The sequence below is a fragment of the Streptomyces sp. NPDC047017 genome (assembly GCF_040644175.1).
Classification (GTDB): Bacteria; Actinomycetota; Actinomycetes; order Streptomycetales; family Streptomycetaceae; genus Streptomyces.
In genome coordinates this window covers 1-56,215 of the sequence record NZ_JBEYVW010000017.1, presented here as the reverse complement: position 1 = coordinate 56,215, position 56,215 = coordinate 1, and the positions used below count along the sequence as shown (strand labels likewise).

Sequence of the window (56,215 nt, the reverse complement as noted above, 5' to 3'; positions counted from 1 at the left end):
AGTTCGCCGTTCTCCATGCGGCGGTGCGCCTGCGCGGCGGCGCTCAGCGGGAGGGTCTCGGTCCGCCGCGGCCGCAGCAGCTTCGCCGCCAGCAGCCGGTTGATGTCGACGGCGGCGCGGGCCAGTTCGGCGGTGGTGGCGTGCGAGATGACGAAGCCGTGGATCGAGGCGTCCTTCATGAAGAACGGGCCGGCCGGCAGCACCGGCCGCGACCGCACCCCCGCCAGCATCACGATCCGGCCCCGCGGCGCCAGCAGTTCGACCGCGCCGGCCAGATCGTGGCCGCCGTGCGTGTCGATGTGCAGGTCCACCCCGCGCGGCGCCAGCTCCCCGATCCGCTCGGTGAGCGCCGGGTCCCGGTAGTCGAGGGTGCCGGCCGCGCCGAGGGACGCGCAGTACTCCGCGTCGTGCGCCGAGGCCGTCGCGATCACCCGGGCGCCGGCCTCCACGGCCATGACGACCAGGGCGCTGCCGACGTTCCCGGCGGCGCCGGTGACCACCACCGTCTCGCCCGGCCGCAGCCGCCCGTGCGCGAACAGCGCGAGGTGCGCGGTGGCCGCCGGGTGCGCCGTGGTCACCGCGTCCGCGGGGTCGACGCCGTCGGGCAGGTGGTAGAGCCGGTCCACCGGTACGGCCACCCGCTGTGCCGCCGCTCCCTGCCGCCCCTCGTGGCCCAGGCTGTTGCACCACACCCGGTCGCCCGCCCGGAAGCCCGGGGTGCCCGCGCCGGCCGCGGCGACCGTTCCCACGGCGTCCCGCCCGAGCACGTACGGGAAGGGCAGCGGGGTGCTGAAGATCCCGGAGCGCACGAAGGTGTCGACGGGGTTGACCGTCGCGGCCATCACGTCGACCAGGACGTCGGTGGGGCCGGGCACGGGGTCGGGCAGTTCACCGAACCTGATCTCGTCCGGCGGGCCGAGCTTCTCAACGTATGCGGCAAGCATGCGCCGACAGTGGCAACCGGGCGCGGCCCCTCCCAGCGCCGGCCACCGAATATGTCAGGTCGCGCGCGGCCGTACGCACGGTCGCGCCTTCACCGGGCCCGGGGTCAGGGGTCACGCCTCCGCTTCGAGGAGCCGGAGCGTCCCGCCGACCGGCAGCTGCCGGACCGCGCGGAACCCGGCCTTCTCCAGCAGCGCGGACAGCTGCGCGGCCGACCGCAGACCGCTGCCATGGATGTTCAGCATGTGCAGGTCGAGCAGGCGCCCGTACCGGGTGTCGGCCGGCGGGTCGGCGATCAGCACCCGCGCGCCGGGGACGGCCGCGGCCCGGACGTTGCCGAGCAGGGTGAGGGCGCGGGCGTCGTCCTGGTCCATCAGGACGCGCTTGAGGACATACAGGTCGGCGGCCGGCAGCGGGTCGGTGAGGAAGTCGCCCGCGACGACCCGCACGCGGGCGCGCAGCGGTCCCGCCAGCTCCCGGCCGGCGTGGCGGACGACCTCCGGCAGGTCGAACAGGACCCCGCGGGTGCCCGGTGAGCGGCGCAGCAGCTCGGCGAGCAGGCTGCCGCGCCCGCCCCCGATGTCGGCGACCGTGGCGTGGCCGCTGACGTCGACGGCGGCGCCGAAGGCATCGGCCTCGTGCCGGGAGATGTCGCTCAGGCCCTGCTGGAGGATCTCCTCGGCCTCCGGGTGGCGGCGGACGTAGGCGTAGTACGGCATGCCCTGGGCGCTCTCGAACGCGGGCGCGCCGGAGCGCACGCTGTCCGTCAGTCCCGGCCAGCCGCCGGTCAGCCAGGCCGAGCCCATCATCGTCACGTAGTGCCGTACCGAGTGCGCGGTGCCGGACCGCAGCAGCTCGCCGGTCTCGGTGCACTCGACCCGGCCGTCCCCGGTGTCCCGCAGGACGCCCAGGGCCACCAGGGTCTCGGCCAGCCGGGCCAGTGCTCCGGCGTCGGCGTCCGCCAGGTCGGCGAGCCGGGTGACGGACAGCGGTCCGTCCGCGAGGTGGTCCGCGAGCCCCAGCCGGGCGGCGGCGGCCACGGCCTGGGTGTGCGCGGTGCCAAGGGCGAGGGTCAGCAGCCGCTCGGCGGCGGACTCCTGCGGTGTCGTCTCGAACATGGCTGCTGTCTAAGCACGCCCGCCACCTGCGGCAAGACGGCCGGCGGCACTCCGTCATCTCGTGGGCGGCGGGTGCGGCGGCGGGGCCGGGCGGGCGCGGCGGCCGGACCGGGCGGGCGAGTTGACGGACTTTCCGCCGTCGCGTTGACGGCGCCGGGCGGCGTTCCGAGGATGCGTCGGATCGCCCGGACCCGGCCCCCTTCCGTGACCGGCCAGCACCTGAGAGAGGCAGCGACGTGGACAACCCGCAGCAGATCCGGCCGCCGCAGGACCGGGCGCCCCAGGACCGGACGGAGGGGACGGCAGGCGCGCCGGACGGTCCCGCGCGGCAGGAGGCGCCCGCCGCGCCGCGGGGCCGCTGGGGGCACCTGCTGGTCTGCTGGCTGATCGAGTTCGCCATCGGCACCGACCTGTTCGTCATCTCGCCGCTGCTGCCGCGCATCGCGGAGTCGTACGAGATGCGGGCCGCGGACCTCGGCGCGGTGGTCACCGCCTTCTCGGTCGCCTACATCGTCGGCGCGCCGCTCATCGGCTCCGTCGCCGACCGGGTGGACCGCCGGCTCGTCCTGGTCGGCGGGCTGCTGCTGTTCACCGTGGCGAACCTGGCCACCGCGTTCGCCCCGAACTACCCCGTCCTGCTGCTCACCCGCGTCCTCGCCGGGCTCGCCTCCGGCGCGGCCAACCCCGCGGTGTACGCGGCGACCGCCGTCATGGCGCCGGACGCCAAGCGGGGCCGGTGGCTCGCGGTCGTCAGCTCCGGGCTGCTGTCGTCGCTGGCGCTCGGCGCCTCGATCGGCTCCGCGCTGGGCCGCGGTGTGGGCTGGCGGCCGGTGTTCGTGGGCATCGCGGTCCTCACCCTGCTGCTCGGCGCGGCCGCCTGGGCGGTGATGCCGGCGATGCCCGGGCAGGCCGGGGAACGCAGCCGCCTGCCGCTGGGCGCGGCGCTGCGCGCGGTGAGCGTGACCGCCGTGTGGGCGCTGGCCGTCTACCTGCTGTACACGTTCCTGGGCGTCGCCCTCGACGCGCGCGGCCAGGGCGGTTCGACCCCCTGGGTGCTGGTGGTCTACGGCGTCGGCGCGGTGGCGGGCGGCCTGCTCGGCGGCCAGCTGACCGACCGCTGGGGCGCGGGACGCACCCTGACCACGGTGCTGCTGTGCATGGCCGCGATGGAACTGGCCGTCTGCGGCCTCTTCCACACCGGGAACGTGATGCTGCTCGCGGCGGGGCTCGCCGTCTTCGCCGTGTGCACGTACGCGATGTTCGCGCCGCAGCAGGGCCGGGTCGTGTCGCTCTTCCCGCGCAACGCCACCGCCGTGCTCGCCTGGAACAACAGCGCCCTCTTCGTCGGCGCCGGCCTCGCCGGGGCGGTGGGCGGACCGCTGCTGAACGCGCTGTCCTACGGCTGGCTGCTGGTGTTCGGCGCGGTCCTGGCCGCGGGGGCGGCGGCGCTGAGCCGCGCCTGAGCAGCGGCCCGGCCGCCGGCCGGGCAGCAGGTGCTCACGGACCCAGGAGCCGCAGCGGCACTCCCCGCCACAGCGCCCGTACGTCCGAGGTGGCGTCGTCGCGCACGTGGTCGTCCGGGACGGCCCAGTACTTCACCGGGGTCGCGTCGGCGGTGACCGGCGGCCAGCCCGGGTCGCCGTGGGCCGCGAAGCCCACCCACGCGCCCAGCATGCGGCGGGACAGGGCCCGGTCCTGGGCGTCGGGGGCGCCGCCGATGAGGAAGGCGGCGCCTTCCGCGTCCAGGTTGCCGAAGGCGAACGGTATGTCGGCGGTGTGCCAGGGCCTGGCCTGCCCGTCGGCGGTCGGGCGGCGGCGCGCGAACCGGGCCAGGTGGGCCCGTCCGCCGGCCCGGGCGTGCCGCTCGGCGAGCCGGCTGCTGCCCTCGCCGAACCGGGCGTCGCCGCTGAGCGCGAGGTACCGGTCGAGCACCGGGGCGCCGGGCATCAGCGCGCGGTAGCCGTCGAGCAGCCGCGCGGGCAGCCCCAGGACCTCGGCGAACGCGGCGAGTTCCGGCTCCGAGGTGACCTCCCGCACGGCACCGACCGCGTGCGGGAACCAGTACTCGTCGAGCGTGTGGCACACCAGCAGGCCGACGTCCCGGCCGGCACCGGCGGCCCCGGCGCCGAGCGGGTCCCCTGCGTCGAGCCGGTCCCCGGCGCCGAGCGGGTCCCCGGGGAGTACGTCCCCGTCGACGACGGGCTGGAAGAGCACCGGGTCGTACGCCTGGACCGCGGCCACGGGACGGTCCGCGCACTGGCGGGCGACCGTGTCCGAGGCGGTCACCAGGCGGTGCGGCGCGGCGGAGAGCAGTCCCTGGGCCGTGGGCGCGACCCCGGCCTCGGCCGCGATCCGCGCCGTGATCGCGGTGGCGACCTCGACCGGGTGGAAGGCGTGCGGCACGCTGTGGACGATGGCCCGGCGGAACAGCCCGCGGGCCCGTTCCATGGTCAGCAGGCAGGCGATGGAGCCGGCGCCGGCGGAGTGCCCGGCGACCGTGACCCGGCCGGGATCGCCGCCGAACACGGCGATGTTGTCCCGGACCCAGCGCAGGGCGGCCACCTGATCGAGCAGCCCGCGGTTGGCGGGGAAGCCCGGCACCTGCCCGAACCCCTCGAATCCGACCCGGTAGTTGCAGCTGGCCACGACCAGCCCCGCCCGGGCGAGCGCGGCGCCGTCGAAGTCGGGCTGGGCGGAGGAGCCGAAGGTGTAGGCGCCGCCGTGGACCCAGACGAGCACCGGCAGCGGGCCGCCGCCGTACGGCCGCTCGGGCGTCCACACGTTGACGGTGAGGACGTCCTCGTCCCCGGGCCGCCACACCGGCGAGCCGGGCAGCTCGGCGGACTGCGGCGCGACGGGTCCGAAACGGGTGCCGTCCCGGGTGGCGCCCGGGTCGGTGACGGGCCGCGGCCCGCGGAAGCGGTACGGGCCGAAGGGCGGGGCGGCGTACGGAATCCCGAGGACGGCCACGACACCGTCCACCGCACGGCGACCGCGAATCCGGCCGCTGGTCGTGCGGAAGACGGCCCCGGGGCCGCCCTCGCCGCCCAACCCGGGTCCGCCCTCGCCACCCAGCTCGGACCCCGTCATGCCACTCCTCTCACTGCTCGTCTCACTGCTCGTCTCACTGCTCGTCGCGCAGGCGGGCCGCGAGCGAGGTCAGCGGCTCGGTCTCCTCGGTGCGGCCGAGGGCGGTCAGGCGGGAGACCGCGGCGTCGAGGCGGGTGAGGGCGGGGGCGGGTCGCTTGAGGTAGATGCCCTCCACGGCGCCCGCGAGGCGCACACACTCGGCCCACTCGCCGGCGTCGCCCCCCTCCGGTCCCGGCGCGCCCAGCAGCGCGAGGGCCTGGTCGAGGGCGGTCAGGGCGTCCTCGTACGCACCGGCGTAGGCGTTGACCCGTCCGTGTTCGTAGGCGAGGGCGGGGTCCAGCGCGCGTCCGCGGGCCTGGTACGCGGCGGCGCGGGCCTCGTCGGCGACCCGGCCGATCCAGTGCTGCACACCGTCCAGGTCGGCCAGTTCACCGAGGACATGGTGGTCGCGGCCGAGGTCGAAGGGGGCCAGTGCCGCCTTGACGGCCGCCCAGTCACCCGCCCGGGCCGCCTACCACCAGCGCCTGCACGCGCGCGTCCCCGAGCGCGTGCGGGGTGTACATCCCGTTCTTCTGCCTGCGCGGGACGGGGAGGGCGTGCGGGTCCGCCACCGGTCTCTCCGCACCCTTGCCCCACAGCCTGCCGAACATACCGCGCCCTCCCCTGGTACCCCCGGTACCGCGTGATCGTCCACGCAGCATAAGCGGCCCCACTGACACCGCTTCCACAGAGTTTTCACGAGTGCTTCGCGGGACCGGTGCCGTGCCCGCGCCACGGGACCGCTTCACGGCCACGGCACGGGCACGACAGGGCTACTGCACGGAGACGGCAGGGGTACTGCCCGAGGTACAGCAGGGATACGGCAGGGATACAGCAGGGAAACGGCAGGCGGCGGCGTCAGTCGCTGACGCGCGCGGGCAGCGCCGTGACGCCGGCCGGCTGCCCGGCCTTCACCTTCGGCTTCGCCTTCGCGGGCGCCGGAAGCGTGTAGTTGGCCACGAGCTGCTTGATCCCGGCGATGTCGTACGCGGTGTAGTTGACGCCGGTCTTGTTGGTGGGTCCGCCGTTGGGCGAGCACATCAGCGGCCGCCAGCCGGCGGAGTTCTTCACGCAGTCGAAGGGCTTCACGACGCCCTTGGAGTCACGGGTGTTGGGGTGGTCCAGGCCGATGGCGTGACCCAGCTCGTGCGCGTTGGCGTTCCAGATCATCGCGAAGTCGAGCGTGGTGTTCTTGCCGGTGCCGCTGAACCAGCCCGGGTGGTCCCAGTACTCCTTGTCCATGTCGATCCAGGCGCCGTACGCCGTGTCGTCCCGGGTGTCGTAGCAAGGGCTGGTGTGGCTCATGCCCTTGTCCTTCATGGGCCGGGTCTTCAGGCCGATCACGATCGTGTGGATCGGCGCGGTGGAACAGGCCGTCGGTTCGGGCAGGTTGGTGGCACTGACCGTGAACTTGACGCCCGTCTGCTTGGTCATCCAGTCGGCCAGCGGCTTGTAGTAGTACTCCAGGGTCTTGCGGGCCGCGCTGTCGGCGAACGTGATGGTGTACGTCGCGTTCTTGTTGAGGGAGTGGATGCCGTCGCCGCTCGCGGTCATCGAGCTCTCCAGCTGCCAGCCGGTGCCCTTGTAGACCTGGGTGCCGGCCGCGGAAGCGTGCCCCGCCGTGAGCAGGGTGGCGGCCGCGACGGCGGCCAGGGTGGTGAAGACCTTGCGCATGATTCCTTCAGCTGTCGTGGGCAGGAACCGAACAATCATGCGACGCCCGGCCGTTGGGAACAAGTGATCATCGGCTGGCCCGACCGGTCGACACCCTTCCGCTTTCACCTCGGACCTGTTGCGTACTGTAGCTATTTCCGCAGGCCGGAGCAGCAGATCCGTTGCAATGAGAGAGAAGTCGACGCTAGGGTGGCGGGGTAAGGGAGTGTGGTGAAGGACCACGGACCGCCGAGGAGACCGCGATGCCGGGAGGCAGGCTCACCCAGCAGAACCGCCGGCAGATCGCGCTGGGGCTGGCCGACAGCCTGCCCTATGCCGAGATCGCCCGCCGCCTGGAGCGCCCGACCTCGACCGTCACCCGCGAGGTGATGCGCAACGGCGGCCCCACCTCCTACCGCGCCGACCTGGCCCACCGTGCCACCGAACGCCGCGCGCACCGGCGCAGGACCGCCGCCTCCGGCCCCCGGGAGACGGTCGCCCAGCCGCACGGCCGCGACGCGCAGGCGGTGGCCGAGTACGAGGAGACGCTCACCACGGTCCTCATGGCCACCGGCCTGAACAAGATGTCGGCCCGGGTGCTGACCTGCCTGTTCACCACGGACGCGGGCAGCCTCACCGCGTCCGGACTCGCCGGTCGCCTCCAGGTCAGCCCGGCGTCCGTCTCCAAGGCGATCGCCTTCCTGGAGAGCCAGAGCCTCGTCCGCAGGGAACGCGACGAACGCCGTCGCGACCGGTACATCGTCGACGACGAACTCTTCTACCAGGCGACGATCGCCGGCGCCCGGTCCAACGACCAGCTCGTGCGCACCGCGCGCGAGGGCGCCGCCGTCCTCGGCCCGCACACCCCCGCGGCCGACCGCCTGGAGAACCTCGCCCGCTTCCTCGACTTCATCAGCGAGAGCATCACCCGCGCCGCCGAACAGGCCCGCGAAGTCCTCCGCACCAGCCCCGCGGCGCCCCCGGCCGGCACGGACCACGCGGGCGGCCAGGACCACGAAGGACAGACGGCCGGGTGAGGGCCGCGTGCCCGGTCGGACGCCCGTAGTCCGAAGACCAGTTGGCCCGGCCCGCGAGATCGAGTAACGTCGTCCGACGTGAACACCGGACCGGCACTACGCCACACACGGACGGGCGATCCGGTGGTGACCTGACCGCCTCGCGGGTGCGCGACAAGCACCAGCACCCCTTCGGTTCGACACGCGGGCCTCCCCGTGCGCATGCACCGCGAGTCCCTTTTCCCCGTGTTTCCCCGTGTCGAACCGCAGCGAGGTCACCCGCATGCCCGTCACCTTCAACCACACCATCATCGCCGCCAAGGACCGCGGCGCGTCAGCCCGTTTCTTCCGGGAGCTGCTGGAACTCCCCGAGGCACCCTCGTGGGGACCCTTCACCAACATCCAGCTCACCGACGGCGTCCTGCTCCAGTTCGCCGAGCCGCCGGTGGAGATCCAGATGCAGCACTACGCCTTCCTCCTCGACGACGACCTGTTCGACCGGGCGTACCGGCGGCTGTGCGAGCAGGGCGTCGTGCACTGGGCCGATCCGCAGATGCGCCGCCCGGGCGAGATCAACCACGAACACGGCGGCCGGGGCGTCTACTTCAAGGACCCCGCCGGTCACGCGATCGAACTGATCACGCGCCCGTACCTGTGAGCCCCGGCCCGGCCGGACGCGGCGCGCTCAGGGGGCGCCGGTGCGCCTTTCGAAGCGGGTGCCCGGCCACCGGCGGGTGCCCGGCCACCGGCGGGGAGATCGCCGGTGGCGCGGGGATCGCCGGTGGCCGGGCGGTCCGGCGGCCGAGCGCGGCTCACGCCTCGGCGTATGCGCCGGCCTCGATGTCCTGCACCAGGGTCGGCCCGGTCGGGGTCCAGGACAGCAGTTCGCGGGTGAGGTCGCTCGACGCGGTCATCGTGTCCGCGAAGAAGCCGCTGACGAAGCCGAAGTGGTCGGCGGCGTCCTGCGGGGCGACCGAGACCACCGGCAGGCCGAGGTGGCGGCCGATGGCCTCGGCGATCGTCCGGGTGGTGAGGGACTCCTCCGCGATCGCGTGCAGCCGCGTTCCGGCGGGCGCCGACTCCAGCCCGAGGCGGACCAGGCGCGCCGCGTCCGAGCGGTGCACCGCCGACCACGTCGTGGAGCCGTCCCCGATGTAACCGGAGACGCCCTGCTTGCGGGCGGCGTCCACCAGGAACTTCACGAACGCCCAGTCACCGGCGCCGTGCACGGTCGGCGCGAAGCGGGTGATGACGGTCCGCACGCCCCGTGCGGCGTAGTCCAGGGCGAGGTTCTCGCTGCCGCCGCGGTCCGAACCCGGTCCCACGGCCGGGCAGGCGTCGGTCTCCCGCACGGGCCTGCCCTCGACGATGCCGGAGATGGTCGCCGCGACGACGAGCGGCCGGCCGGTGCCGACCAGGGCCTCGGCGAGGGTCTCCACCGCCGCCCGCTCGGCCCGGTCCGATCCGGCGGGGTCGCCCCAGTCGTGCTTGTTGGCCAGGTGGACCACGCCTTCCGCGGCGGCGGCCCCCCGGTGCAGGGAACCGAGATCGTCCAGGTCACCGCGCAGGACCTCGGCCCCCTTGCGGGCCAGGAACGCCGCGGACCGGTCCGACCTGGCGAGGCCGACGACCTCGTGCCCCGCGGCCATCAGGTCGTCGACGGCGGCGGAACCGATCCAGCCGCTTGCTCCGGTCACGAACACACGCATGCGCGTGCCTCCTTCGAGAGAGGAAGAGATTGATGGGGAGAGATAGACAGATAGACAGACAAAGAGATGGAGAGGGAAAGGGAGGGGGAAAGTGGCGCCTCTGACATACGAGGCATCGTGTCCCGAAATTTATCAGTAACGAGACACCATGTCTAGATATAAGGCTCAGGCCGCGCGCGGGATGTACGCCAGCCCGTGCGTCCCCGTCTCGCCGAACCCCGCGTGCTTGATGCGCGCCAGCCGCTCCGACGCCCGCAGGTCGACGACGTCGACGACCCCGGAGGCGTACGAGGCCACATAGGCGATCCGGCCGTCCGGGGACGAGGTGATGGTGAGCGGGCAGCGGCCCACCTCCAGGCCGCCCAGCCGCTCGCCGGTGGCGGCCGAGAAGACCGTGAGGCGGCCCGGCGCCATGCGGACGCCCCCGGGCCGGCGCTCCGGCTCGACGGCCACTTCGCCCGCGAGCAGCAGTCCGGCGCCGGTCAGGTGCAGCGGCATGACGGGGTCCTGGGCCGGCAGGGTGTCGACGACGGTGGCCGACTCGATGTCGACGACCTGGATGCCGGGAGCCGGCCGGTCCCCGGGGGCGGCGAAGGACCCGTTGTAGGGGGCCGCGACGAAGGCGCGCGTGCCGTCGGCGGAGACGGCGACGCCTTCACTGCCGGGCACGCCGGCCTTCGCGGTGAGGGTGCCCCGCTCCAGGTCCAGGAGCGAGACGAAGGGCGCCTCCTTGTTGGCGACGCACGCCGTCCGGCCCGCCGCGTCGAGGGCGACCCAGTGCGAGCCCGGCGCGCCGGAGTCGATCCTGCCCACCGGTCGGCGGGTCCCGGTGTCGATCACCACGACACCGCCGGGCCGGTCCGCCGAGCCCTCCACACTGACGTAGAGGCGATTGCGGACCGCGTCCAGCGCGATCCCGTGCGGCGCCTGCTCGGGGGCGAGGTCGACGACCTCGACGACGCGGCGCAGGTCGGGGTCGATGACGGTCAGTTCGGTACGCCGGCCGCTGTGCGCGTGGTAGAAGCCCGAGCGGTACGTCTGTGTGCACCACAGCAGCCGGTGCACCGGGTCGAAGCACAACTCGTGCGGTTCGGCGAGGGTTTCCACCGCGCCCAGGTACTGGTCGGACGCGGCGTCGAAGAAGGAGACGGCCGCTGTGCTCTGGCTGACCACGGCCAGGACGTCACCTTCTCGGTCCGCTCGCGGAGACTCTCGCGGGGACTGTGGCATGGTGCGACTCCTTCCGGGAGGAGAGGGGGTCGGGGCGTGTCCGCTCCGTAGTTCCACTCTCCGGGCCGGCAAGCGCCAGGGCAATGCAAAGATTGACGAGGAGACCTTGCAGAAAATGCAAGGACGCAGGTGAGAAGGGGTGAGGTGGAGCAGGACGATGGATCTCAATCTGCTGAGGGCGCTGGACGTCCTCCTTCAGGAGAACAGCGTGACGCGGGCCGCCGAGCGGCTCGGGACCTCGCCTTCGACGACCAGCCGGATGCTGGCCCGGCTGCGCCGCGCGGTGGGGGACCCGCTGCTGGTCAGGGCCGGCCAGGAACTGGTACCGACCGCGCGGGCGCTGGAACTGCGCCAGGAGGTCGGCGCGTTGCTGCGGGGCTGCGACAACGTGCTGCGCCCCGGGGCCGGTTTCGACGCCGGGCACCTCCGGCGCACCTTCCGGGTGCAGACCACCGAAATCCTGGTGGCGGGGGTGGCCGGGGCCCTGATCGAGAGCATCCACGCGGAGGCCCCGGACGTGGACGTGGTGTTCCTGCCGGAGGCCGTGGAAGGCGGGGCGGCGCTGCGGCAGGGCGGGGTGGACGTCGAACTGGGCGTCCTGGACAACCTGGACCCGGAGATCCGGACCCGGCCGCTCAAACGGACGGCACTGGTCGGCGTCGCCCGCAGCGGCCATCCCCTCTTCCGCGGGCGCATCGACGCCCGCCGCCTCGCCGCCGCCGACCACATCGGCATCTCCCGGCTCGGCAAGCGCCTCGGTCCCCTGGACACCGCGCTCGCGGAACGCGGGCTGCGGCGCCGTACCGCCGTCGTGGTGCCCAGCCACACCAGCGCCATGATGCTCGCGAGCGACAGCGACCTCGTCGCCCTCACCGTGGCCGACTGGCTCCCCGGCACGATCGCGGCGCTGGGCCTGCGCACCTTCCCCATCCCCCTCGAACTCCCCTGCCTGGAGCTGGGGATGGCCTGGCACCCACGCAACTCGTCCGACCCGGGCCACCGCTGGTTCCGCGACCGGCTGGCCGCCGTGGTGGCCCCGGCTGAAGCCACCTGACCCGGAGCCGGGCCGGGGGGACGGCGTGGCGTCGGGCGGCATCGCCGGGGCGCCGGCGGTCACGCCAGCGGCTCAGTGCCGCCCGCGTGCGCGCAGTTCGCGCAGGAACGTCTCGGCCAGTTCCCGGGGGGCGAGCCGGGCGGGGTCGCGGCCGCTGAGCACCCAGAAGAAGGCGGGTCCGATCAGGAGGGCCGTGGCCTCGCCGACCGGGACCGGCCCGGCGCCTGCGCCTGCGCCGAGTACGCCCTCGATCACTGTGCGCGCGCTGTCACCCAGGACGTCCTTGGTGGCGAGGAGGTCCGCCACGGCGGGGTCGTGCTGCGCCTCCCCGAGCAGGGCCCGGTAGGCGGCGCCGGCCGGTGAGCGGGCGAGGAAGTCCACCAGTGCCGCCACATAGGCGGTGAGGTCGTCGACGGGCTCGCCGGTGGGCTCGACGGCGAGTTCCTGCTCCGCGTCCACCGCGCTGGCCTCGAAGAGGATCTCCGCCTTGGTCGACCACCAGCGGTAGACCGTCTGGCGGGACACACCGGCCCGCTCCGCGATGCCCTTCATCGTCATGGCCGCGTAGCCGACTTCGAGCAACTGGTCGTCGACCGCCCGCAGCACGGCCGTACGCGCCTGCTCACTGCGGGGACGCCCCACCTGTCCGTGCCGCCTCTCCATGGCGGCCACCATACATGGACAGCGTGTCTCGCAGAGCGGGCGTTCCGGTGCCGTTCCGTTGCATGCCCGCTGCTCAGAGGCGGTCTCCGCACCAGCGCGTCCGGGAAGACCGAGAGTCCGGGACCGCACCGGCGGACGGGCGGGCGGACGGCCGGTGCGGGCGGCCGGGCGGACGGCCGGTGCGGACGGACGGCCGGTGCGGACGGCCGGGCGGGCGGGCGGCCGGTGCGGGCGGTGCGGGCCCTCTCACCTGGCCGGGCTATCCTGGCGGCCGTACCTGGACACGGGGTGCCCCCGCGCGGGGGCTGAGATCACACCCGTCGAACCTGAACCAGTTAGGACTGGCGGAGGGATGTCACATGTCGTTGCCGTATGCCCATGGTGAAACGGCCGTCACCGACCCACGACACATCACGGCGTTCGACGGGCGCATGCCCTCGGCCCCCGGCGACCTGCGGGTGGAGGCGCGGGGCATCACGCCCGTGCCCGAGGACGCCCGCTACGGCGGCCCGGGGCGGCTGTTCACCGTCTGGTTCGCGCCCAACCTGACCATGACCGGCGTGTTCACCGGCACCGTCGGTGTCACGCTCGGGCTGGACTTCACGACCGCGCTGGCGGCGGTGGTGCTGGGCACCCTGCTGGGCGCGGTGCCCACCGCCTACCTGGGCACCTGGGGCAGCCGGACCGGCGCGGCGCAGCTGCCGCTGGCCCGGCTGGCCTTCGGCGGGTCGGTGGCCCTGCCGGGCGCCCTGCAATGGCTGTCGTCCATCGCCTGGGACGCGCTGATCGGCTTGTTCGGCGGGGACGCGCTGGCCCAGTTGTCCGGGTGGCCGTTCTGGGCGGGCGTCCTGGTGATGCTGGCCGCCCAGGGCGCCCTGGGCGTGCTCGGGTACGAGGCGATCCACCGCCTGCAGACGGTGATGACCTTCGCGCTCGCCGCCGCCTTCGTCCTGCTGGCGGTGAAACTGCTGCACGGCACGCACGCCGCGCAACCGGCCACCGCGCACGGCGCCGACCGGGCCGGCGCGTTCGTCCTGACCTGCACCGTCGCGCTGAGCCTCGCCCTGTCCTGGGCGCCGTACGCCAGTGATTTCAGCCGTTACCTGCCGCCCACCGCCTCACGCCGGCGCATGTTCTGGTGCACCCTGCTCGGCATCGGCGTGTCCTTCGTGGCGGTGCAGGCGCTCGGCCTGTGGGGGGCCGCCGAGTTCACCGACCAGACCGCCCACGGCGTCGACCGGCTCCTCGGCGGCGGTGTGCTCGGCACCTTCGGGCTGCTCGCGGTGGCGCTCGCGGCGCTGTGCAGCAACGCCATGAACGACTACAGCGGATCGCTGGCCCTGCAGACCATGGGCGTACGGCTGCCCCGCCCGGTGGCCGCCGCGTGCGCCGCGGTGCTCGGTTTCCCGCTGGTGCTGTGGATGCACGCGGCCGACACCACCGCCCGCTTCCAGAACGTGCTGCTGTTCGTCGGGTACTGGATCCCCGCGTTCGTCGCGATCGTGGTCGTCGACTGGGCCGCCCGGGCCCGGGTGCGCGGCGGCCGCCCCGTCGACCTGGCCGAGGAGGCGGCCCGCCCGCAGCCGTGGTGGCCCGCGCTCACCGCGTTCGTCGTCGCGTTCGCGGCGGCGGTGCCGTTCATGGACACCGGCCTGTACGTGGGCCCGGCCGCCCGCGCCCTGCACGGCGCCGACCTCGCCTACCCGGTGGCGTTCGCCGCCGCGCTGCTGGTCTACGCGCCGCTGCGGCTGCGGCGCGCGCACGACCACACCTGACGGTGACGGCCCCTGGCCGGGCGGGGCCGGCCCGGCTCACCCGGCCAGGTTCTTCTCGGTGCCGTCGGGCCGGACGTCGACGAGCTTGCCGTCGACGCCCTGCTCCTGGAACGCCTTGACCAGCGAGCCGAGGTCCTCGGAGTAGATGTTCCAGCTGTCGGTGTGGACGGCGACCACCTTGCGGGGGTTCAGCTCCTTCACCACCAGCGCCGCGTTCTTCGAGGTCAGGGTCAGCGGCGCGTTCTTCAGGATCGCCGGGGTGCGGGCGGCGCCGGCGAACAGGACGGCGGTGTCGATCGGCCCGATCTCCTTCTTGACCCGGTCGCCGACCTCCTTGGCCACCTTCACCGAGGCGTTGTCACCGGAGACGTAGACGGTGGGCACGCCCTTGCCGCTGAGCACGAACCCGGTGACCTCGCCGTCCGCGCCGCGGGACACCCCGTCGGGGCCGTGCAGGGCGGGCACCGCGGTGACCGTGATCGACCCGGTGGGCGTCTTCAGCTCCTGCTGCTGCCAGTTCGTCATGCCCGTGATGTGCGCGCCGAGCCGCTTGCGCGCGCCGGGCGTGGAGTACACCACCGGGATGTCCTTGAGCAGCTTGCGGCCGGAGTCGTCGAGGTTGTCGTCGTGCTGGTCGTGGGAGAGGAGTACGGCGTCGATCCGGCCGAGCTTGTCCACGCCGAACGCGGGGCCGTGCGTCTTCTCCAGCCCGCTCTTGTACTTCTTCGGCTCGTCGAAGGTCGGGTCGATCAGCAGACGCGCACCGCCGAGCTTCAGGATCGTGGTCGGCCCGCCGACGTGGATGGCGGTGAAGGCGGCGCCGGCGGCCTGGTCGGGGGCCGTGGACTTCGGCGCGGCGGCCGTGGACCGCGGCGCGCCGGACGCCTGCCGGGCGGCGCCGTCATCGCTGCCGCCGCCACCGCAGGCGGCGAGCAGGACCGCACCGGTGGCGGTCGCGGCGACGGCGGCGCAGGCACGGTGGAACGTCGGACGGTTCATCGGGGACACCAGCTCTCTCGCTACCAACAGGACGTATTCGACGCTAACATAATTGGTTAGTGTCGTTAACACTGTTCCCGGCACCGCCCCCTGACTTCACGCACCTTTCCGGACAAAAACCGGCCGCCCTCGTTAGCGCTGCTATCGTGGCGACCATGTCGACGGCACGAGAGCGCATTCTGGACGCCACCTCGGAACTGCTCGCCACCAAGGACGCGCTGGCGATCTCGACCCGGGCGATCTGCGACCGGGCCAAGGTCGGCATGCCCGAGATCTACCGGCAGTTCGGCGACAAGCAGGGACTGCTCACCGCGGCCGCCGATCTCGGTTTCGAACGCTTCCTGGCCAACAAGCGGCGCAACCCGTCCACCGGCGATCCGGTGGCGGACCTGCGCACGGCCTGGGACAGCCATGTCTCGTTCGCGCTCCGCAACCCCCATCTCTACCGGCTGATGTTCACCCCCACAGGGGACGCGAAGCCGCAGGGGATCAAGGAGGCGCAGGCCCTCCTGCGCGCGGCCGTGCAGCGCTGCCGTGCCGCCGGGCGGCTGCGCACCGCCCCCGAACTGGCCTGTCAGTCGATCCTCTCCGCCAACGTGGGCGTCTGTCTGATGGCGCTGTCGTTCCCGGAGCTGTTCGGGAATCTCGACGTCTCCCAGTCCGTGCGCGACGCCGTCATCGGCAAGGTCACCGGCGACGAGGGCGAGGACACCCGCATCGGCCCCGCCACCGTCCTCGCCCAGGCACTCGTCGACACCCTCACCGGAGCGGCCCCGGTCGACGCGGCCACCCTCGACCGCCTCACCGGAGCACTCGGGCCCGGGACCTCGCGGGCGGAACCCGGGGACGGCGACGTACCTCCGTCGGAGTGATACCGCATTCTGGCCGATTCTCTACGGTCGACCCCGTCGGCGCAGGTCAGAGGCGGTCCGCAGGAGCCTCCGAGCCGCCTCGCCTGACATTTTCTCCCCAACCGAGTTTTTAGCTAGAGCTAAAGGTGGCATCCTTGAAGTACGGCAACAGCGGTTGCCGGCACCAGACTTGGGGGTGAGCACGTGAGCATCTTCGCTCGCGGCGAGAACGGGACGGACCTTGCGGGAGCGCAGCTGGCGCGGCAGGCCACGGCGTCATTGGCCGGCCTGTTGGCGGGGTTGGGCAAGTCGCGGTCTGATCTGGCCAAGGCGATGGGCGTCAGTCCGGGTCGGGTCAGTCAGATCATGTCCGGGGACGCCAATGTGACGGTCCGTACGCTGGCCGCCGCGGCGGAGGCGCTCGGGGCCGGTGTGGAGATCAGATTCTATGCCACTCCGGAGAGCGCGCCGAGTCCCCAGCCGTTGCGCGGGAGCGGACTCCCCTCACGCCTGTGAGTCCTGTCCCCGCCTTTGACAGCGCGGTGTCTTTTGACAGCGCGGTGCGCTAACCACGGGCGCGCCACCGGCTGAACCAGCCCCGCTGGGTGGGCACGCCGGCACTGCGATAGGTGTCCTCGGGTACCAACTTGGCCCGCAGGGCCTCGATCTCGGGCTGTTCCGACCGCCGGCCGTGCAGGTAGGCGATGAGCAGCAGGTGCACGCACTGGGTGCGGGCCTCCTCCAGGCTTCTGCGGCATTCGAAGCGTTCGTGCGCGGTGGGCTCGGGGGCCAGCCAGCGTGTCCGGCAGTTCTCGTCGATCATGGTCTGTACGTCCAGGGCCGCGTCGATCGCCTTCTCCGCGGCGTCGTAGGTGGCGTTGACCGCTTTGACGACCGCGCCCAACTGGTGGCGTTCGAGCAGGTACTGCCGGACGCCATGGGCCAAAAGCCGCAGCTGGGTCGACTCCCGCACCCCCTCCAGCGCCGCGTCGCACCAGGTGAGGCCATCTGTCCGCATCCGGTACTCCAGGCGCTCCATGAGCCAGGCGATGCCCAGGGTCATGAACTTGACGTACGGCTGGGTGGTCTCGTCCTGTTTCTTGCGGGGGATGGCCGCGGCGCCGGTGGCGAACCCGGCCGCCGCCGGCGGCAGCGCGGCCAGGTGCGGCAGGAGCAGGCCGGTGCCGATGGCCACCGCGCACATCAGCGCCAGCACGCTGCACGCCAGGGCCGTGGACCGGCGGCTGCCCAGCAGCCTGCCCTTGCCGTGGAAGTGGCGCAGCAGCCCGAACCAGGAGACCCCCGCGCAGACGACGGCCGGTAACACGAAGTGGGTCCACCAGCTCTGTTGGTACCAGCTCATCAACGATCCCGGGCCCTCTTCCCCAGCGCGTCCGCGTCCAGCCCTCGCACCGCAGCCCTGCACGCGTGAGACTACGGCGAGTGAGGGTGATGATGTCACCAACCGAGCGGTGACGGCCCGGGTTGGCGGAGTATCGGCCACGCCACCTGCCGGATCAGGCCAGAACTCGACGCCCACGCCCCGGGAGGGCCGGCCAGGCACCGGCCAGGTCCTCGAAGCGGTTGGTTTCGGGGCCGGGTGGCCGGGTGGGGGCGGTGGTGGTGGTCAGCCTGTGGGCAGGCCGGTCCGGCGGTGTTCCAGGGTGGAGCGCAGCCGTGCGAGGGCCTGGGCGGCAGGCGGCCCGGTGGAGGCGCCGAGGGCGTCTCCGATCAGCTCGGTGAGCGCCTCGGTGAACGTGGCCTCCGCCGCCTCGGCGAGCCGCACGCCGTCATCGGTCAGGGCCAGCAGCGACGAGCGGCGATCCGCCGGATTGGGCCGCCGTGTCACCCAGCCCAGCTTCTCCAGTCGGTCGACGCCCTTGCTGGTCGCGCCGATCCCGATGGCGAACTCACCGGCGATGTCCGCCACCCGGCACCCGGGACGGTCGCGCACGAAGCGCAGGAACTCGAACTGCGAGGTGACGATCCCGTGCCCCTCGCGGAGCCGGTCGTTCAGGGCGTTGTAGAGGCGCGTCTCGCAGCGGACGAGATCGGCGAAGAAGGCGGGGAGGTCGACCGGGTCGCAGGGACCGGGCGAGCCGGGAGCGCCCGGAGATTTATATGCCATGGCATATAGTGTATCGGCATGCATGTTCCGCGCGTCCCCCGGGGCGCGGGACCGGCCACGAACGGACCACGAACAGCAGGGAGACGGCGATGAGCAGGGAACAGCGTGCGAGGATCGACGCGATGCTGCGGCAGCGGCCACGGCCCGAGGGGCCCCGGTCGGTGGCGGCGATCCGGGCGGGCTTCGCCGCGCTGATGGCCGGGATGATCGTCCCGGCCGGGCTCCGCACCCGGGCCACGGCGCTCGGCGGCCGGCCCGCTGTGCTGGTCGAGCCGGCCGAACACCCGCGCCCGGGCACGCTCCTGTACTTCCACGGCGGTTCCTACCTGTCCGGCTCGCCCGGGACGGCGATGGCCGTCACCGGGAATCTGGTGAGCAGGACCGGATTCAGGGCCCTGTCCCTGGACTACCGGCTCGCCCCCGAGCATCCGTTCCCGGCCGCGATCGACGACGCGGTGCGCGCCTACCGCGCTCTCCTCGACGACGGCGAGGACCCGTCGTCGATCGCGTTCGCCGGGGACTCCGCCGGCGGCGGCCTCACCGTCACCGCCTGCCTCGCCGCCCGGGACGCGGGCCTTCCCCTGCCCGCCGCGCTGGTGGCCTTCTCCCCCGGGCTCGACATGACCCGCAGCGGCGAGAGCATGCGCACCAAGGCGGACAGCGACCCGCTCTTCACCCGCGAGGGCATGGAGCACACCGGCGCGATGTACCTGGCGGGCCAGGACCCGCGCCAGCCCCTGCTCAGCCCCGCCGTCTGCGCCGACCTGGCCGGCTTCCCGCCGGTCCTCCTCCAGGCGGGCACCCACGAGATGCTCCTGGACGACTCCACGCGCCTGGCCGACCGGGCCAGGGCGGCCGGGGTGGACGTCATCCTCGACGTCACCGACGGCGTACCGCATGTGTTCCAGGCGTACGCCGGTGTGCTGGACGAGGCGGACGAGGCGCTGGACCGCGCGGCCCTCTTCCTCCGTCAGCGCGTCCGGGCCACCCCATAGGATTCCCCTATAGCGCCTGCTGACAATTGGTCTTTGCCCCTCCTCGTTTTCCGGATCTACCGTGAAAACCGATCGAATAGAAATCGAGAGGACGGACGACATGGCCACCATCGAGAACGCGACGGAAAAGCCGGAACTCGCGGGACAGCGCGCCCTGGTGACGGGCGGCACCCGGGGAATCGGGGCGGCCGTCGTGCGCGGGCTGCTGGACGCGGGCGCCGAGGTGCTCACCACCGCCAGGTCGGCGGCGAGCACGGCGCCGGAGGGGGCCGCCTTCGTCGCGGCCGACGTACGGACCCGGGCGGGAGCCGAGGCGCTGGCCACGGCCGCGCGGGAGACGCTCGGCGGGGTGGACATCCTCGTCCACAACGCGGGCGGGGCACAGCCGCACGCGTCCGCCGCGGCCATCCCCGACGAGGAGTGGCAGGACGCGCTGGACCTGAACTTCCTCGCGTCGGTACGCCTGGACGCACTGCTGACGCCGGGGATGCGGGAGCGGCGTTCGGGCCGGATCGTGCACGTCTCCTCGGCCGCGGTGCTCACTCCGATGGGACAGTTCCTGCACTACACCGCGGCGAAGGCGGCGCTGGAGAACTACAGCCGCGGACTGTCCCTGGAGCTGGCCCCGTTCGGGGTCCGGGTCAACACCGTGACCCCGGGCCGGGTCGCCACCCCCGGCGGCGAGGCGACGCGGGAGCAGTGGGCGCGCCTGAACGCCGCGCCGGGCCAGGTCAACGCCGACGACACCGTGCCGCTGGGACGCGAGGGCCGGCCCGAGGACATCGCGGACGCGGTGCTGTTCCTCGTGTCCGACCGGGCGAGCTGGCTGACCGGGAGCAGCCTCGTCGTGGACGGCGGTGAATTCCCCCGGGGTTGACGACATCGGGGAAATGGACGAGAAGTGGGCGCGGATTCCGGAACGCCTGTTTCTCTTCAGATATCAGACATCAGATATCTGGCATCTGGCATCTGGCATCTGGCGGGTGGCGGGTGGCGGGTGAATTCAGTCGGGCTCGGGCCAGTTCTCCTGGCGGAGGAGTTCGAGCAGCGCCGTCTCGGCGGGGCCCGCGCTCTGCCGGACCACGGCGATGACGGGCTGGGAGACCGCCGGGGACACCGGGCGGACGAGGTGCTCGTGGCCGTGGGGCACCGCGGAGGCGGGGACGAGGGTCACCCCGAGCCCGTTCGCGGCCCAGCGCACGGCCGTGGCCGTCTGGGACACCCGGGCGGCCGTGGCCGGGGTCAGGTCGTTGGCCCGCAGGACCTCCAGCAGTACGCCGTCGAGCGCGCTGTCGCGGTCGAACCGCACCCACGGCTCCCCTTCCAGATCGCGCAGCTCGACCCGGTCCGCGGCGAGCAGCCGGTGCCCGGCGCCCAGCACCACGACGAACTCCTCGTCGCCGAGGTGGTGGGCGTCGGCGGGGCTCCGCTCGCACGCCGCCATCAGGGCCAGGTCGAGCACGCCCCGGCGGCACAGCCGGTCCAGCTCGGCGGAGCTGGGCTCCTCGAAGACGGTGACCTCAAGCCGGGGGTAACGGCGCCGCAGCGCGGCCAGCGCACCCGGCAACTGGCGGGTGCCGAAACCCATCTGCGCCGCCACCACCAGCTCGCCCGTCAGCTCCCCGGCACCGGCCCGCGCCGTCGCCCGCGCCCGCCGCGCCGCGTTCACCGCGGCCTCCGCCTCCCGCAGGAACGCGCGGCCGACCACGGTGGGCACCAGGCCGGTCGGCGTGCGGGCGAACAGTTCCACGCCGAGGTCCCGCTCCAGGCCGCGGATCTGCTGGGACATCGACGGCTGGGCGACCCGCAGCAGCTCCGCCGCCGCCGTCACCGAGCCCTGCTCGGCGACGGCCAGGGCGTACTCGAACTGGCGAAGGCTCATCGGCTTCCGTCCCTTTCCCGGGCTGATCGTGGTCGTCGTCGGCAACCCGGTCGCGCCGGCGGAGATTCCCGGGGGCGGTACGGGGCGGCCGTGCCGCTCGCTCAGGCCGGTTCGCCACGCCAGTCGCCGTCCCGCTGGGCCCAGCGCACCGTGGGCGCCACGGCCAGCCCGGCGACGGCGAACAGCACGCCCAGGGCCGCCCAGCCGGCCGCGCCGTGCGCGATCGCGGTGACGGTGACCAGCACCGGGCCCGCCATCATGCCGGCCGACGTGCCGGTGCCGAACACGCCCTGGTAGACGCCATGGGCGCGGGCGTCGGCGAGTTCGTAGCCGAGGGTCCAGCCGCCGGCCGCCGACAGCACCTCGGCGAAGACCTGCACCACCGCGCCGGCGGTCAGCGCCAGCACCGCCCACACCGGGGACAGGCCCGCGGAGAGGGCGTACACCGCGCAGGCCACCGCCAGCAGCAGCCCCGACCAGCCCATCGCCCGTACGGCGGTGCGGACCTGGGAGGCGCGGCGGGCGGCGCGGACCTGGATCAGCGCCACCAGCACGCAGTTGACGATCATCAGCAGGGCCGCGGTCCAGCGCGGCGCGTCGGTGCGTTCCACGATCCACAGCGGCAGCCCGACCTCGCACAGCGTGTACTGCACCACCAGCACCGCGTTCAGCACGGTCACGACGAGGAACGGCAGGTCCCGCACGGCCCGCCAGCGGTCGGCGGCCGGGGCGGCCGGGGCGGTCGCGGCCAGCTTCTGGCGGGCGAGCGCGTGCGGGGCGAGCGGCAGCCGGGGCAGCAGCAGCGCCGGGCCCGCGAAGGACAGCGCGTCGAGCACGATGACCGTCAGGTACGCGGGGCGCGAGTCGAGTTGCAGGGCGACCGCGCCGAGCGCGCCGCCCACGCCCATCCCGACGTTCGTCACCATCCGCAGGTACGCCCGCGCCTCCACGCGGGTCGCGGCCGGCAGCACATCGGCGTACAGCGCGCCCTGCACCGCGCGGCTCGCCATCTGGAGCCCGGTCGCGCAGATCACCGCGACGAGGAAGCCGGCGTAGGAGTGCACCAGGGTGTACGCGGCCGTGGCCACGCCCGTGCCGGCCCACAGCAGCGCACCCACCCGGCGGGCGCCCCACCGGTCGGCCGCGCGCCCGGCGGGCACCCCGGCCGCCACTCCGACCAGCCCGGCGACCGTCATGCCGAGCCCGACGGCGGTCGTGTCCAGGCCGACGATACGGGTGAAGAACAGCACGCCGAGGGGGAAGTACAGGCCGTTGCCGAGGGAGTTGACGAGGGTCAGCACGGTGGCGAGGCGCAGCGTCGGATCGACGGGCAGCAGACCGCCGGCCCGGGTGGCGCGGGCGGGCGCGGCGGCCGCAGCGGCGGGGGTGGCCGCAGGGGCGAGGGCGGCCGGAGTGACCGGTGCGGTGGTGAGGTCCGGTGCGGGGTCGTCGCCCTGGTCCGGAGTGGGTGGCAGCGGTGTCGTCGTCATGGCGGCCAGCCAACCCGGCGGGCGGCCCGGCGCGGCATTGATTTAGCGTGGGGCTCAATGATCGACATCCGCTTCGCCATCGGTGACCTCGCCACCACCTCCTTCGCCTGCTCCCCGTTGCAGGAGGCGGTGTTCTCGCTGCGCTGCCTGCACGATCCCGACCGCTACCCGCACCACCGGCCGTGGCTGCGCCGCATCCGCCCGCGCCTGGCGGACCTCGATCACGAGCTGCTCAACGCCCTGGTCGCGCCCTGGCTCTGGGTGCCGGACTTCCTGACCCCGCGTCCGCCGCGCGCCCGCCCCGCCTTCGCGGACGAGCTGGACACGGTCCGCCGCACGCCGCCGGAGGTGGCCGCCGCCGGTTTCCGCACCGCCTTCCGTACCGAGGGCGCGCTGCCTCCCGTGCTCGCGCGGGGCCTCGACGCCCCCGAAGCGCTGGTCGCCCGGGTCGCGGACGCGCTCGACGCCTACTGGCACACCTGCCTGGCCGAGGAGTGGTGGCCGCGTGTGCAGAGCATCCTGGAGGCCGATCTCGCCCACCGGGGACGGGTGCTCGCCGAGCAGGGCGCCGGCGCGATGCTGACCGGCCTGGACCGGCGGCTGTCCTGGGCCGGCGGCCGGCTGCGGCTGTCCACCCGGGACTTCTCGGTCCAGGCGCCGTGGACCGACGTCAGCATCGCCGGGCGCGGACTGGTGCTGCTGCCCACGCTCTTCGCCCGCGGTGCCCAGCCGTTGATCGACCCCGCGCGGCCGCCGGTGCTGGTCTATCCGGCCCGCGGCCGCGGCACCCTGTCCACGCGGCGCCCACCGGTCACCGACCACACCTTGATCCGCCTCCTCGGCCGCCCCCGCGCCCATCTGCTCCACCTCCTGGTGGAACCGGCCTCCACCACCGAACTGGCCCACCGCCTCAACGTCACCCCCGGCGCGGTCAGCCAGCACCTCGCCGTCCTGTACGACGCGGGCCTCCTCACCCGCACCCGCAGCGGCCGCACCGTCCACTACGCCCGCACGGACCTGGGCACCGAACTCTGTCGCCGCGCCGCCGGGTTCACGCCGCCTGTCCTGCGCGGCGATCCGCGGGACCCGTCCCGGTGATGGGGCAGGTGGCGTCCGTGGAGTGCGTGGAGTCCGTGGATTGCCTAGTGGTCAGCGGGCGCCCCCGCCAGTTCCACGATGTGCCGGGCCGTGCCGGCCGGGTCGACCGTCTGGTGGAGGTGGGCGCCGGGGAGGTGGGCCGTGTGCCAGCCGCGGGACCGGGCCTCGGCCGCGAGGTCCTCGTACGGGGGGCCGAACAGGAGGTAGGAGCAGGGGTGGTCGTCCCAGCCGTCGGGGACGGGCAGGTGCTGTTCGTAGTAGGACAGTGGCAGCGCGGGCTGTTCCTCGACGATGGTCCGGCGGACGGCGGGGTCGGGGAACATGGGGGCGATGTCCTCCTCGTCCCACCAGTCGGTCCAGCGCGGCAGGCGGCCGTCCACCGCCTTCGGGCGGAGGAAGTCGAGGAGTTCGGGCGGGGCGACGGGGGTCGGTCCGGTGCGGGCGGGCAGCGCGGCGTCGACGAAGACCGAGGCGGTGACCGGGTGGTCGAGGGCCGTGCGGACGGTGGGCAGGAACAGGCCCGCGTTGCTGTGGGCGACCAGCGTGAGGGGTGTGTCGGCCGGGAGGTGCCGCAGGTCGTCGTGGACCGCGCGGGCGACGGCGGGCCAGAAGGGCGGGGCGCTGTCGGCGATGTGCAGCAGGGACGGGACCCGGACGCGGTACCCCGCCGCCGTGAGGTGTTCGGCGACGGGGTACCAGGCCGAGGGGCCCGTGGAGGGGCTGTGTACGAGGACGAAGGTCGGTTGCATACGGTCATCCTGGCGGCCATGGCCCGGCCTGCGCCACGGACTTAGCCGTGGGCAGAGCGGCGCCGTCGGCGGACGCGCCGCCGGGCCGTGGGTCAGCGTGGGGTGACGTCGGACTCGTGGACCAGGGCCGTGCGGTGGTTGTACTGGATGGTGTACATCTTCTTGGCGCCGAGGACGACCTTGCCGCTGGAGGGGAAGTAGTCGTCGGTGGGGGCCGGTCGGGCGGTGGCGACGTACGCCTGGCCGGCGGGGACGGTGTAGAAGCTCAGCGGGGCCTGGGTGGAGGGGGACAGCCCGGCCGGGTACTCGCCCGGGTCCGGGTAGCTGGAGCCGTAGACCGCCGCCGGGGCGGTGCCGGCCGGCTGCACCACCGTCACGCCGTGGGCGGGTGTGGTGTTGCAGCCGTGCGGGTTGAGGAACCAGACCTTCGCGCCGCTGAACCAGATGGCCGTCCAGTCGCCCTTGCGGTCCGCGACGACGAACTGCTGTCCGGCCTGCGCGGTGCTGCCCCAGTCGCTGACCCGGTCGGTGCCGGCGCCGTCCGCGTGCACGGCCTGGTCGCCGAAGAGCGGCGCGGTGTCGCTGGGCGCGGTGCGCAGGTACACGAAGTTCGACGGCTGGGTCCGCTCGGTGCACGCGGGGGTGGCGCCGGTGGGGTCGTCGGACGGGCAGACCTGCACGGTCTGCCGGTTGCGGGCGAAGCCGGGCGTGATGGTGACCGCGGTGCCGGCCGGGCCCACGCCGTGCCGGCCGCCGGCCGGGGCGTGCAGCAGCTTCATGAAGCGCTCCCAGTCCCAGGACGGGCCCGGGTCCCAGTGCATGCCGGAGACCAGCGCCGAGCTGGGACCGGGCACGTTGTCGTGCCCGATGACGTGCTGCCGGTCCAGCGGGACGCCGAAGCGCGCGGCCAGGTAGCGGACGAGGTCCGCGCTGGTCTCGTACTGGGTCTGCGTGTACCACGTGCCGCCGGCCGCGGCGTAGCCCTCGTGCTCGATGCCGATCGAGTGCATGTTGGTGGAGTAGTTGCCCGCCTGGAAGGAGATGTCCTTGGTGGGCACCATCTGCGTCACGGCGCCGTCGGAGGAGCGGATCACGTAGTGCGCCGATCCGCCGCCCGGCTTCTGGAAGGTGTTGAGGGTGGCGTCGTAGGAGGACTCGGTGTCGTGGATGACGATGGAGTCGATCCGGATGCCGTTGGCGGGGCGGTCGGAGACCTGGCCGTTGGCCGCGGCGGCCGGGAGGAACGCGCAGTCGAGGGTGGCGGGGCACTCGGCGGTGCCGTCCGCGGCGGCGGCCGCCGTCCTCGCCGCCGTCGTCCTCGGCTGGAGCGCGCTCAGTCGGGTGGTGGCCGGGTGGACCCGGGGCGTGGCCGGCAGGGTGATGTGCTGGCCGTCCCGGGTGGTCTCCGCGGCGCCGTTCTCGATGGTGGCGAACACCCGGTCGGCGAAGGCACGGGCCGTGCGCTGCTCGGTGGAGCCGCTGTAACGGGCCACGGCGGCGTACCACTTGCCCTGGTCCGCCGGGGTGCCGCCGACGGTGGACTTCGCGTACGAGGCCAGGAGGGCCGCGCCCGCGCGGATGTTGGCGGTCTCGTCCGCGCGCAGCCGCCCCGCGGGCAGTCCGGTGAGCCGGGCGGCCGCCTGGAGGGTGTGCAGGGACGGATCGGCGGCCATCGCGGCCAGATCGGCCCGCCCCGCGGCGCCCGCGTCACCCCCGGCGAGCATCGCGGGCGTCACGTCCGTCAGGTGCATGGGCCCGTAGCCGCCGCTGGTGCTGCTCTCGCCGGCGTGCGCGTCCCAGGCGGACTCGTGGTACGACACCGCGAGGAGGACGGGCAGCGGGACGCCGTACTGCGCCGCGGCCCGCTCGAAGGTGTGCTGACGGCTGTCGGCGGACGGGCGCGACGGCGTGTGCGACGACGTGTGCGACGGCGTCGCCTGGGCGGGCGAGGGCACCGTCGCGACGCCCGCCGCCGCCAGTACGCCGGCCGCGATGGTCAGTGACAGCCGCCGTCTCGGCTTGCGTTCGTGCACTGTGGTACCTGACTTCCCCACTGGATTCCGGACACCGGGTACCACCGTCGCGGCCCCCGGTGCGCTGACTCGGCCGCGTGCGCCGCCTCTCGGGCGCACGCGGTGCCCCGTACCCGGTCTGACGGGAATCGGAGCCTCCGGGTTGCGCGCACCGGTGCCGTGAACTGCCGTGTCAGTTCGGGTCGGTGACGGTACGACCGAGGTGCCGGGTGAAGAAGCGGACCGCGCTGTCGGCCTCGAAGCGGGGCAGTTCCTGGTGCCGGCCCGTGTTGGCGTGCAGCGTCTTCTCCGCCGAGGCGAAGGCGTCGAACAGCGCGAGGCCCGAGGCGCGCGGGATGTGCTCGTCGTCCCACTGGAGCATGAACTCGACCGGGACGGTGATCCGCCGGGCGGTCTCGGCCAGGGCGTCGGGCCAGTGCAGGCCGAAGACCGCGGCGGTGATCCTCGGGTCGGCCGCGACCAGCGGGACGCCGATGGCGGTGCCCATGTTCAGGCCGAAGTAGCCGACCGGGCCTCCGGCGCCGATCTCGGGCAGTTCCTGGAGGGCGTCCAAGGTCGCCCGCCACTCGGGTACGGCCCGCCGGGCCAGGTGGGCGTTGTAGCGGACGACGACCGGGCCTTCCGGCTCGCCCGCCTCCCTCGCCCGGTACAGCGCGGCGATCTCGCGCTCGTCGTGCGCCGTGCGCGGCCGGTCGCCGTGGCCGGGGGCGTCGATGACGGCGACGTGGAACCCGCCGTCGACGACGAGCCGCCGGGCCCGGCCCACCATCCCCGGCCACTTCTTGTGTGTACCGCCGCCGTGCCCCATCAGCACCAGCGGCGCGCGGACGGGGGCGGAGCCGGGGGCGGTGGCAGGGGCGGTGGCAGGGGCGGGAGACCAGAGGACGCCGGTGATCTCGCCCACGGTGACGTCGCGTTCGACGACACCGTCCGACGCCGTCTCCGCGGTGAACCGGAGGGAAGGCGCGGAGTGCGCGTCCTGCGTGGAATCAGTCGGGCCAGTCGGGCCAGTGGAATCAATGGAATGCATGGCTTGTCGTCCTTCGGGAGTGCCTTGTCGTTCAGGCGCTCCCGGCGACGGCTACGTCGTCCGCCCGACCGTGACGGAGCGGGGGAGCACCCATGGGGATACCGCGTTCATGGGTCTCACCTCCTCGTACGACGTCACGGCCGTCCGGCACGCTAGCCGTCCGGCGGCGGTCCGCTCAACGGATTTACCGGGGCCGGTCGGCGAGTTGTGCGGCCTGTCGCCGCAGGGCGTGGACGACCGCGTCCGTCGCCGCGGTGGCGGGGGCCGCCGGTGGGCGGACCAGGCTGACGCGGCGTCGTTCCTCGGGTACGCCGTCGACGGCGACGAGGCGGACGCCGGGCGGCAGCGCGGACTCCAGCGCGGAGGGGACGGTGGTGATACCGGCTCCGGCGGCGACGAGGTGCAGTCTGGTCAGCCAGTCGCGGGCGGCGTGCTGGACGCGGGGCCGTCCGGGCAGTCCCGGCCAGACGCCGAGCCCGGGTTCGTCCGCGTGGCCGGCCGGACCCGCGATCCAGGTCTCCCCGGCGAGCAACTCGGCGGGGACGGCGGCGCGGCCGGCGAAGGGGGCGGCGCCGGGGCCGGTGGCCGGTACCGCCAGGACCAGGCGGTCCTCCAGCAGCGGTGCCACCCGCAGGGGCGGATCGTCGGTGTCGGGTGAGCGGTGCGGGGGCCGGGACGTCAGCAGGGCGAGGTCCAGGGTGCCGGCGCGCAACGCCCGTACCAGGGACGGGGTGGTGCCCTCCCGGGTGGTGACCTGGATACGGGGGTGTTCCTGCCGCAGGGCCGCCAGCGCGCGGGCCACCAGCACCGCTCCGGCCGCGGGGAAGCAGCCGACCCGGACCCGGCCGCCGCCGTCCTCGTCGCGTGCGCCGCGCAGTTCGCGGTCGGCCGCGTCCAGAGCGGCCAGCGCGGTCACGGCGTGCCGCAGCAGGGCGCGGCCGGTGGCGGTCAGCCGTACGCCGCCGGGGAAGCGGTCGAACAGGCGGGCGCCCGCGGCCTGTTCGAGCGCGGCCACCTGCCGGGACACGGCCGACTGCGTGTATCCGAGCGCCTGGGCGGCGGCGGTGAACGTGCCCCGCTCGGCCACCTCCCGCAGTACCCGCAGCCCGACCAGCGTCACGTCCAAGCCCATGAGCACCGAGCATATCCAGCATGCGGAACATTCGCTGGAGGAATGGCCGCGCGGTTCCTAGCGTGGAAGGCGCACGCAGTAAGGACCGTGGAAACCGTGGAAAGGGAACAGCCGTGCCTCTCATCGAGATCCATCTGCGCCGGGGCACCGGCGCCGAGTTCCGCCGTGCCGTCTCGCGCGCCCTGCACCAGGCGATGGTCGACGTACTGGCGATCCCCGAGGACGACCAGTTCCACGTCTTCCACGAGGTCGCGCCCGGGAATCTGGTGATCCAGCCGGTCGCGTTCGGGCGGCCGCGCGGCGAGCGGGTCCTGTTCATCCGGTTGTCCTTCAACGTCCGCGACGCCGGGGTGAAGGCGGAGCTGTTCCGGGCGATCGTCGGCAATCTCCGGGACGTCGCGGGCGTGCCCGAGGACGACGTCCTGCTGACGGTGGTCGAGACGGCCGCCGAGAACTGGTGGGCGTCCGGCCGCACCGTCGACCCGGCCACCGGTTACGACGCGCGGATGACCGCAGGCTCGACGGGCTCGGCAGGCTCGTAGGACTCCGCCCGGGGGGGCGGCCTTTTCGTGGACGTGCGCGGGCGGCGTCTCTGCGCGATCGTGGGAGGAGACGGCGGGCGGGCGTCCCCTCGGTGCCGTGCGGTGTCGTACGGTCCCGTGCGGGGTGCGGCGCTCACCGGTTGACTCGGTGGTTCCGCCGAGCTGGGGGCCGTTTCCGTTCCGGGCCGGGGGCCGATTCCGTTCCGGTTCCGTTCCGGTTTTTCCCTCCGGAGCATCCACATGGTTGAGAAGAGCATTTTCGCCCAGCCGTCGGTTTCCACCGAGCCGACGGCACACCGTACCGCTGTGTCCGGGTCGTCGGCGGCCGCCTGGGGGCTGCTGCTGATCAGGCTGGTCTTCGGGCTGCTGATGGCCGGGCACGGCGCCCAGAAGCTGTTCGGCCTCTTCGGGGGCGGCGGTCTGGCGGCGACCGGCAGAGGGTTCGCGTCGCTGGGGTACCGCCCCGGTCAGGTCTTCGCCGCGATCGGCGGCCTGTCGGAGGCCCTCGGCGGCCTCGGGCTGGCCCTGGGGTTCCTCACCCCGCTCGCGGCCGCCGCGCTGATCGGCGTGATGATCAACGCCATGGTGACCGTGACCGCCGCGCACGGGCTGTGGGAGACGAGCGGCGGAGTGGAGTACAACGTCTGCATCGCCGTCGTCGCCCTGGGCATCGCCGCCATCGGGCCCGGCCCGCTCGCGGTCGACCGGTTCTTCCGCTGGGGCCGGGGCGGCTGGACCGAGGCCGCCTGCGCCGCCGGTCTCGGCGGGGCGGGCGCGGCCATCACACTGGCGCTGTGACGCCGGCGCCACCGAGCGGGCGGCACACCACCGGCGGGCAGCCTGCCACCGAGCGAGCGGCATGCCACCGAGCGGGCAGCACACCACCGGGCGGGCAGCCTGCCACCGAGCGAGCGGCACACCACCGGGCGGGCAGCCTGCCACCGAGCGAGCGGCACACCACCGGGCGGGCAGCCTGCCACCGCGCGGGCAGCACACCACCGGGCGGGCAGCCTGCCACCGCGCGGGCAGCACACCACCGGGCGGGCAGCCTGCCACCGCGCGGGCAGCACACCACCGCGCGGGCAGCCTGCCACCGAGCGAGCGGCACACCACCGAGCCACCCGGTGACGGGCGGCCCAGCGGCAGCGGCCCGGCGGCGGCCCAGTGGCGCGCGACTTCAGTCCGCCTGCTCGGCGAGTTCCTTGATGCCGTTCAGGGTGGCCTCCATGCCGGTGCGCAGGGCGTCCAGCCGGAAGGCGATGATCGCCTCCTCCTGGTCCGGCCGGTGCTCGATGGCCCGGGTGACACCGCTGGGGCCGGGCCCGATGAGGGCCGACTGCCGCAGGCGGGTGCCGCCGCCGTCCTCGGCCCGGAGTTCGTAGCGCCAGGACGCCAGGGACCGCGCCGGGTCCAGGGCCGGCTCGCCGAACACCCCGTCGGCGTCCGTGACGGCCCACGCGAACACGCGCCGCTCGTCCAGCTCGACCACATGCGAGACGGTCCGCCACTCACCGAGCCGGGGATGGCGGTTGTGCCCCTCGAAGCGAGCACCCACCTCGGGCCGGTCCGCCCCGTCGAGCCAGGCCACGCGATACAGCTCCGGGCTGAGCCCGGCGGGCAGCCGGATGTCGGTCACCAGCTCCCAGACCCGCTCCACGGCCGCCTCGACATGCACCTCGCAGTCCACCTTCGGACCATCGGCGTATCGCACGTCACTCCTCCCCCTAGGTGTCGTCGGAACTGACTACCACGAAACGGGGGCGCCCCGGTAGGCCCGACAGCCCTCCGACCTGCGAGGGACGGGACATGAGACCCCGGTCTGACGTCCGCGCGCCGGACGGCGGAGCCGCTCCGCTCCCCCGGTCGGATGTGTCCGTGCCGGGCGCGTGACAGCCTCCGGATGTCCCAGTCCGCCGGCCGCCGGCCCGCCTCCTCCAGGAGTCACGCATGCCCACGCCCACGTCCACCCGCACACCACCCGCCGTCCCCGCACGCCCCGCGACCGCCTCCCCCGTCCCCCGGTGGGCCCGGCGCACGGCGGCCGTGGCCGTGTGGACCTCCCTGCCGTCCGCGCTGTGGCGCTTCGCCGTGGTGCTCGGCATCCCGGTGGGGCTCGCCCGGTCCGAGTACGACGCGATGCTCATACCCGGCTGGGGCTACCTCGTCGTACCCCTGCTGTCGGCGGTGCAGGAGGCACTGGCCTTCCTGACACTGGGGCTGGTCCGCCCCTGGGGCGAGGTGTGGCCGCGGTGGATTCCGCGCCTGGGCGGCCGCCGCGTCCCCGTGCCGGCCGCCGCCGTGCCCGCGGCGCTGGGCGCGCTCGGCTGCACGGTCTACGGTGTGCTCTTCGTCTGGACGACACTGCACGCCGACATGGAGATCACCCGGTGGGGGGCGTGGGTGATGAACGCCTGCTACGTGCCGCTGGTGGCGTGGGGACCGCTGCTGGCCGTCGTCACCGTGCACTACTACCGGCGCCGCACGCACCGCGCCCCGGGCCCGGTCGCTCAGGCGGCGGACCGGTGGCCGGGCGCGCGCCGGCGCAGCGCGGGGGTGGTGAGGGACGGCGGGGCCCAGACGCCGTCCGGCGGGTAGACGTCGGTCCCCGGCGGCACGATCTCGTCGATACGGTCGAGTACGGCGTCGTCGAGGGCCACGCTCCGGCCCGCGAGGGTGCCGCGCAGCTGCTCCATCGTGCGCGGGCCGATGATCACCGAGGTGACGGCCGGGTGCGCGAGGGGGAAGGCCGTGGCCAGCTCGGGCAGCGAGCAGCCCAGCTCACCGGCGAGGGCGACGAGTTGCTCGACGGCCTCCAGTTTCGCCGCCGTGCGGGGCGCGGCCGGGTCGAAGCGGGCCGGGTGCAGGGTGGGGCGTCCGCTGCTCAGGTCGAGGGGGCGGCCCTTGCGGTAGCGGCCGGTCAGGAACCCGGAGGCCAGCGGGCTCCAGGTCAGGACGCCCATGCCCAGGCGCTGCGCCACCGGCAGCACGTGCTTCTCCACGCCGCGGGCCAGCAGCGAGTACGGCGGCTGCTCGGTGCGGAACCGGTGCAGCCCGCGGCGCTCGGCCACGTGATGGGCCTCCACGATCTCGTGCGCGGGGAACGTGGAGCAGCCGAACGCCCTGATCTTGCCCTGGCGCACCAGATCCGTCAGGGCGGACAGCGTCTCCTCGACGGCGGTGGTGTGGTCGGGCCGGTGCACCTGATAGAGGTCGATCCAGTCCGTTCCCAGGCGGCGCAGGCTGTCCTCGACCGCCCGCACGATCCAGCGCCGCGAGTTGCCGCCGCGGTTGGGGCCGTCGCCCATCGGGAAGTGCACCTTGGTCGCGAGCACCACGTCGTCGCGGCGGCCCTTCAGCGCCTTGCCGACGATCGTCTCGGACTCCCCGGCCGAGTACATGTCGGCGGTGTCGACGAAGTTGATCCCTTCGTCGAGCGCGGCGTGGACGATCCGTGCGCACGCGTCGTGGTCGGCGTTGCCGATGGGCCCGAACATCATGGTGCCCAGGCAGTAGGGGCTGACCTCCATGCCGGTCCCACCCAGAACCCGGTAGCGCACGTGACCCTCCTTGACCGCCGTCCTTGTGAACGCCGTGACTGTAGAGGCTGAAGTGCGCTCCAAGGCAAGGGCGAGTCGGGACGTGCGCGGGGGCACGGCACAATGGGGGCATGTGGGGGCGGAGACCGGACGGGGAGGCACGAGCACGGCACGTCGTCCAGGGGGCGGTGCTGTGCGCGCTGTCGTTGCTGCTGCTCGCGGGCTGCGGCGGCGCGGGAAGCGGTTCGGGTGCGGACTCTGATTCGGGAGCGCATTCAGACTCGGGTTCCGGCCCCGATTCCGATTCCGGCTCCGGCTCCGGCTCCGGCTCCGGTTTCGTCGTCGGTTACGAGCAGCCCTCGGATGCCGATCGTGCCGTGGCCGGCCTGCTGCGCGGGCGTACGGTCCTGGAGCGGGCCTCGGCGGCCCTCGGCGCGTTCGTCGAGCCGGCGGAGCCGGTGACCGTCGTCGGCCGGTCGTGCCGCGGGGAGGGTTCCTCCTACGACGCCGGCAGCCGCCGTATCGAGATCTGCTACGACGAACTGGCCGAAGACCGCGTGCTGTTCGAGGACGCGGCCGAGCCGCACCCCGACGACGCGGTGGCCGCGGTGGCGGCGGAGACGGTCTTCCACGAGGCCGGGCACGCCCTCGTCGACTCCCTCCGGCTCTCCCCCGGCGACGACCGGGCCGAGGAGGACGCGGCGGACCGGTTCGCCGCTCTCCTGCTGATCCGGCAGGGCCCTGCGGGCGAACGGCAACTGCGACTGGCCGCCCGGGAGTACGAGCTGTCGGCCGCCGCGTACGAGGACGAGGCTGGTGACGAGGACGGAGCCGGGGACGAGGACGAGCACTCCTCGGATCTGGAGCGGGCCGCCCGGCACCTGTGTTACCTGTACGGCGCCTCCCCCGCCCGCCACGCCGACCTCGCGGCCGGCCGCCTCCTCCCCGCGTCCCGTGCGGCCGGATGCGCGCGGGAATGGGCCGAGGCACGCGACGCCTGGCTCAGGGATCTCGCCCCTGTGTTGCGCGAGACGGCGGGGAAGGACCGTCAGGAGGGGCGTTCAGCCGGGTTCGTACGACCGCTCGTACGACCGCTCGTGCTGCCCTCCGGGCCGTCGTCCGGGCTGTCGCCCGGGCGGCCGCTGCCGCCCCTGCCTGCCTCCGTGCCCCGGTCCTTCTCCCAGGCGCCGACGCCGAGCCGTCCGGTGGTGCCGAGGTCCAGTTCCGGGGTCACCGTCACCGCGGCGGCGCCGGGCTTGGCCACGACTCGCACGTAGGGCGCGTCCACCGGGTCACCGGAGCCGGTGGTGTTGCGCCAGACCAGCCCGGCGTGGGCGCTCTCGCCCGGTGCCAGCACCAGCGGGCGGGGCGCGGCGTCGGCTCCGGTGCCGGTGGCGATGGCGGCGCCGCCGTGGAGGACCCGTACGCTGTCGACCGGTTCGTGCCGCTGGTCGAGGAGACGCAGCCGCGGATAGCCGTCGAGCGGGTAGGCGCGGGTGCCGCAGTTCTCCAGGTGCAGCCCGACGACCCGCAGCCCCATGGCCGCGTCGCCGTCATCGGCGTACACGCGCACGCCCGAGGGCGGGCAGGGGCCCGTCCGGGCCGGTGCCTCGGCGGTGGGCACGCTCCTGACCTTGATGATCCGCACATGTGTCGCGTCCTGTGCGTCCACCACCGACGCGTCCGGCGCGTCGGGGGCGACGGCGCGCCGCACGGTCCGGCCCGGTGCGACGGACGACACGGTCTGCCGCGCGCTCGACAGCGCTGCCCCGGACGCCGACAGCCGCTGGTAGGTGATGGTGAAGGTGGCGTTCCGGCCGGTGTCGTTGGTGACCTCGAAGGCCGGGCAGCCGGCCGCCCCGACGAGCCTGACACCGTCCGTGTCCTGCGCTCCCTGACCACCGGGGTCGGCGGAGGCGGCGGCGGAGGGAGCGGTCGACGTGCCGCAGGAGGGGTCGTCCGCGCCCGGGGACGCGGCCGCCCGTCCGGTTCCCGGGCCTCCCGCACCGGCCCGCTGCGATCCGCACGCCGTGAGCAGCAGGGCGCCGGTGACGGCGACGGACAGGGCGAGGGGGACCGGGCGCATGGGCCCAGTGGATCAGAGCCGGCCTCCCGGGGCTGTGACGGGCGCCACCCCGCCCGTCACAGCGCTGTCACAGCCCGCGGTCCTCGCCAAGGCACCCGCCGCCCCGGTGTGTTGGTCCGGCGGCGGGAGGACGGTGATGTCGAGGAGTGCGCACGGGTCCTCGCGGAGGTCCACCGGGGGGACGGCTATCCGATGAACTGGCCCGCCCGGCCCGCCCCGGGGAGTGGCTGGTGCGGGCGTCCTCGCTGGGGGCCTGGGGCGCCGGACTCGACGGCCGTGTCGTCGGCCATGTCGGCCTGTCCCGCGGTGGCGATGGCGGTGGCGGTGGCGAGGGCGATCTGGCGCCCGGCCGGTGGCGCGAGCGGAGCGGGACGGCCGGGGAGCGGACCGCGGTGGTCGGCCGGTTGTTCGTCGCGCCGCGGGCCAAGGGGGCACGGGATCGGTGCGCTGCTGGCGGGCCGGGCCGGGCCGGGCCGTGGCGGAGGTGGGCCGCCGCGGCCTGCACCCGGTGCTCGACGTGGGCCACGACAGCCGGAGGGCTGCGCGAAGTCCTCGTCCGCGAGCCCGGCGACCGCACCGCGCAACGCCGTCCAGGTGCGCGAGAGGAGATCCATCGCGGCACGCCCGCAGCGCCACTGGGCCACCTCCACCAGGTCCCGGCGGCGCAGCCGGTCCAGGAGGGGCGCCGCCGCCGACTTGTCGAGTTGGGCGAGTGAGCCCAGCGTGCCCTGGTCCATGGGCCCGTGCGCGTGCAGCAGGCTCAGCACGGTGAGCTGAGGGGCGTGACGGCCTCCTTCCGTACGTCCTTCCCCGAGGACGTACGCCGGCACGTCACCGGCCACCGGCAGGGCTACGGGTTCGGTCCGGCCCGCTGAGCTGCGCCGACCGGGCGCGGCCCCAGGCGGCCAGCGGCTGGAGTGCGTCGTTGAGGCGCTTGCCGTCCTCGGTCAGCGAGTACTCGACGCGGGGCGGCACCTCGTCATAGGAGACGCGATGCACGACACCGTCCGCCTCCAGCTCCCGCAGGTGGGAGGCCAGCACCTTCTCGGTGACCCCCGGAACCAGCCGTCGCAGCTCCCCGAAACGACGGCAGGGGTGCTCGTGGAGTGCCCAGAGGATCAGTACCTTCCACTTGCCGCCGATCACCTCCATCGCGGTGTCGATCCCGCAGACATGTCCGTCCGGTGTGCCCGGCCGGTTCAGCGTCGTCATGCCCCACCCCTCCGACGTGCTCGCTCACCCCGGGGTAACCACCCACAACCAAGTGCGTACTTGATCACCTCCGGCCCTGTGACCAGCCTAATCGGCATGACAAAGCACACTGTTGAGAAGACTCCCGTCACGCTGCTGGGTCTCGGCACGATGGGTACCGCGCTGGCCCGCGCCTGGCTCGCCGCCGGCCACCCGCTCACCGTCTGGAACCGCACACCGGCCCGCGCCGAGGCGCTGGCCGCCGAGGGTGCGCGGGTCGCGGACAGCGCCGCCGAGGCGGTCGCCGCGAACACTCTGATCGTCGTCTGCCTGCTGGACGAGACCTCGGTCGACGAGGTGCTGGCCGGCGCCGACCTGGCCGGCCGGGATCTGGTCGACCTGACCACCGGCACCCCCGCCCAGGCCCGGGAACGCGCCGCGTGGGCCCGCGAGCGCGGCGCCCGCTACCTGGACGGCGGGATCATGGCGGTGCCTCCGATGATCGGCGTCCCGGAGGCCGGCGGCTATGTCTTCTACAGCGGCTCGCCCGACCTGTTCGAGCGGCACCGGGAGACCCTGGCCGTCCCGGCCGGCACCACCTACGTCGGCGCGGACGCGGGCTTCGCGGCCCTGCACGACGTGGCCCTGCTCAGCGCCATGTACGGGATGTTCGCCGGTGCCGCGCACGCCTTCGCCCTGATCCGCAAGGAGGACATCGACCCCGCCGCGTTCGCCCCGCTGCTCGCCGACTGGCTCGTCGCGATGGCCCCGGCCGTGCACCAGACCGCCGAGCAGCTGCGCAGCGGCGACTACACCAAGGGCGTCGTCTCCCACCTCGCCATGCAGGTGGCCGGCACACCGACCTTCCTGAGCACCGCCGAGCAGCAGGGCGTCAGCCCGGAGCTGCTCAGCCCCTACTTCGAGCTGATGCGCCGCCGCCTGGCCCAGGGCAGCGGTGAGGAGGACCTGACCGGCGTGATCGACCTGCTGGTGCACTGACCGGACGCTGACTCCGGCCCCCTCCGGTGTCAGTCCCGGCGGGGGCCGTGGCGGTACTGCGCGAGGCACGGCACCACAAGCACCGCCGCAATGCCCACAAGCGCCGCTCCTCACCCACGAGTTTCGCTGTTTCGCATCCCAACGGAACTTTTCTGTCAGTTTGTTGACGGAATTTCACCTGTTCATGCGGTGATACGATCACCGCGCGGAGCGGGCGGATGCGTGTGAGACGGCATGTCCGGCTTCGGGACAGCCCGGGTGGCGATCCCGGGCGCGGGCGGTCCGGCCCGGCCGCCCGCATCGGCGGGTAATCAGCAAGCCGGCCTCAGTCGCCTGAAGAGAGTCTTATGACCGAGTACACAGGGAACCCCTTGCTCTGGGTTCTTCTTGTCGCCCTCGTCGCCGCCATCGCCCTCGTCGTCCGCCAGCGCAGGGCGGCACGTGCGCTGCGGCAGGAGGTCCAGGGCCTCAAGAGCCACTACACAGAGCTGGAGAACGATTACGGCAGGTCCGTGCAGGCCGCGCAGGAGCGGGCCGAGGAAGAGACCAAGACCGTCCTGAAGTCCGCGATGCGCACCCTCCAGGGCCTGGCCGCGGAACAGCAGCTGGTGCTCTCCCGGCTGCAGACCAAGTACGGCGACTCGGCGATCCTCCAGGACCTGCTGGAGATCGACCACACCAACTCGCAGTTCGGCCGGCGCGCGCAGTCCATCGCGGTGCTGTGCGACGGCTGGCTCGGCGGGCGCCGCGACACCGCCTCGGTGTACGACGTGGTGCGCAGCGCGCAGGGCCGCATCCGGCACTTCCGCCGGGTGGAGATCCTCTCCCAGGTGGACTTCGGCATCACCAGCCGGGCCGTGGAACCGGTCGCCCTGGTGCTGGCCGAACTCCTCGACAACGCCACCAGTTATTCGAGCCCCGACACCGTTGTCGAGATCAACATCCGCACCGTGCCCAAGGGCATCTGCGTCATCGTCGACGACGCCGGTGTCGGCATGAGCGACGAGGAGCGGGCGCGCGCCGACAAGCTGCTCGCCAGCGAGCGCGCCTCGGGCGTGGCCGGGCTCGGCAACCCGCCCCAGTTCGGCTTCGCGGTCATCGGCCTGCTGTGCGAGCGGTTCGGCTTCGAGGTGTCGGTGGACTCCTCCTCCCCGTACGGCGGTGTGCGGGCGGTCGTCCTGCTGCCGCACGAGCTGCTCACGGCCATGCCGGAGAAGAGGGCCCCCGCCCAGGCACCGGCCGCCCCGGCCGCCCGCCCGCTCGCCCGGCCCGTCCTGGACGGCGGCCCCGAGGAGGCGCTCGCCCCCGCCGCGACCGTCGACGGACTTCCCCGCCGCCGCCGCAAGCGGCCGATGGCCATCGTGCCGGGCAGCGCCCCCGCGCCGCGCCCGGTGGCCCGCTCGGACCGCTCCGACGCCGAGCAGGCGCAGATCATGGGCGCCTTCCAGCGGGGCACGCGGTCCGGCCGGAGCACGGAGGCGGCGGCCGGCGACCGGACGAGCAGCACACCTGGTGCAAGCAGCGAAGGACATGAGGTCTCGTGAACGACGATCTGTCATGGATGCTCGACAGCGCCCTGGAGATTCCCGGGGCCCTGCACGCGGTCCTGATCTCCGCCGACGGCCTGCTGATGGCCCGGACCAGGGACTTCGGCAAGGATGACGCGGACCGGGTGGCCGCCGCGATGAGCGGGGTGCAGTCGCTCAGCCGGACCCTGGCGTTCTTCTGCGAGGACCCCGCCCAGCGGTGGCGGCAGACCCTGGTCGAGTTCGACGGCGGCTGGGTCTTCCTGATCTCCGCCGGCGAGGGCGCCTACCTCGGCGTCTCCGCCTCCCCCGACGTCGACATGGCCGACATCACCTTCCGGATGCAGCAGTTGGTCGCCCAGCTCGGCAAGGAACTGACGACGCCGCCGCGCGAGAACCTGGGCACCCGGTGAGCGGGCACGACGGCTGGGAGCCGGAGACCACGGAATTAGTACGGGCGTACGTCATCACCAAGGGCCGCGACCTGCCCATGGGCGAGCAGCTCTCGCTGATCACCCTGGTGACGGCCTCCCCCGAGCACGCGCAGCGCCCGATGCGACTGTCCCCCGAGGAACAGTCCCTGCTGGACATCTGCTCCGCCGGCTATCTGTCGGTCGCCGAGATCGCCGGGCACACCCGGCTGCCGCTGGGCGTGGTGCGGATCCTGCTGGCCTCCCTGACGGAGGGCGGCTACCTCGTCACCCGGCCGCCGGTGGCCCCGGCCCGGCTCGCCGACAAGGAGATCCTGGAGGAGGTGCTCAATGGGCTCCGCGCCAAGTTTGGCTGACTGCGACTACGTCCGCGGCGGCGCGCAGCAGACCGCGGTGAAGATCCTCGTCGTCGGTCACTTCGCGGTGGGCAAGACCACGTTCATCGGTTCGATCTCCGAGATCGAGCCGCTGTCCACCGAGGAGACGATGACACGGGCCGCCGAGTCGGTCGACGACCTCAAGGGCGTCCAGGGCAAGACCACCACCACGGTCGCCATGGACTTCGGCCGGCTGACCATCAGCGAACGCGTCGTGCTCTACCTGTTCGGCACGCCCGGCCAGCAGCGTTTCGTGCAGATGTGGGAGGACATGGCGCGCGGCGCGCTCGGCGCCCTGATCCTGGTCGACCCCGAACGGCTGGCGGACTCCTTCCCGGTGATCGACCTGATCGAGCACTACGGCCTGGACTACGCCATCGCCGTCAACCACTTCGACGGTGCGTCGGCGCGCGACGAGCGGGCGCTGCGCGAGGCCCTGGACCTGCTCGACGACACCCCGGTCGTCACCTGCGACGCGCGCGACGAAGGGTCCTCGGCCGCCGCCCTGACCACGCTGGTCCGCCATCTGCTGGACCGCGCCCACTAGGAGACCGAGAACGACATGGACGCTCACGACACCTTCCCGGCCCCGCCGCCCGGCTGCCCGGCCCACGGCTCCGGCGGCCGGGTCCCGCTGTACGGGCCGGAGTTCGCCGCGGCTCCGCAGGCGTACTACGACTACCTGCGTCACTACGGGCCCGCCGCGCCCGTCGAGCTGGCCCCGGGCGTGGAGGCGACCTTGGTCACCGACTACGCGGCGGCGCTGCACCTGCTCCAGGACTCCGGCTCGTTCCGCAAGGACGCGCGCCGCTGGCGGGCCTTCAACGAGGGCAAGGTCGGCCCGGACAGCCCGGTCGCCCCGCTGCTGGCGTACCGGCCCAACTGCATGTTCGCCGACGGCGCCGACCATCTGCGGCTGCGCCAGGCCGTCACCGACTCCATGGCCCGCCTGGACACGCGCCGGCTGACCCGCAGCACCGAGCAGGTCTCCGGCTACCTCGTGGCCCAGTTCGGCGGGCGCGGCTCGGCCGATCTGCTGGGCGACTACGCCAAGCAGCTCCCGCTGTTCGTGTTCAACGAACTCTTCGGCTGCCCGGCCGACATCGGGGACCGGGTGCTGTTCGGCATCTCCGGCATGTTCGACGGCGTGAACGCGGACAAGGCCGCCGAGGTGCTGTTCCAGGCCGTGGGGGAACTGGTCGCGCTCAAGCGGAGCAGGCCCGGCGACGACGTGGCGACCTGGCTGCTGCAGCACCGGGCGGGGCTGACCGACGAGGAGATGGTGCACCAGCTCGCGCTGTTGCTGGCGGCCGGCACCGAGCCGCTGCGCAACCTCATCGGCAACACCCTGCACCGGCTGCTCACCCACGACCGGTACGCCCGTGAGGGCGGCCTGATCGACGAGGCGCTCGACGACACGCTGTGGGAGAACCCGCCCATGTCGAACTTCGCGCCGCACTACCCGGCCACCGACATGGAGTTCGCCGGGCAGCAGTTCCAGGCGGGCGATCTGGTGCTGGTCAGCTTCGCCGGCGCCAACACCGGTCCGGCGCTGACGGCCTCCCGCCAGGCCGGGAGCAACCGGGCGCACCTGGCGTGGAGCGCGGGCCCGCACGCCTGCCCGTCCAAGGAGCCGGCCCGGCACATCACGGTCACCGCGATCGAGAACCTGCTCAACCAGCTGCCCGATGTGCGTCTCGCCGTCCCCGAGGACAGCCTGGCCTGGCGTCCCGGGCCCTTCCACCGGGCGCTGGCCACGCTCCCGGCCCGCTTCACCCCGGTACAGCCGGCCCGCAGGGCCGACGCGGGCTCCGCCGCCCCGACGCGGCCCACGCCCTCCGCGTCCTCCGCGCAGGAGACCCAGGGAGCGCAGGCGGCCGGGCGCAGGCCGGAACGCGGCGGGATGTGGAGCCAGTTCCTCAACTGGCTGACGAGGTGACCAGCCCGACACCCGACCGGCCCGTCCCCTCAGCATGAACGTTCGACGGCAGGGGTAGTGAGCACGCGGTATTCACATCGCGTGCAAACTAAGGAGGTGTCGTGGACGAGATATCCACGGACGCCGCTTTCCCGTCGAGAATCCTGATACCCGCCTCAGCAGGCGGGTATTCCCCTGTGAGCGCTTTCTCCCGCGGGGCGGGCCGGTGAGCGCCGTCGCGGGCGGCGGCAGACCGCCCGCCGCGCCCACGCTCGGCGGCCTGACCGGCGGGCAGTTGCGCAGGCTGTGCGCGGTCGCGGAGCTGTCCGACGCGGACACCGACGCGTACGCCTGGGTGCTGACCGAGTCGCTGGGCCCGGTCGCCGAGCGGGCCCTGGACCTGCCGCCGCCGAGCCCCACCTTCCTCTCCGACGACCACACCCCCGTCGAGTTCTCGCTCTCCTTCCAGCAGGGCTCGGCCCCGTCCCTGCGGATGCTCGTGGACCCCGGCTGCGGCGCGGCCGACCTGGCCGGCAACGGGCGGATCGGGCTGGAGACCGTCCGGGCGATGGCGGAGCGCTGGCGTTTCGGCACGGACTCCCTGGACGCGGTGGCGGACCTGTTCCTGCCCGACGCGCCGCACGGCCCGCTGGCCCTGTGGTGCGCGCTGGAACTGCGCCCGGGCGGCGTGCCCGCGGTCAAGGTCTACCTCAACCCGTCCGCGCACGGTCCCGAGCACCGCACGGAGACGGTACGGGAGGCGCTGGGGCGGCTCGGCCACCACAAGGGGTTCGCCGCGCTGCCCGAGACGGACGGCTACCTGTTCTTCGCCTTGGACCTGGGCGACTGGAGCGCGCCCCGGGCGAAGGTGTACCTGCGCCACGACGGGCTGTCGGCCGTGCGGGCGGGGCGGCTGTCGCGGATGGACCCCGGACCCGGCGCGGCGCAGATCGAGGAGTTCTTCCGCATCGCCGCGGGCGCCGGCCGCGACGGCGTACGGCTGACCAGGCGTCCGGGCCAGACCTGCCACTCCTTCACCGACCCCGGCGCGCCGTGGCCCAGCGGCTTCACCCTGCACGTCCCCGTCCGGGACTACTCCCCGCACGACGGGGAGTCCCTGGACCGCGCGGCGAGCGCGCTGTTCCGGCACGGCATGAACGCGGCCCCGCTGGTGCGCGCCCTGGCGGCCATGTCGCCCCGGCGGCCCGAGGACGGGGTCGGGATGATCGCCTACCTCTCGCTGGCCCACCAGCAGGGCCGGCCGCCGCGGGTGACGACGTACCTGTCCTGTGAGGCGTACGCGGTCCGGCCGCCGGCGGGCGCGGCGCGGCACCCGGTACAGGCGGTGCCGGCGGGGCAGACGGCGCGCTGACAGCAGCGGCCTGGTGCGGCAGCGGTACCGGCGTGCTGCCGGGCGCCGCGTTCGGGGGCCGCACCCTGCTCAGACCTTCAGTACGTCCCGCAGCTCGGCCAGGTACGGGCCCACGTCGACCTGGATCGAGGCGCCCTGGGTGCGGCCGTAGCGCTGGGCGATCGCGTCGAGATGGGCGGTGACCTCCTCGCGCATGCCGTCCGGCGCGGGCAGGTCGACCGAGCCCTCGATGATGCCGGCCACCCAGCGTGCCTGCGCCTCCACCAGCCGGCTGACCGAGCCCACCGGGCGGATCAGGCCGACGAAGTACAGGCCGGGCCGGTCGGGTGCGACGACCCGGCGGTACAGCTCGACCGAGCCGTCCGCTCCCGTGGGGCAGCCGGCGGGCAGGAACGGGAACGCCATGCGGAAGCCGGTGCAGTAGACGACCGCGTCGGCCTGCACCGAGGTGTCGTCGGTGAAGACGACCCGACTGCCCTCGAACCGGGCGATGGCGGGCTTGGGGACGACCGCGCCGTGCCGGATCCGGCTGAGGATCTCGTCGGAGATGGTGACCGCCGAGGAGAAGACGGGGTGGTCCGGCTCGGGCAGCCCGTAGTCGGCGAGGCTGCCCCGGGCGACCTTCAGCGCCTCCTCCACGAACGTGCGCCGCTCGGCGAAGGACATCTCGTTGAACCAGGGGGCCTCGGCGATCTCGTCGCAGGGGATGCCGTACAGCTGCTTGGGCACGATATGCAGGCCGCGGCGGACCGAGAGCACGGTGCGAGCCGCGTTGCGCGACAGGTCGGCGGCGATGTCGACCGCGGAGGCCCCGAGGCCGACGACGACGACCCGCTGGTCGGCGAAGTCCCGTCCGTCCCGGTAGTCGAGGGAGTGCAGGATCGTGCCGGGGAAGGAGCCGGAGCCCTGCGGGAGGGGGTCGGGCAGGACCGGCTCGGTGTGGTGGCCGGAGGCGACGATGACATGTTCGAACCGCCGCGACGCCACCGCGCCGTCCGCGTCCCGGCTGACCACCGTCCAGGTGCCCTCCGTGTCACGCCGCGCGGACAGCACCTCGGTGCGCAGCTCGATGTGGCCGAGCACACCGGAGTCCCGGGCGAAGCCGCGCAGATAGGCGGCTATCTCGTCGTGCCGCGGGTAGAGGGGGTAGTCGTCCGGCATCGGGTAGCCGAACCCGCTGTACCCGGTCAGCGACTTGGCGGTGTTGATGTGCAGCGTCCGGTAGCCGGGCCCGCGCTCGCCCGCCCCCGGCTGGCGCCAGATCCCGCCGACGTCCGGGGCCTTCTCCAGGCAGACGAACCCGATCCCGCGCTCCCGCAGCGCGTAGGCCGCGGCCAGCCCCGACATACCCGCACCGATCACACAGACACGCAAGGTTTCCCCCAGGTCAGACGCCGTCCCTCCCCCGTCCGGGCGTTGATTGCCCATCAGCACCTTTCCACACACCCGCACGGGTGCCAATCGGACGTGTCGCTCGTCACGTCATGCAATTTGCCCGGTTCTGTTGTGAATAAAGAGCCACTGTCCTGTCCGCGCACACCTGACCGCGGTCATGAAAAAATCCCTTCCGCCCTGGACCGCATCGCCAGGGAGGAAGGGATTTCCGCATTCTGGAATTCGCTCGAATTCCCGGAACTCAGAAGTGCGGGTCGAGCAGGGACCCGAAGGTGTAATCATTGGCCGAGAACGTCAGCTGGTTCGGGTCGTTGAGGGCCGCCGGGGCCGAACCCGGCTTGGCCAGGCTGGACGTCTGCTGGTAGTAGCCGTTGTGCGGGCGGAGGCAGTCCGTCCAGGTGTACGTGCCGGCGGCCAGGGTGATGTCGCGGCTCGGCAGGCGGCTGTTGTCCAGTATCTGCGTCCACGTGTACGTGCCGGCGGCCAGGGAGATGGTCTTGGTGGTGCACGCGTCGGCGTCGGACTCCACCGGAATGCCGTCCAGGTGGACGGTCCGCGTGTTGTACGCCGTGGAAGCCGCGCCGGCCGAACCGCCCGCGAGCGTGACGACCGCCGCCGCGGCGGCCGCGACAGCCGCCGCTTTCCCGAATGAGCCGATCATTCGATCCTCCCCATCAATGACGTGTGTACCGCATGGCGGCCCGCTCCGGACCGGGCCGTCCCCGCAGACTACCGGCGCCCTGAGCGATGCCGATCATGGCTGCCACGAAATCGCTCAAAATCATCTGCACCGGAATCCCCTGGTGGAACCCACTGCCCCTATGCGGTCGGCATTCCGCTCTCTTTCCGGTGATGAACCGGAGGAGTCCGTGCCGAGCACCCAGGTGGCCGAAAGGTGATCCACCCTGCGGCTCAGCCATCGGGGAGGGCAGCACGTCCTTTCCGGGTGGTTACGGGATCTGGTCGTGCAGTGCGGTCACCTGATTGGCGGTGAGGGCGTAGTCGTACAGTTGGGCGTCGCTGATCTCGCCCGGGAAGTAGTCCGTCAGGGTGCCGTTGTACTGGGCGGCGCCGGCGTCGTTGGCTCCGGTGGCCTTCCACGGCGTGATGCCGGTCGCGGTGCTGACCAGGCTTCCGTTGACGTAGAGCTGTGCCGTCCTCGTGGCCGCGTCGTAGACGCCGACCAGATGGGTCCAGCTTCCGGCGGCGGGTGTGCCGCCGACGGCTCCCTTGAAGGACGGGCTGGTGGTGTCCGCCGAGGTGAAGTCGAACGCCCACTTCGGTGAGCCGCTGTCGGGCTCGTACTTCAGGTAGAACGGGCTGGCCGTGGTCCCGTTGACGGAGAACGCCGTGGCGTTCCCGCTCGGTGGGGTCGACAGCTTGACCCAGGTGGAGAGGGTGAAGCTCGCCGAGGTGTCGAAACCGCCGGTGCCGGCCGCGTAGCCGGCGGTGCCGTCCAGGGAGAGCACGGTGCCGCGGCTGGTGTCGGTGGCCCAGGCGGCCGAGCCGGCCAGGGTGAGCGGATCGTTGCCGAGGTTGGGGTCGGTGCCCGCGGCGTCGAGGGTGTTGAGGGTGTCGGTGGCCGCGGTGTCCGTGGCGACCGGCATGCCGGAGCCGTCGTCGAAGTTCCAGGTGTCTTCGGGTGACAGCAGAGCGGAACTCAGCGCTCCGAAGCCGGCCAGGGAGAGGTTGGCGTGGTCGCCGCTGTCCTCGGCGGGGGACAGCTTCTCCTCACCGGTGGTGCTGTCCTCGACGGCCACGGCGGCGTCGAAGTCGGCGAAGTAGGCGGCGGGCGTGCCCCAGGGGTTGCCCAGGTTCATGCCGCCGAGGAAGGCGTTGGTGTCGGTGCGGTCGGCGTCGACGGTGCTGCTGCACGGGTCGTTGGGCGTGGCGCCGTCGCCGGCGAAGCCCTCGCACGGGGTATGCGAGGTCAGGACGACGTTCACGCCCCAGCCCTGGAGCTGCTGGACCAGGGCGGTGTAGCCGTCGCCGTCGAGACTGTCGCTGGTGGCGCCGGCGAGCAGGTCCTCCAGGCCCTCGTCGACGATCACGGTGCTGACACCCGGCTGGTCCAGGATGTCGCGGTCGAGACGGGACAGCGCCGAGGGACCGCCGATGGTGACGCTGTTGTGCGTCTCGGGGTAGTCCTTCATGAGCTGGTTGGACTCGATGCCCTCGGCCAATACCCCGTACGGGCTGGAGGTGGAGGGCACGGCCGTGGTCAGCGCGTCGGAGACGCGGGAGCCGTTGGAGTTGGGCAGGGTCGTGCCGGGCTCGAAGGGGTCGACGAGGTTGTCGCCGAGCACCGCCTCGGTGGGCAGGTCCGCGGACTGCACGTCCAGGTCGGTGACGAGGTCGGTGAAGTTGCCGTAGGCGGCGGCGTTCGTGGTGAACGGAGTGGCGCTGGTGCTGGTGGTGAGGTCCCCGGAGCCGACGGAGGTGACGTACTCGTAGGAGCCGCCCGCGTAGGAGTGCTGGACCAGATAGGGCACGGAGTTGCTGAGCTGGTAGGAGACCAGCAGGTACTGGCCCGCGGTCACGGTGAAGGGCAGCGGGTCGCTGTAGGCCATGCCTCCCTCGGGGATCGTGACGGACTGGCCGCCGCCGAACTTCAGTGTGGTCGGTGTGCCGGACGGTACGGCGCCGATCGTGGCCGGGGTCGAGCTGAGCGCGATGGTGGCGTGGCCGATGGTGAGCGGGCTGCCGCCGAGGGCGTCGTCCAGTTTGACGCGGACGGTGGAGCCGGATACCGAGGGCTTGAGCGCGATGCGGAAGGTCTGGTCGGAGAAGTTGCCGCCCAGCAGGTTGTAGTCGTTCTCGGTGGCGTCGGCCCAGGCGCCGGTCCAGGACTGTCCGGCGGGCGCGGCGGTGTAGCTGCCGTTCGTCTTCGCGGTGCCCGCGGTGGTGTTCCGGGTGCCCAGCGAGAAGATGTGCAGGCCCTGCTGGTGGGGGGCGACGGAAGCGGACACGTCCGGCAGGGTGACCGAGGCGATGGTCTTGGACGCATCGATCGGCACGGAGAACGCGTACAGCCTGCGGGCGGTGGCGGTCTGCGCGGTGCCGCTGTCGTAGTGCGGGAGTTCGACCGCGGCGATCGGGTCCACGGACGAGCTCCAGTCCGGGACGGTCAGGTCGTAGCCCGTGGAGGTGCCGTCGGTGTAGGTGATGGCGCCGCTCGCCGGGCAGGCGTCGGCGGGGTCGGTCCCGCTGAAGCAGTACGAGCCGCTCACCGCGGTGCCGCTCGGCACGTAGGGGGCGGTGTCGTCACCGGCGAACGCTCCCGGGTCGCTCAGCCCGGCCCAGGTCGAGGTGCCCAGGAACACCAGCGCGTTGCCCGTGCCGGAGTAGGTGACGGTCTGGTTCGCGGCCAGGACGTTGTCCTTCTGGCCGGAGCCGAAGCCGGGCAGGGTCAGGGTGGCGCCGTCGACGGTCACCTTGCCGCCGCTCTTCCAGCCGGCCCCCGTCAGGTCGGTGGCGGAGAAGCTGTGCCCGGAGCCGTCCAGGTCGCCCTTGCCCTTGTCGCTGTCGGCGCTGATGCCCACGTTGTCGTAGCAGGCGGCCAGGGAGGCGCAGGTGGTGGCGGTGTGCCCGGCGGCGACGAAGGGGTAGGCGAAGTCGCCGGAGTCGTCCCCGGCGCCGTCGACCGCGTACACGTACAGGGTGTGCGGGCCCGAGGAGGGCGGGGTGACCTTGACGGTGGCCTTGTTGCCACTGGCGGTCACGGTCTCGGCGGCCGGCGGGTTGCTGGTGGCCGGCGGGACGTCGAGGCCGTAGACGAACTTCGTGGCGCTGGTGCCGGAACCGTCGATGTCGAAGGTGCCCGCGGTGCCGGCCGCGGCGCCCACGGCGGCGTCGTCATCGGTGTTCGGGTACAGGTCGTGCTCCGAGATCACCGACGGGGTGTCCGGGGCGGTGGGTTCGGCGGTGAAGTGGCAGGTCGGCGAGTTGGTGTAGGACGTGGCGTCCATGCCGTCGCTGACCTTGACCTCCCAGTCGACGGTCTTGCCGTTACTCTGCGAGGAGATGAAGCTCGCGGGCAGCGAGACGGAGGCGTCGCCGCCGGAGGACAGGTTGTCTCCGCTGGTGAGCGTGGACTTGCTGGACGAGCCGTCGATCCAGTACTGGAAGGTGGCCTGGAGCTTGTCGCCGTTGGGGTCCGTGACCTTGGCCTTGAGCACCGGCGGGGTGGCGGCGATGGTCTTGCCCATGTACGGGTAGGGCGAGGTGGTGTCGCAGCCCGCGTGGTCGGCGCCGGAGACGGCGGACATGGTGGAGGCGCTCGGGTTCTTCGGCGCGTTGTTGTAGAAGATCTGCAGGGTCGGGTTGTGATCGAAGCGCCTGAAGCCGAGGTCGTTGTGCGAGGACTCCATCGAGTCCTCGCTCAGGGTCGCGGTGAAGCTGCTGGAGTGCCCGCCGGCCGCGCTCTTGATCGGGGTGAGCACGTTGAACCCGTTGGTGGTGCTGCCGTTCTTCGGGCAGTACGTCGGGTTGTAGGACGGGGCGAAGGCGGCCGAGGTGGAGTAGCTGTTGTAGCCGGGGCGGTTGCTCCAGTCGGTGCCCTTGCCGATGCCCTTGGACCAGTGCAGGTTCACCGTCGCGGTGGTCGAGCAGGACGCGGAGTAGAGGGCGGTGGCGTCCACCTCGGCGCTGTGGATGTCGGCGCCCCAGATGGTCTTCGACAGGCTCCACTGGTAGATGGCGTGTTCGTCACCGGTGTTGCACAGGCCCTCGGGCCAGCCGTTGTAGCCCACGCCCAGATTGCCGTTGTCGGCCATCGAGCCGGTCTTGTCGTAGAAGGAGTTGCCCGGGCAGCCCTGCTTGACCTCGTCGAAGGCGGGCTTCTGGTAGTCCGTGGGGTGCCAGTTGACCGACGGGTCGACGTACAACCGGCCAAACCGTCTTCGTGGCCGTGAGCATGGCGTGGTCCGGGACCAGCGTCAGCGCGCCGGAGGCGACCTCGGTGCGGACGGGTGCGGTCCGGGCGGCGAGTCCGGGGTGGGCGGCGTCGGAGGAGTCGGCGGCGACCTTCGCGCCAGCCGGCTGGTGGGCGCTCGCGGGCAGGGCGCGGTTGGAGTCCCACTGCAGGGCGGTGGGGGCGTCGGCCACCACGTGCCCGTGGCTGTCGGTGACCGTCAGCCCGCTGTCGCCGGCCTGCGCGAGGTGGCCGCCGCAGACGGTCGTGGCCAGGCGCAGCGCGGCCAGCTTCGGGTTCCTCGCCGCGGCGGCGGAGTGCACGACCAGGGTGTCGCTCAGGCCGCTGGCGGGGGTGGCGGCCACGCGCAGGTCGATGCCGGGCAGCACGGACGGGTAGGTGGCGGTCGCCCCCGTCACGCGGGGCGCGGGCAGGGCGGTGGGCCAGGACAGGGTGAGCGAGACGCCGCCGGAGCGGGTGACGGCAGCGGTCCGGTGCCGCCGCCGGAGAAGGCCGTGGTGCCGTAGGCGGTGGCCCTGGGCGCCCAGCCGCCGTCGGCGCGGTGCACGAGTGTCAGGTCCACCGGAACCCAGCGGCCGGCCTGTTCGGTGCGGACCGGCAGCGGGTTGACGGCCATGCCGAAGCGGCCGTCCGGCAGGGCCTCGACCTGGGTGGTGGGGGTGGTCAGGGAGGAGACCACCACCGGCTTGCCGGTGGCACGGGCCCGGGCGCCGGCCGCCTGCATCGCGGCCTGGTCGGCCGGGGTGGGGCCGTAGCCGTCGGGCAGCGGGGTCAGTCCCTCCGGGGCGGCGGTGTGCCCCGCGGCCGGCGCGCTCGTGCCGGTCCGCTGGAGGGCGTGGCCGGCGGACGCGGTGGCCCCGGCGGCGTGGACGAGTGCCGCGCCGAGTGCGCTGACCCCCAGCACCACAAGGCCCGTCAGCGCCGTGCGCCGTCTTCTGCGGCGCATTCCCGCGCGGAATATGTGCATCGGATTCCTGTCTCTCGACACCGCCCGGGACAGCGCCCGGGGAATGTAGAGAGGCACAGTAATTGGCCCTCACCTGAGACAACTTGCCCATGACAGCAGTTCATGCGGCTTTGATTCGGCACAATCAGATATGCCCATGTCAATCGTTTGATCAAGGAAGTAAAGACTGGATCAGGAGATCCGCCCGGCGGAGCCGTACCGCTCCCGATGCCGCCCGCGGAATCCCTGCCGGGTCAAGCCCGTATCTTCACATTGCGATGAGCACGTCATCTTCGCGTCAAATCGCTTCGCTGCCCAGGTCAGCGGGGTGAACGAGCCGCCTACGATCGGCGTTCGATCTCTTGATCATCACAATTTGTCCATGACTCGTACGAGTCTGTCTCCGGGGAGTGAAGGCTGCCGTGGTTATAGGAGGGCGCCAACGCGTCGTCAGGTCCGGGAGACACAGATCCGGGCGGTCCTACGTCAGAGGGCTCCTCGCCGCGGTGGTGACCACGGCTGTCACGGTGACCACCATGGGCACCGTGCAAGGGGTGCGCCACTGGCCGGCCGCGCCGCACGACACCCGGTCGGTCCCGGTGCACGCGGTCGCCTCGCACTACCGCTCGCCCGCCGAGCTGCCGTCCTGGACGCCCGCCGAGGCAGTCTGGCCGGCCGGCTCGGCCCAAGTCTCCGTGGACGGCGGCACCGACGCGCGGGCCGGCTCCCTGCCGGTGTGGCTGGGACCGGCGCACCACGGCGCCCGCGCGGCGCACTCCGGGCCGCGCACGTCCGCCGCCCCGGGCCGCGCGACGGTCACGGTGCTGCCCCGCTCGGCCGCACAGGCCGCGGGCGTCGACGGCGTCCTGCTGAAGATCGCGCCGGCCGCCGGGCGGTCCGGGACCGGTGCGACCCACCTGACCGTGGACTACCGGTCGTTCGCGGACGCCTACGGCGCGGACTGGGCCTCCAGGCTGCGCTTGGTCGCCCTGCCAGCCTGTGTGCTGACCACTCCCTCGGCGCGCGCGTGCCGGACCGCCACCGACCTGGGGTCCAGCAACGACGCGCACGCCGGCCGGGTCTCCGCCGACCTGCCGGCGGGACCGGCCACCGCGTCCGGCCGGGCGCTGACGCCGAAGGCGGCCACCGCCGCCACCGCCGCGTCGGCCGCGACCGTCGTCGCCGCGACGTCCTCGCCCGGCGGCGGTGGCGGCGACTTCACCGCCACCTCCCTCAAGCCGTCCGGCTCCTGGCAGGCGGGCGGCAGCACCGACGCGTTCACCTGGTCCTACCCGCTCAGCACACCCGCGGCTCCCGGCGGCCTCACCCCGGGCCTGACGGTCTCCTACAACTCCCAGAGCGTCGACGGGCTGACCTCCTCGACCAACAACCAGGCATCGATCGTCGGCGACGGGTTCTCGCTGCCGGAGAGCTACATCGAGCGCTCGTACCAGTCCTGCCACCAGAACCCGTCCGGGACGACGAAGACCTGGGACAACTGCTGGTCGGGCGACAACCAGCTGACGTTGTCGCTCAACGGGACGACCACCCGCGTCATCAAGGACGACACCACCGGCACCTACCGCGCCCAGGGTGACACGGGCGAGAAGATCCAGTACTTGACCGGTGCCACCAACGGAGCCCAGCGCGGCGAGTACTTCCGGGTCACCACGGCCAACGGCACCCAGTACACCTTCGGCCTCGACCACCTGCCCGGCTACGCGAGCGGTGACACGGCGACGAACTCGGTGCTGACCGAGCCCGTGTACGCCACCGCCTCCGGGCAGCCCTGCTACAACGCCGCTTTCTCCTCCTCCTGGTGCCAGCAGGGTTACCGGTGGATGCTGGACTACGTCAAGGACACGCACGGCGACGCGATGTCCTACTTCTACAGCGACGACACCAACTACTACGCACGCGACCTGGGCAGCACCGCCAACACGCCCTACATCCGCGACGCCCGGCTGACGAAGATCCAGTACGGCCAGCGGGACGGCTACGTCTACTCCACCAGCCCCGCCGCGCAGGTCACCTTCAGCTACAACGGGCGCTGCAAGACCGCGCCGACCGGCTGCGCCGCCTCCTCGCTGTCCTCCTCGACCACCGCGAACTGGCCGGACGTCCCCTACGACCTGAACTGCGCCAACGGCGCCTCGTGCACATCGCAGTCTCCGTCGTTCTGGTGCACCTACGAACTGACCGGCGTGCAGACCCAGGCGCTGACCGGCACCGCCGAGAAGAACGTGGACTCATGGGCCTTCACCTACGCGTTCCCGCCCACCGGTGACGCGACCACGCCCTCGCTGTGGCTGTCGTCGATCGTGCACACCGGCCAGGACACCGGCGCCTGCGGGTCCTCCCGCTCGCTCAGCACGGCGCCGGTCACCTTCTCCGGCACACCGCTGTCCAACCGGGCCGACCTCACCGACAGGTACCCGCCGATCACCCGCTACCGGCTGAACACCGTCACGACCGAGACCGGCGAGATCATCAGCGTCGGCTACTCGGCCCCCGCGTGCGGGAGTTCCACCCCGGCCGACGACAGCCAGAACACCTCGCTGTGCTTCCCCTCGTACTGGACACCGAGCGGGCGGACCGCGCCGACGAAGGACTGGTTCAACAAGTACGTCGTCACCACGGTCACCCAGCAGGACCCGACCGGCGGCGGCGTCAGCGACGACACGGTCACCACGTACACACCGGTCGGCAAGCCGGCCTGGCGCCACGACGACAACCCGCTGACCCCCGCCGGCGAGCGGACGTGGAACGAGTGGCGCGGGTACCCGGGGATGAAGGTGTCCACCGGCACCGCCCCGGACCGGAGGACCGAGACGGACTACACGTACTTCCGCGGGATGGACGGCGACACCCTGCCGGGCGGAGCCACCCGCTCGGTGACCGTCGCCGACTCGCGCGGCGACAGCGTCCACGACCTTGACCGCGGAGTTTCTGACTGCGGAGGGTCTCTGACCAGCCACGCCCGGCAGGGGGCGCCGTGCGGCGCCGCCCGCCGGGCCCTATCGTGAACGGATCCGGCCGGTGCGACGATGCCGGCCGGAGTGGAGGAAGAGGAAGCCGTGCCGGAGTCCGTCAGCGTGGTGTGTCACGCGTGCAGGATCGGTCTGCCCCTGTGCGATGAACCGGTCGCCCGCGCGGCGTGGTGGAGGTTCCTGGACGAGCACGCCCACCACCCGGTCGAGATGCTGTGGGAGCACTCCGCCACCTGGGAAGTGATCGACATCGACTACATCCAGGTGGACAGCGACATCGAGGGCGATCCCTCGTTCGCCGAGTACGCGGGCGACGAGTGGAGGGGCCGCCCGCTCGCCCTGCTGCCCCGGCCGGTCGCCGGCGCGGTGGCCGGGATCACGGTACGCGCGCAGGACGTCATGGACGCCGGCCGGTGGCAGGCCGGACCGGCCGACGCGGCGGTGGCCGAACGGCTCCTGCGGACCATGGACTTCGCGCCGCCGTCCGACGCGGTGGTCGACGACGCCGCCGTGGCCGCCCGGTCGGCCGTGGCGCGCGCCGCCTCGGAGCGACTGCGCCGGGCCGCCGCCGAACCGCTCGGTGAGTCCTTCGGCGCGCTGCTGAGCGATCTCCTGGTCGCCCTGCCCCCGGTGGCGGACCTGCCGCTGGACGAGCCGCACACCGGGAGCGTCCGCCTGGCCCCGCCCCGGCTCTGGGACGTCGAACGGGCGCTGCGCCTGATCCAGCACCTTCTCGTGGGGGTCTCGCTGCGGCACGCCCCCGCGAGTTGACCGGCCGGGGAGAGGGGAGCGGAGGGAGTGGGGTGGGTTCGGCCGGGCAGGCTGCCGCTATCCCTATCCCTCGCCCTTGCGCAGCAGCATGCGTGACGAGCGGTCCACCAGATCGCGCAGGAGGGGCAGGTGGGCGTCGTCGCCGCCGAGGTCGTCCAGGACGCGGTGGGCCCGGTGGCGGAACGCGTCGAGGTCCTGCTCGTAGCGGCTCAGGACGTCGGGCGCGAGCAGGAGGCGGGTGAGTTCGGTGCGCGCGGGGGCCGAGTGCGTGGCGGCCCGGTGCAGGGACGTGAGGTGGGCGGCGGCGCCGGGAGCGGGGTCTTCGAGGGCGCAGGCGAGCAGGTAGGTCACGGTGCCGTTGCGCAGGTCCTCACCGCGGCCGGAGAGGATGTCCTCCTGGTCGTTGAAGAGCTGCCACAGCACGCCGAACACGTCCCCGAACTCGCGCCACAGCGCCACCCGCCGCCCGTCCGCGCCCGCAAGGAGCGCGGCCATGGCGGTGATCATGCTGTAGGGGGCGCCGGACTTGCCCAGGTAGACCTCGGTCACCGACGCGCGGGTGGCGCCCCGCACCTGTCCGCGCAGGTCCCGCAACTGCCCCTCGGCGGCGCCGATCGAGCACTTCACGACCTCGGCCGCCAGCAGCGCGCGTACCGGCTCGGGCACGGGCTGCGCCTGCACGACGAGCAGGGGCAGGGTGGTGCCCGCGAGGACGGTGGCGAGCAGGGCCTCGCTCTGGCCGAGGTCGCCCGCGGGGCACGCGCCCTGGGAGTCGGCCAGGTCGTCCAGGCAGCAGGCGGAGGTCCACCACAGGTCGTGGACGACGGCCAGCGGCAGCGCCGGGCGGGGGTCCCCCGTCTCGGCGGCGTGCACGATCAGCGGGAGCACCGACAGCGGGTAGGTGAACGTGCGGTGCTCCAGGAGGGCCGCGACGCCCTCCCGGACCGCGGGCGCGGCGGGGTCGAGCAGGGCGAGGGCGGCCGCGCGCGCCGCCTCGATCTCCGGCGCCAGCCGCCGGTGCAGCTCCTCGTACGACACCGCGTTCACCCCACGAACCCCCCACCAGCGAGTACAAACGTGCCGATTCGATCACTCCGCGTGAGTGCAGGGCTAGAGCATGTTTGCGCCATGGCTGATTCTCGCCCGGTCGTCACGCGGGGGAAGGCCGGTCGCGGCCCCGTGTAGCGTCGGGGTTGCCACGGCGACCCCGTGGGCATCCGCGAACGGAGCAGGACAGACCTCATGGACATCCTCATCACCGGTGGGGCCGGCTTCATCGGCAGCACCGTGGCATCCGCGGCGCTCGACGCCGGTCACCGGCCGATCCTGGTCGACAACCTGGTGACCGGGCGCGCCGAGTTCACCGAGGGCCGGATCTTCTACGAGGGCGACATCAGCGACGCGGCCCTGCTCGACAAGGTCTTCGACGACCACCCCGGCATCGAGGCGGTCGTCCACTGCGCCGCCCTGATCGTCGTCCCCGACTCGGTGGCCCGCCCCGTCGACTACTACCGCGCCAACGTCACCAAGACCCTGGAGCTGGTGGACAGGCTCACCGAACGCGGCTGCCGCCGCCTGCTGTTCAGCAGCTCGGCCGCCATCTACGCGGTCAACGACGACTTCACCGTGGACGAGACGTCCGCGCTGGCCCCGCTCAGCCCGTACGCCCGTACCAAGGCGGTCGTCGAGCAGATGCTGGCGGACGTCGCCGCGGCCACCGGCCTCAAGGTGCTGTCGCTGCGCTACTTCAACCCGATCGGCGCCGACCCGCAGATGCGCACGGGGCTCCAGGTCGCCGCCCCGAGTCACGCGCTGGGCAAGCTCATCGAGGCCCGGCGGGCCGGTGTGCCGTTCCGGCTGACCGGTGACGACTATCCGACCCGGGACGGCTCCGGCATCCGCGACTACATCCACGTGTGGGACCTGGCGCAGGCGCACCTGGCCGCGCTGGACCGGTTCGACGCGGTGCTGGGCGAGGACGACCACCGGGTGATCGACCTCGGCACCGGTACGGGCACCACCGTCAAGGAGCTGGTCCGGGCCTTCGAGTCGGTGACCGGCGAGCCGCTGGACGTGGTCGTCGCGCCCCGGCGCCCGGGCGACTCGGCCGGCGCCTACGCGCGCGGCGAGCGCGCGGCCCGGGAGCTGGGCTGGAGCCCGGTGCGCAGCGTCGAGCAGGGCATCGCGGACACGCTCACCTGGTTCGAGCGGCGCGCGGCGGTCCTGCCGGACCTGGCCGGCTGACAGCGGGCCCGGACGGCCGCCGGCCACTCCCCCGGCCCTCAGTCGATACCGCGGACGATGTGCGCCTCGGCCGGGTCCTCGTCCACCCCGGCCAGGTACAGCACGGGGGCTTGGACTTCTTCCTGGTGGTCGGGGTTCATGGCTCGCTCCTCGGTGGCTGGAGGGTTCAGTAGCGGTAGTGCTCCGGCTTGTAGGGGCCGTCGACGTCGACGCCGATGTACGCCGCCTGCTCCGGGCGCAGGGTGGTCAGCTTGACGCCGAGGGCGTCGAGGTGGAGGCGGG

Annotated in this window: 48 protein-coding genes, 5 pseudogenes and 1 riboswitch (1 of these 54 cut by a window edge); of the genes and pseudogenes, 24 read left to right on the top strand and 29 right to left on the bottom strand. The window is 73.1% G+C overall.

The features are described 5' to 3' along the window. Together ABZ858_RS26450 and ABZ858_RS26445 are read right to left on the bottom strand one after the other, a co-directional pair. Positions 1–944, bottom strand: the 5' portion of a protein-coding gene (locus ABZ858_RS26450; RefSeq protein ID WP_361383462.1) for an NADPH:quinone reductase. It extends 52 nt beyond the left edge of the window; 944 of the gene's 996 nt are visible here — the first part of the coding sequence; the start codon lies at positions 942–944; the stop codon falls past the left edge of the window. 111 nt (positions 945–1,055) lie between these two features. Continuing rightward, entirely contained in the window at positions 1,056–2,060 is a 1,005-nt protein-coding gene (locus ABZ858_RS26445; protein WP_361383459.1) for a methyltransferase, read from the bottom strand. Between the two features lie 236 nt (positions 2,061–2,296). Here ABZ858_RS26445 and ABZ858_RS26440 point away from each other — a divergent pair, with 236 nt between their 5' ends. Further along, positions 2,297–3,523 (top strand): MFS transporter, encoded by a 1,227-nt coding sequence (locus ABZ858_RS26440; RefSeq protein ID WP_361383456.1) that lies wholly within the window; start codon positions 2,297–2,299, stop codon positions 3,521–3,523. A 34-nt stretch (positions 3,524–3,557) separates the two neighbouring features. On the opposite strand, the gene ABZ858_RS26435 is transcribed toward ABZ858_RS26440, so the two are convergent. From ABZ858_RS26435 to ABZ858_RS26420, 4 genes and pseudogenes are all read right to left on the bottom strand, one after another. Further along, the gene (locus ABZ858_RS26435; protein ID WP_361383453.1) at positions 3,558–5,150 is read right to left on the bottom strand and encodes a carboxylesterase family protein; all 1,593 of its coding nucleotides are present in this window, start codon (positions 5,148–5,150) and stop codon (positions 3,558–3,560) included. A 34-nt stretch (positions 5,151–5,184) separates the two neighbouring features. Next, a pseudogene (locus ABZ858_RS26430) lies at positions 5,185–5,544 on the bottom strand (hypothetical protein); the annotation flags it as partial. After that, positions 5,539–5,800 (bottom strand): annotated as a pseudogene (locus ABZ858_RS26425) (hypothetical protein); the annotation flags it as partial. The pseudogenes ABZ858_RS26425 and ABZ858_RS26430, both read right to left, overlap by 6 nt. 247 nt (positions 5,801–6,047) lie before the next feature. Continuing rightward, positions 6,048–6,863 (bottom strand): hypothetical protein, encoded by an 816-nt coding sequence (locus tag ABZ858_RS26420; RefSeq protein ID WP_361383450.1) that lies wholly within the window; start codon positions 6,861–6,863, stop codon positions 6,048–6,050. 242 nt (positions 6,864–7,105) lie between these two features. On the opposite strand from ABZ858_RS26420, the pseudogene ABZ858_RS26415 reads away from it, so the two are divergent. Both ABZ858_RS26415 and ABZ858_RS26410 read left to right on the top strand, forming a co-directional pair. Further along, positions 7,106–7,801, top strand: a pseudogene (locus ABZ858_RS26415) (helix-turn-helix domain-containing protein); the annotation flags it as partial. Between the two features lie 340 nt (positions 7,802–8,141). Further along, positions 8,142–8,516: a VOC family protein gene (locus ABZ858_RS26410; protein ID WP_361383762.1), complete on the top strand. Its 375-nt coding sequence runs from the start codon at positions 8,142–8,144 to the stop codon at positions 8,514–8,516. A 154-nt stretch (positions 8,517–8,670) separates the two neighbouring features. On the opposite strand, the gene ABZ858_RS26405 is transcribed toward ABZ858_RS26410, so the two are convergent. Both ABZ858_RS26405 and ABZ858_RS26400 read right to left on the bottom strand, forming a co-directional pair. Continuing rightward, on the bottom strand, positions 8,671–9,567 hold the full coding sequence (locus ABZ858_RS26405; protein ID WP_361383447.1) for an SDR family oxidoreductase: 897 nt from the start codon (positions 9,565–9,567) through the stop codon (positions 8,671–8,673). A 165-nt stretch (positions 9,568–9,732) separates the two neighbouring features. After that, positions 9,733–10,740, bottom strand: a complete 1,008-nt coding sequence (locus ABZ858_RS26400; RefSeq protein WP_361383444.1) for a YncE family protein — start codon at positions 10,738–10,740, stop codon at positions 9,733–9,735. A gap of 214 nt (positions 10,741–10,954) precedes the next feature. On the opposite strand from ABZ858_RS26400, the gene ABZ858_RS26395 reads away from it, so the two are divergent. Then, entirely contained in the window at positions 10,955–11,851 is an 897-nt protein-coding gene (locus tag ABZ858_RS26395; RefSeq protein WP_361383441.1) for a LysR family transcriptional regulator, read from the top strand. 72 nt (positions 11,852–11,923) lie between these two features. On the opposite strand, the gene ABZ858_RS26390 is transcribed toward ABZ858_RS26395, so the two are convergent. Further along, positions 11,924–12,514, bottom strand: a complete 591-nt coding sequence (locus ABZ858_RS26390; RefSeq protein WP_361383438.1) for a TetR/AcrR family transcriptional regulator — start codon at positions 12,512–12,514, stop codon at positions 11,924–11,926. Between the two features lie 274 nt (positions 12,515–12,788). Beyond that, a riboswitch (TPP riboswitch) is annotated at positions 12,789–12,884 on the top strand. Here ABZ858_RS26390 and ABZ858_RS26385 point away from each other — a divergent pair. Continuing rightward, the gene (locus ABZ858_RS26385) at positions 12,874–14,289 is read left to right on the top strand and encodes a cytosine permease (protein ID WP_361383435.1); all 1,416 of its coding nucleotides are present in this window, start codon (positions 12,874–12,876) and stop codon (positions 14,287–14,289) included. (Overlaps the previous riboswitch by 11 nt.) A gap of 36 nt (positions 14,290–14,325) precedes the next feature. Here ABZ858_RS26385 and ABZ858_RS26380 read toward each other — a convergent pair whose 3' ends face one another. Continuing rightward, positions 14,326–15,288, bottom strand: coding sequence for an MBL fold metallo-hydrolase (locus ABZ858_RS26380; RefSeq protein WP_361383432.1), 963 nt, complete (start codon positions 15,286–15,288; stop codon positions 14,326–14,328). A gap of 155 nt (positions 15,289–15,443) precedes the next feature. Between ABZ858_RS26380 and ABZ858_RS26375 the strand changes: the two genes are divergently transcribed. Both ABZ858_RS26375 and ABZ858_RS26370 read left to right on the top strand, forming a co-directional pair. Beyond that, complete coding sequence (locus ABZ858_RS26375; protein ID WP_361383429.1) at positions 15,444–16,160, top strand: TetR/AcrR family transcriptional regulator; 717 nt, start codon at positions 15,444–15,446, stop codon at positions 16,158–16,160. A gap of 183 nt (positions 16,161–16,343) precedes the next feature. Further along, the gene (locus ABZ858_RS26370) at positions 16,344–16,655 is read left to right on the top strand and encodes a helix-turn-helix transcriptional regulator (RefSeq protein WP_361383426.1); all 312 of its coding nucleotides are present in this window, start codon (positions 16,344–16,346) and stop codon (positions 16,653–16,655) included. 49 nt (positions 16,656–16,704) lie between these two features. On the opposite strand, the gene ABZ858_RS26365 is transcribed toward ABZ858_RS26370, so the two are convergent. Both ABZ858_RS26365 and ABZ858_RS26360 read right to left on the bottom strand, forming a co-directional pair. After that, positions 16,705–17,502 carry a hypothetical protein gene (locus ABZ858_RS26365; protein WP_361383423.1) on the bottom strand — a complete coding sequence of 266 codons (798 nt, stop codon included), beginning with the start codon at positions 17,500–17,502 and terminating at the stop codon, positions 16,705–16,707. 264 nt (positions 17,503–17,766) lie between these two features. Then, positions 17,767–18,267 carry a MarR family transcriptional regulator gene (locus ABZ858_RS26360; protein ID WP_361383420.1) on the bottom strand — a complete coding sequence of 167 codons (501 nt, stop codon included), beginning with the start codon at positions 18,265–18,267 and terminating at the stop codon, positions 17,767–17,769. 89 nt (positions 18,268–18,356) lie between these two features. Here ABZ858_RS26360 and ABZ858_RS26355 point away from each other — a divergent pair, with 89 nt between their 5' ends. Both ABZ858_RS26355 and ABZ858_RS26350 read left to right on the top strand, forming a co-directional pair. Continuing rightward, on the top strand, positions 18,357–19,262 hold the full coding sequence (locus tag ABZ858_RS26355; RefSeq protein WP_361383417.1) for an alpha/beta hydrolase: 906 nt from the start codon (positions 18,357–18,359) through the stop codon (positions 19,260–19,262). Positions 19,263–19,362: 100 nt separating this feature from the next. Further along, the gene (locus ABZ858_RS26350) at positions 19,363–20,139 is read left to right on the top strand and encodes an SDR family oxidoreductase (protein WP_361383414.1); all 777 of its coding nucleotides are present in this window, start codon (positions 19,363–19,365) and stop codon (positions 20,137–20,139) included. 126 nt (positions 20,140–20,265) lie between these two features. Here ABZ858_RS26350 and ABZ858_RS26345 read toward each other — a convergent pair whose 3' ends face one another. Continuing rightward, positions 20,266–21,144 (bottom strand): LysR family transcriptional regulator, encoded by an 879-nt coding sequence (locus tag ABZ858_RS26345; RefSeq protein WP_361383411.1) that lies wholly within the window; start codon positions 21,142–21,144, stop codon positions 20,266–20,268. A gap of 101 nt (positions 21,145–21,245) precedes the next feature. Continuing rightward, the gene (locus ABZ858_RS26340; RefSeq protein WP_361383408.1) at positions 21,246–22,634 is read right to left on the bottom strand and encodes an MFS transporter; all 1,389 of its coding nucleotides are present in this window, start codon (positions 22,632–22,634) and stop codon (positions 21,246–21,248) included. Positions 22,635–22,691: 57 nt separating this feature from the next. Here ABZ858_RS26340 and ABZ858_RS26335 point away from each other — a divergent pair, with 57 nt between their 5' ends. Further along, a complete protein-coding gene (locus ABZ858_RS26335) occupies positions 22,692–23,732 on the top strand; it encodes an ArsR family transcriptional regulator (RefSeq protein ID WP_361383405.1) in 1,041 nt (346 codons plus the stop codon). A gap of 44 nt (positions 23,733–23,776) precedes the next feature. Here ABZ858_RS26335 and ABZ858_RS26330 read toward each other — a convergent pair whose 3' ends face one another. From ABZ858_RS26330 to ABZ858_RS26315, 4 genes are all read right to left on the bottom strand, one after another. Further along, positions 23,777–24,481, bottom strand: a complete 705-nt coding sequence (locus ABZ858_RS26330) for an alpha/beta hydrolase (protein WP_361383402.1) — start codon at positions 24,479–24,481, stop codon at positions 23,777–23,779. A 92-nt stretch (positions 24,482–24,573) separates the two neighbouring features. Beyond that, the gene (locus ABZ858_RS26325) at positions 24,574–26,514 is read right to left on the bottom strand and encodes an N-acetylmuramoyl-L-alanine amidase (RefSeq protein WP_361383399.1); all 1,941 of its coding nucleotides are present in this window, start codon (positions 26,512–26,514) and stop codon (positions 24,574–24,576) included. 172 nt (positions 26,515–26,686) lie between these two features. Continuing rightward, positions 26,687–27,544 carry an alpha/beta hydrolase gene (locus ABZ858_RS26320; protein ID WP_361383396.1) on the bottom strand — a complete coding sequence of 286 codons (858 nt, stop codon included), beginning with the start codon at positions 27,542–27,544 and terminating at the stop codon, positions 26,687–26,689. Between the two features lie 184 nt (positions 27,545–27,728). Beyond that, on the bottom strand, positions 27,729–28,676 hold the full coding sequence (locus ABZ858_RS26315) for a LysR family transcriptional regulator (protein WP_361383393.1): 948 nt from the start codon (positions 28,674–28,676) through the stop codon (positions 27,729–27,731). 113 nt (positions 28,677–28,789) lie between these two features. Between ABZ858_RS26315 and ABZ858_RS26310 the strand changes: the two genes are divergently transcribed. Beyond that, a complete protein-coding gene (locus ABZ858_RS26310) occupies positions 28,790–29,218 on the top strand; it encodes a tautomerase family protein (protein ID WP_361383390.1) in 429 nt (142 codons plus the stop codon). Positions 29,219–29,458: 240 nt separating this feature from the next. Beyond that, on the top strand, positions 29,459–30,016 hold the full coding sequence (locus tag ABZ858_RS26305) for a DoxX family protein (protein ID WP_361383387.1): 558 nt from the start codon (positions 29,459–29,461) through the stop codon (positions 30,014–30,016). Between the two features lie 379 nt (positions 30,017–30,395). Here ABZ858_RS26305 and ABZ858_RS26300 read toward each other — a convergent pair whose 3' ends face one another. Further along, positions 30,396–30,929: an SRPBCC family protein gene (locus tag ABZ858_RS26300; protein WP_361383385.1), complete on the bottom strand. Its 534-nt coding sequence runs from the start codon at positions 30,927–30,929 to the stop codon at positions 30,396–30,398. Between the two features lie 236 nt (positions 30,930–31,165). Between ABZ858_RS26300 and ABZ858_RS26295 the strand changes: the two genes are divergently transcribed. Further along, a complete protein-coding gene (locus ABZ858_RS26295) occupies positions 31,166–31,813 on the top strand; it encodes a hypothetical protein (protein ID WP_361383382.1) in 648 nt (215 codons plus the stop codon). On the opposite strand, the gene ABZ858_RS26290 is transcribed toward ABZ858_RS26295, so the two are convergent. After that, positions 31,726–32,775, bottom strand: coding sequence for an aldo/keto reductase (locus tag ABZ858_RS26290; RefSeq protein ID WP_361383379.1), 1,050 nt, complete (start codon positions 32,773–32,775; stop codon positions 31,726–31,728). The genes ABZ858_RS26295 and ABZ858_RS26290 overlap by 88 nt on opposite strands. A gap of 110 nt (positions 32,776–32,885) precedes the next feature. Here ABZ858_RS26290 and ABZ858_RS26285 point away from each other — a divergent pair. Further along, a pseudogene (locus ABZ858_RS26285) lies at positions 32,886–33,746 on the top strand (DUF4344 domain-containing metallopeptidase); the annotation flags it as partial. A 56-nt stretch (positions 33,747–33,802) separates the two neighbouring features. Here ABZ858_RS26285 and ABZ858_RS26280 read toward each other — a convergent pair. The 3 genes and pseudogenes from ABZ858_RS26280 to ABZ858_RS26270 all read right to left on the bottom strand — a co-directional run bounded on the left by ABZ858_RS26280 (position 33,803) and on the right by ABZ858_RS26270 (position 36,052). Further along, complete coding sequence (locus ABZ858_RS26280; RefSeq protein ID WP_361383376.1) at positions 33,803–34,840, bottom strand: DUF4232 domain-containing protein; 1,038 nt, start codon at positions 34,838–34,840, stop codon at positions 33,803–33,805. A 521-nt stretch (positions 34,841–35,361) separates the two neighbouring features. Then, positions 35,362–35,454, bottom strand: a pseudogene (locus ABZ858_RS26275) (maleylpyruvate isomerase); the annotation flags it as partial. Between the two features lie 217 nt (positions 35,455–35,671). Then, on the bottom strand, positions 35,672–36,052 hold the full coding sequence (locus ABZ858_RS26270) for a helix-turn-helix domain-containing protein (protein WP_361383373.1): 381 nt from the start codon (positions 36,050–36,052) through the stop codon (positions 35,672–35,674). Positions 36,053–36,148: 96 nt separating this feature from the next. Here ABZ858_RS26270 and ABZ858_RS26265 point away from each other — a divergent pair, with 96 nt between their 5' ends. The 7 genes from ABZ858_RS26265 (at position 36,149) to ABZ858_RS26235 (ending at position 42,654) form a co-directional block, all read left to right on the top strand. Beyond that, positions 36,149–37,030 carry an NAD(P)-binding domain-containing protein gene (locus tag ABZ858_RS26265; RefSeq protein WP_361383370.1) on the top strand — a complete coding sequence of 294 codons (882 nt, stop codon included), beginning with the start codon at positions 36,149–36,151 and terminating at the stop codon, positions 37,028–37,030. Between the two features lie 347 nt (positions 37,031–37,377). Continuing rightward, complete coding sequence (locus ABZ858_RS26260) at positions 37,378–38,574, top strand: ATP-binding protein (protein WP_361383367.1); 1,197 nt, start codon at positions 37,378–37,380, stop codon at positions 38,572–38,574. After that, positions 38,571–38,969 (top strand): roadblock/LC7 domain-containing protein, encoded by a 399-nt coding sequence (locus ABZ858_RS26255; RefSeq protein ID WP_361383364.1) that lies wholly within the window; start codon positions 38,571–38,573, stop codon positions 38,967–38,969. The genes ABZ858_RS26260 and ABZ858_RS26255 overlap by 4 nt, the downstream gene beginning before the upstream one ends. Continuing rightward, positions 38,966–39,343, top strand: a complete 378-nt coding sequence (locus tag ABZ858_RS26250) for a DUF742 domain-containing protein (RefSeq protein ID WP_361383361.1) — start codon at positions 38,966–38,968, stop codon at positions 39,341–39,343. The genes ABZ858_RS26255 and ABZ858_RS26250 overlap by 4 nt, the downstream gene beginning before the upstream one ends. Continuing rightward, a complete protein-coding gene (locus tag ABZ858_RS26245; protein ID WP_361383358.1) occupies positions 39,318–39,911 on the top strand; it encodes an ATP/GTP-binding protein in 594 nt (197 codons plus the stop codon). Before ABZ858_RS26250 ends, ABZ858_RS26245 begins: the two co-directional genes overlap by 26 nt. A 15-nt stretch (positions 39,912–39,926) precedes the next feature. Next, positions 39,927–41,303, top strand: coding sequence for a cytochrome P450 (locus tag ABZ858_RS26240; protein WP_361383355.1), 1,377 nt, complete (start codon positions 39,927–39,929; stop codon positions 41,301–41,303). 205 nt (positions 41,304–41,508) lie between these two features. After that, positions 41,509–42,654 carry a tryptophan dimethylallyltransferase family protein gene (locus ABZ858_RS26235; RefSeq protein ID WP_361383352.1) on the top strand — a complete coding sequence of 382 codons (1,146 nt, stop codon included), beginning with the start codon at positions 41,509–41,511 and terminating at the stop codon, positions 42,652–42,654. A 69-nt stretch (positions 42,655–42,723) separates the two neighbouring features. Here the strand turns inward: ABZ858_RS26235 and ABZ858_RS26230 are convergent, their stop codons facing one another. The 4 genes from ABZ858_RS26230 to ABZ858_RS26215 form a co-directional block, all read right to left on the bottom strand. Next, positions 42,724–44,028, bottom strand: a complete 1,305-nt coding sequence (locus ABZ858_RS26230; RefSeq protein ID WP_361383349.1) for an NAD(P)-binding domain-containing protein — start codon at positions 44,026–44,028, stop codon at positions 42,724–42,726. A gap of 262 nt (positions 44,029–44,290) precedes the next feature. Beyond that, positions 44,291–44,710 carry a hypothetical protein gene (locus ABZ858_RS26225; RefSeq protein WP_361383346.1) on the bottom strand — a complete coding sequence of 140 codons (420 nt, stop codon included), beginning with the start codon at positions 44,708–44,710 and terminating at the stop codon, positions 44,291–44,293. Positions 44,711–44,999: 289 nt separating this feature from the next. Continuing rightward, positions 45,000–48,935, bottom strand: a complete 3,936-nt coding sequence (locus ABZ858_RS26220) for a LamG-like jellyroll fold domain-containing protein (protein ID WP_361383343.1) — start codon at positions 48,933–48,935, stop codon at positions 45,000–45,002. A gap of 441 nt (positions 48,936–49,376) precedes the next feature. Continuing rightward, entirely contained in the window at positions 49,377–49,928 is a 552-nt protein-coding gene (locus ABZ858_RS26215) for a hypothetical protein (protein ID WP_361383340.1), read from the bottom strand. A 536-nt stretch (positions 49,929–50,464) separates the two neighbouring features. Between ABZ858_RS26215 and ABZ858_RS26210 the strand changes: the two genes are divergently transcribed. Together ABZ858_RS26210 and ABZ858_RS26205 are read left to right on the top strand one after the other, a co-directional pair. Next, complete coding sequence (locus ABZ858_RS26210; RefSeq protein WP_361383336.1) at positions 50,465–52,954, top strand: hypothetical protein; 2,490 nt, start codon at positions 50,465–50,467, stop codon at positions 52,952–52,954. Positions 52,955–53,005: 51 nt separating this feature from the next. After that, a complete protein-coding gene (locus ABZ858_RS26205; RefSeq protein ID WP_361383333.1) occupies positions 53,006–53,689 on the top strand; it encodes a hypothetical protein in 684 nt (227 codons plus the stop codon). A 63-nt stretch (positions 53,690–53,752) separates the two neighbouring features. On the opposite strand, the gene ABZ858_RS26200 is transcribed toward ABZ858_RS26205, so the two are convergent. After that, a complete protein-coding gene (locus tag ABZ858_RS26200) occupies positions 53,753–54,736 on the bottom strand; it encodes a polyprenyl synthetase family protein (RefSeq protein WP_361383330.1) in 984 nt (327 codons plus the stop codon). Positions 54,737–54,931: 195 nt separating this feature from the next. On the opposite strand from ABZ858_RS26200, the gene galE reads away from it, so the two are divergent. Next, positions 54,932–55,933 carry a UDP-glucose 4-epimerase GalE gene (galE, locus tag ABZ858_RS26195; protein ID WP_361383327.1) on the top strand — a complete coding sequence of 334 codons (1,002 nt, stop codon included), beginning with the start codon at positions 54,932–54,934 and terminating at the stop codon, positions 55,931–55,933. 166 nt (positions 55,934–56,099) lie between these two features. Here the strand turns inward: galE and ABZ858_RS26190 are convergent. Beyond that, positions 56,100–56,215 (bottom strand): adenosylhomocysteinase (locus tag ABZ858_RS26190; RefSeq protein ID WP_361383759.1); only part of this gene is annotated, 116 nt, incomplete at its 5' end.

Excerpts from the sequence above, each read along its gene's own strand:
- ABZ858_RS26420 (WP_361383450.1), bottom strand. The coding sequence starts at position 6,863 with ATGCGCAAGGTCTTCACCACCCTGGCCGCCGTCGCGGCCGCCACCCTG.
- ABZ858_RS26345 (WP_361383411.1), bottom strand. The coding sequence starts at position 21,144 with ATGAGCCTTCGCCAGTTCGAGTACGCCCTGGCCGTCGCCGAGCAGGGC.
- ABZ858_RS26360 (WP_361383420.1), bottom strand. The coding sequence starts at position 18,267 with ATGGCATATAAATCTCCGGGCGCTCCCGGCTCGCCCGGTCCCTGCGAC.
- ABZ858_RS26445 (WP_361383459.1), bottom strand. The coding sequence starts at position 2,060 with ATGTTCGAGACGACACCGCAGGAGTCCGCCGCCGAGCGGCTGCTGACC.
- ABZ858_RS26340 (WP_361383408.1), bottom strand. The coding sequence starts at position 22,634 with ATGACGACGACACCGCTGCCACCCACTCCGGACCAGGGCGACGACCCC.
- ABZ858_RS26405 (WP_361383447.1), bottom strand. The coding sequence starts at position 9,567 with ATGCGTGTGTTCGTGACCGGAGCAAGCGGCTGGATCGGTTCCGCCGCC.
- galE (WP_361383327.1), top strand. The coding sequence starts at position 54,932 with ATGGACATCCTCATCACCGGTGGGGCCGGCTTCATCGGCAGCACCGTG.
- ABZ858_RS26435 (WP_361383453.1), bottom strand. The coding sequence starts at position 5,150 with ATGACGGGGTCCGAGCTGGGTGGCGAGGGCGGACCCGGGTTGGGCGGC.
- ABZ858_RS26380 (WP_361383432.1), bottom strand. The coding sequence starts at position 15,288 with ATGAACCGTCCGACGTTCCACCGTGCCTGCGCCGCCGTCGCCGCGACC.
- ABZ858_RS26335 (WP_361383405.1), top strand. The coding sequence starts at position 22,692 with ATGATCGACATCCGCTTCGCCATCGGTGACCTCGCCACCACCTCCTTC.
- ABZ858_RS26385 (WP_361383435.1), top strand. The coding sequence starts at position 12,874 with ATGTCGTTGCCGTATGCCCATGGTGAAACGGCCGTCACCGACCCACGA.
- ABZ858_RS26270 (WP_361383373.1), bottom strand. The coding sequence starts at position 36,052 with ATGACGACGCTGAACCGGCCGGGCACACCGGACGGACATGTCTGCGGG.
- ABZ858_RS26295 (WP_361383382.1), top strand. The coding sequence starts at position 31,166 with ATGCCCACGCCCACGTCCACCCGCACACCACCCGCCGTCCCCGCACGC.
- ABZ858_RS26390 (WP_361383438.1), bottom strand. The coding sequence starts at position 12,514 with ATGGAGAGGCGGCACGGACAGGTGGGGCGTCCCCGCAGTGAGCAGGCG.
- ABZ858_RS26265 (WP_361383370.1), top strand. The coding sequence starts at position 36,149 with ATGACAAAGCACACTGTTGAGAAGACTCCCGTCACGCTGCTGGGTCTC.
- ABZ858_RS26305 (WP_361383387.1), top strand. The coding sequence starts at position 29,459 with ATGGTTGAGAAGAGCATTTTCGCCCAGCCGTCGGTTTCCACCGAGCCG.
- ABZ858_RS26225 (WP_361383346.1), bottom strand. The coding sequence starts at position 44,710 with ATGATCGGCTCATTCGGGAAAGCGGCGGCTGTCGCGGCCGCCGCGGCG.
- ABZ858_RS26350 (WP_361383414.1), top strand. The coding sequence starts at position 19,363 with ATGGCCACCATCGAGAACGCGACGGAAAAGCCGGAACTCGCGGGACAG.
- ABZ858_RS26215 (WP_361383340.1), bottom strand. The coding sequence starts at position 49,928 with ATGCGCCGCAGAAGACGGCGCACGGCGCTGACGGGCCTTGTGGTGCTG.
- ABZ858_RS26365 (WP_361383423.1), bottom strand. The coding sequence starts at position 17,502 with ATGAGCTGGTACCAACAGAGCTGGTGGACCCACTTCGTGTTACCGGCC.
- ABZ858_RS26245 (WP_361383358.1), top strand. The coding sequence starts at position 39,318 with ATGGGCTCCGCGCCAAGTTTGGCTGACTGCGACTACGTCCGCGGCGGC.
- ABZ858_RS26210 (WP_361383336.1), top strand. The coding sequence starts at position 50,465 with ATGGGCACCGTGCAAGGGGTGCGCCACTGGCCGGCCGCGCCGCACGAC.
- ABZ858_RS26330 (WP_361383402.1), bottom strand. The coding sequence starts at position 24,481 with ATGCAACCGACCTTCGTCCTCGTACACAGCCCCTCCACGGGCCCCTCG.
- ABZ858_RS26395 (WP_361383441.1), top strand. The coding sequence starts at position 10,955 with ATGGATCTCAATCTGCTGAGGGCGCTGGACGTCCTCCTTCAGGAGAAC.
- ABZ858_RS26280 (WP_361383376.1), bottom strand. The coding sequence starts at position 34,840 with ATGCGCCCGGTCCCCCTCGCCCTGTCCGTCGCCGTCACCGGCGCCCTG.
- ABZ858_RS26240 (WP_361383355.1), top strand. The coding sequence starts at position 39,927 with ATGGACGCTCACGACACCTTCCCGGCCCCGCCGCCCGGCTGCCCGGCC.
- ABZ858_RS26260 (WP_361383367.1), top strand. The coding sequence starts at position 37,378 with ATGACCGAGTACACAGGGAACCCCTTGCTCTGGGTTCTTCTTGTCGCC.
- ABZ858_RS26410 (WP_361383762.1), top strand. The coding sequence starts at position 8,142 with ATGCCCGTCACCTTCAACCACACCATCATCGCCGCCAAGGACCGCGGC.
- ABZ858_RS26320 (WP_361383396.1), bottom strand. The coding sequence starts at position 27,544 with ATGCATTCCATTGATTCCACTGGCCCGACTGGCCCGACTGATTCCACG.
- ABZ858_RS26355 (WP_361383417.1), top strand. The coding sequence starts at position 18,357 with ATGAGCAGGGAACAGCGTGCGAGGATCGACGCGATGCTGCGGCAGCGG.
- ABZ858_RS26315 (WP_361383393.1), bottom strand. The coding sequence starts at position 28,676 with ATGGGCTTGGACGTGACGCTGGTCGGGCTGCGGGTACTGCGGGAGGTG.
- ABZ858_RS26375 (WP_361383429.1), top strand. The coding sequence starts at position 15,444 with ATGTCGACGGCACGAGAGCGCATTCTGGACGCCACCTCGGAACTGCTC.